The following is a 56,610-nucleotide window of genomic DNA, read 5'->3' on the forward strand; positions in this document are numbered from 1 at the left end:
GGCGGTTGCAGGGGTAGCTGGGGTCGGGCATGAGGATTTCATCGCCCCGGTTGATGAGTGCCAAGCACGCCAATTGCAGCGCTGCCGATGCGCCCGCTGTGACCACAATGCGGCTGGCGGGCACTTGCACGCCAAAGCGCTGTGTGTACCAGTTGCTGATGGCTTGGCGCAAAGCGTCCAGGCCCAGCGCGGGCGTGTATTGGGTTTGGCCAGAGGCGATTACGGTCTGTGCCGCTTGCTGCACCAAGGGTGGGGCGGTGAAGTCGGGCTCGCCGATGTTCAAAAACACCACGGGCCGATCGGTGTGCGCGACTTCGCGGGCTTTTTGCGAGGCGGCCTTGGCCACCTCCATCACATAAAAAGGCTCGATGCGCTCAGCACGCTCAGAGATGCGCATGGTGCTCAACACGGCTTTACTTGGCGCGACCAGACTGGCGGTCGGCTTGCACTTCGGTGCTGCGCAGTTCGGGTGCCAGGCCGCCCAGTACGGCGTTCACATATTTGTGGCCGTCGGTGCCGCCAAAGTCCTTGGCCAGTTCGATGCATTCGTTGAGCACCACGCGCCAGGGCACATCGAGGCAGTGCTGCATTTCATAGACGCCGATCCACATGATGGCGTGCTCGACAGGCGAGATTTCAGCAAAGTTGCGGTCCAGCTTGGGCGCGATCAATGCGTCGAGTGCCTTGGCCTGCTCGATGCAGCCGTAGAGCAGGGCGTCGTAATGGGCCGAGTCGGCTTTGTGAAAGCCCGACAAATCGCGTGTGAAAACGTCAATGTCAGCCGCTTCGTTGCGTCCCACGATGTGCTGGTACAGCGCCTGCAAGGCAAACTCGCGCGAGCGGCTGCGGGCGGGCTTGGCCGATGATTTGCGCGTACCCGCAGTGGCGGGCTTGGCGCTCTCTGTGGCAGTCGCTGTGGTGGTGTCCGGGGTGCTGAAATCGTCGGTCATCACGCAGTCTCTTCGTCGTCAAGTTCGTCGGCCAGCTCGGCCATGTCGGCCGCCAGGTCGTCCATGATGCAGGCCATCTCGACCGCCACGCGGGCCGCATCGCGGCCTTTTTCGGTCTGGCGCACGATGGCTTGTTCCAGGTTTTCGGTGGTCAAAATCGCGTTGGCGATCGGCAGGTTGTAGTCGAGCGACACGCGGCTGACGCCTGCGCCCGACTCGTTGGCCACCAGCTCGAAGTGGTAGGTCTCGCCACGGATGATGCAGCCCAGCGCGATCAGCGCATCGTATTCGGCGCGTTCGGCCATGGCTTGCAAGGCGACGGGCACTTCGAGTGCGCCGGGCACCATGACGTGATCAATGCTGGTTACACCCAGGGCTTGCAACTCTTCGATGCAGGCCTTGGCCAGGGCATTGGTGATGTCTTCGTTGAAACGGGCTTGCACGATGCCGATGTGCAGAAATTGGCCGTCGAGTTCTTCGGCCAGGCCTTTGTTGGCTTCGAGCATGTTTATTCCTTGGGGATGTAAGCGGTGATTTCGAGGCCGTAGCCGGTCATGCTGGGCATACGGCGGGGTTGGCCCATGAGTTTCATTTTGTGCACGCCGCACTCTCGCAAAATTTGTGCGCCTACACCGTAGGTGCGCAGGTCCATCTTGCCGCGCTCAGGCGCTTGCGCAGAGCGGGCGCGGCCTTCAAATTGGGCCAGCAACTGGTCGGCCGATTCGCCGCAGTTGAGCAGCACGGCCACACCGCAGCCATGCTGGTGAATGTATTGCAAGCTGGTGTCCAGGTTCCACGAGTGCATGGACCGGTTGATTTCGAGCGCATCCAGCACCGACAATGGTTCATGCACGCGCACAGGCACCTCGGCGTCGGCCGACCATTGGCCTTTGACGAGTGCCAAGTGCACGGTCTGGCTGGGTTGGTCGCGAAAGGCATGGGCGGTGAATTCGCCGTGCGCGGTTTGCAGCGTGCGGCTGCCGATGCGCTCGACCAGAGATTCGTTGCGGCTGCGGTATTGGATCAGGTCGGCGATGGTGCCGATCTTGAGGCCGTGTTCGGCGGCAAACAGCTGCAGGTCGGGCAGGCGGGCCATGGTGCCGTCGTCTTTCATGATCTCGCAAATCACAGAAGACGGTGAGCAACCGGCCATGGCGGCCAGGTCGCAACCGGCTTCGGTGTGACCGGCACGCATGAGCACGCCGCCGTCCACCGCTTGCAGCGGGAAGATGTGGCCCGGTTGCACCAAGTCGGTGGCTTGGCTGCTCTTGGCCACGGCCACTTGCACAGTCTTGGCCCGGTCGGCGGCCGAGATGCCGGTGGTCACGCCTTCGGCAGCTTCAATCGACACGGTAAACGCCGTGCTGTAGACGGTGCCGTTGCGGGCAGCCATGGGCGGCAGTTTCAGAAACTCACAGCGCTCGCGCGTGAGCGTCAGGCAAATCAGGCCACGGCCGAAGCGGGCCATGAAGTTGATGGCTTCGGGTGTGACGTGGTCTGACGCCAGCACCAAATCGCCTTCGTTTTCACGGTCTTCTTCGTCGACAAGGATCACAATGCGACCGGCCTTCATGTCGGCCACGATCTCTTCAACGGGCGAGATCGCCACGGGGGTTGCTTGCGCTGGGGCGTTCATGGCTTGTCCTGTTGGTGGGTTGGTGCGGCTGTTTCGAGGCTGAGCATGCGCTCCACGTAGCGGGCCACGGTGTCGATTTCGAGGTTGACCCGGCTGCCCGCTTTCAGGCTGCCGAGGGCGGTGTTGTCCACGGTGTGCGGGATCAGGTTGATGCTGATCTCACACCCATCGGCCAGATCGGCCACGCGGTTGACCGTCAGACTCACGCCGTTGACGGTGATCGAGCCTTTGTAGGCCAGGAATTTGGCCAAGGCGCGGGGGGCCAGGATGCGCAGCTCCCAGCTTTCGCCGATTTGCTCGAAGTGGCTGATTTGGCCCACGCCGTCGACGTGACCTGACACGATGTGTCCGCCCAGACGGTCGTGGGCACGCAGCGCTTTTTCGAGGTTGACGGTGCCTTCGCTGTCCAGACCGCTGGTTTTGTCCAGCGATTCGGCGGAGATGTCGATGGTGAACTGACGGCTCTCAGGCGTGAAGGTGGTGACGGTCATACAAGCGCCGTTAAGGGCGATGCTGTCGCCCAGGCCCACATCGTCAAGGTACCCGGCGGGGGCCTCGATGGTGAGGCGCTTGCCGTGGCGTAAAGAGCGACCCAGGTCGTGAATGGCGACGATTCGCCCCACGCCGGTGATGATTCCGGTGAACATAGCTGTCTATTTTCGCAGGTAATGAGGGTTAATCGGGAAGGCGTCAACAAAAAAACGCCCACAAGCCTTGCAACTGCGGCGGCCTCGCCAAATCAGGGTTAACCAAGGCTTGAGCCGCCCGGGCGTGTGCCTAGAATGGTGCATTGCAGCAGATTTGCAATTTGCAGTCAGTCACCAGGAGTTTTCTTTGCCGGTCAAGCCCCCAGTCAAGTCCATCAAGTCAGCCAGCGTTCCAGTTTCTGGCAGCGTCCGGACCATCAAGAAATACCCCAATCGGCGCTTGTATGACACGCAAACCTCCACCTACGTGACCTTGGCCGAGATCAAGAAATTGGTCATGGCCTCATTCCCTGTGTTGGTGCTCGACGCCAAAACGGGCGAAGACCTGACACGCGCCATTTTGCTGCAAATCATTTTGGAAGAAGAATCCGCGGGCGTGCCCATGTTCAGCGAAGCGGTGTTGTCTAACATCATCCGTTTTTATGGCCATTCCATGCAGGGACACATGGGCTCGTATTTGGAAAATCATGTTCAGTCCTTCATGGATTGGCAAAGCAAGCTGGGTGAATCCAGTCCCGCCCTCAGCCCCGAGGTCTGGGCTCAGTTCATGCAGTGGCAGACCCCGCTGATGCAAAACATGTTCTCAGGTTTGGCTAACCCGTCCCAAAATGTCATGACTCAAATGCAGGAACAAATGCAAAAACAGATTCAGAAGAACGCAGAGCAACTGCTTGGCGTCATGGGTTTAAGGACTTGATGGGCGCTTCATGCCCTTTTGTCACAAGCCAGTCGTTTTTCCGGGGACAATGCGGGCATGAGTGAAATGATCGCAACCGCACCCCTTCCCACCCCTAAAGTGGGTTTTGTCAGCTTGGGTTGTCCCAAAGCGCTGACCGATTCAGAGCTGATCCTGACGCAACTGAGCGCCGAGGGTTACCAAACTTCCAAAACCTTTGAAGGCGCTGACCTGGTCATCGTCAACACCTGCGGCTTCATCGACGAAGCCATCAAGGAAAGCCTAGACACGATTGCCGAGGCATTGAGCGAGAACGGCAAAGTGATCGTGACCGGGTGTCTGGGTGCGAAAACAGGCGAAGGCGGCGGCAATATGGTCCTTGAAATGCACCCCAGTGTGCTGGCTGTGACCGGACCGCACGCCACCCAAGAGGTGATGGACGCCGTGCACACCCACTTGCCCAAGCCCCATGATCCGTTTTTGGACTTGGTGCCCGGCGGTTTTGGTGAGGCGGGCCTCAAGCTCACGCCGCGCCACTATGCTTATTTGAAAATCAGCGAAGGCTGCAATCACCGCTGCACGTTTTGCATCATCCCTTCAATGCGGGGCGATTTGGTGTCGCGCCCGATTGGTGATGTGCTGAAAGAAGCCAAGGCCTTGTTTGAAGGCGGCGTGAAAGAGCTGCTGGTCATCAGCCAAGACACGTCTGCTTATGGCGTCGATGTGAAGTACCGCACCGGTTTTTGGGACGGAAAGCCCGTCAAGACCCGCATGCTGGAACTGGTGCAGACGCTGGGCGAGATGGCCCGCGCGCACGATGCGTGGGTGCGCCTGCACTATGTTTACCCGTATCCGAGCGTCGACGACATCATTCCCTTGATGGCGCAAGGCTTGGTGTTGCCTTATTTGGATGTGCCTTTTCAGCACAGCCACCCCGATGTGCTCAAGCGCATGAAGCGTCCGGCCAGCGGCGAGAAAAACCTGGAGCGCATTCAGCGCTGGCGCGAACTGTGCCCTGAGTTGGTGATTCGCAGCACCTTCATTGCCGGTTTTCCGGGTGAGACCGAAGAAGAATTTGAGCACCTGTTGGGCTTTTTACGCGAAGCGCAAATCGACCGGGCGGGTTGCTTTGCCTATAGCCCGGTCAAAGGTGCTACGGCCAACGAGTTGCCGGGCATGTTGCCCGAAGCGCTGCGCGAAGAGCGCCGCGCCCGTTTCATGGCGGTGGCCGAAGAGGTCTCGATTGCGCGTTTGCAGCAGCGTGTGGGCTCAACCATGCAGGTGTTGGTTGACTCTGCGCCAGCGATGGGCCGACGCGGAGGTGTGGGGCGCGGCTTTGGCGATGCCCCCGAGATCGACGGCGTGGTGCGTTTGTTGCCGCCCGAGAAGCTGAGCAAAACCCTCAAAGTGGGCGAGTTCACGCGTGCACGCATTGTGAGCGTCGAAGGTCACGACTTGGTGGGGGTTCCGGTTTGATGTTGCTTGGCAAGCCGCCGTGTAGCCTTCGGGCTGTCGGCTTGCGCCGCGTGGCTTTGTATTTCCAAGCCTTGGGCTCGGATGCTTTTGCCTTTGCAAGCGATGGGTTTGGCTTGAGCAACAAAAAAGCCGTTGATCAAAAATCAACGGCTTGTTGTGTTTTTAACTTATCTGATTCGATAAGATTGGTGCCCAGAAGAGGACTCGAACCTCCACGATGTTACTCGCTAGTACCTGAAACTAGTGCGTCTACCAATTCCGCCATCTGGGCGCCTCAGGAATAGAAGGATTGTATATCAAAAAAGTAGCTCCACCCAGCGGATTGCTGGAAGAAATTGAAGGCAGTGTTCAGGGTCATCGGGATGGTCATGGGTTTTTGATCCGTGACAACGGTGAATCAGACATCTACCTGCCTCCTAATGAGATGCGTGCCGTGTTGCACAAGGACCGCGTCAAGGTGCGGATCGTGCGTCAGGACCGCAAGGGCAGGCCAGAAGGCCGTATTGTCGAAATCGTCGAACGCCCCGAGCAGCCGATCATTGGTCGCTTGCTGAACGAAGGCGGATTGTGGCTGGTTGCCCCTGAAGACAAGCGTTATGGCCAGGATGTGATGATTCCCAAAGGGGCCATCGGTGCGGCCAAGCCTGGGCAGGTGGTGGTGGTTGAATTGACCGAGCCACCCGCTTTGTTTGGACAACCCGTGGGACGCGTGAAGGAAGTGCTTGGCGAAATTGACGACCCCGGTATGGAGATCGAGATCGCCGTGCGCAAGTACAGCGTGCCGCACGAATTTTCGGCAGGCTGTATCGAGCAGGCCAAAGGCTTGCCCGACAAAGTGCTTGCCAAGGACCGCAAAGACCGTATCGATCTGCGCGACGTGCCCTTGGTGACCATTGATGGCGAAGATGCCCGCGACTTTGACGATGCCGTGTATTGCGAACCGGCCAAAGTGGGTCGCGGCAAAGGCTGGCGCTTGCTGGTGGCCATCGCCGACGTGAGCCACTATGTGCAAACCGGTAGCGACATCGACATCGACGCTTATGACCGTGCGACCAGCGTGTATTTTCCGCGACGTGTTATCCCCATGTTGCCCGAGAAGTTGTCGAACGGCTTGTGCTCGTTGAACCCGGATGTGGACCGCTTGTGCATGGTGTGCGACATGCTGGTCAATGCCAAGGGCGATGTGCATGCCTACCAGTTTTACCCGGCAGTGATGCACAGCCATGCGCGATTCACCTACACCGAAGTGGCGGCGATTTTGGCCAACACGCGTGGGCCGGAAGCGGCCAAACGCAAAGAGCGCGTGACTGACCTGATGAATTTGCAGGACGTTTACAAAGCCTTGCTTGCTTCACGCGCAGTGCGTGGTGCGGTGGATTTTGAAACTACTGAAACGCAAATCGTGTGCGACGAAAGCGGTCGCATTGAAAAGATCGTGCCGCGCGTTCGCAACGAAGCGCACCGTTTGATTGAAGAAGCCATGCTGGCGGCCAACGTCTGCAGTGCTGACTTCATTCAGCAGGGCAAGCACCCCGGCTTGTTCCGCGTGCACGAAGGCCCGACAGCCGAGAAAAAAGACATCCTGCGCAATTACCTCAAGGCACTGGGCTTGGGGCTGGGCATCAGTGACGATCCTCATACCAGCGAGTTCCAAAAAATCGCGCTGGCGACCAAGGACCGCCCGGACGCCCAGCAGATCCACACCATGCTGCTGCGTTCCATGCAGCAGGCTATTTACACGCCGGTCAACAGCGGGCACTTTGGCTTGGCCTATGAGGCCTACACCCATTTCACCAGCCCGATTCGGCGTTACCCCGATTTGCTGGTGCACCGGGTCATCAAGTCGATCTTGCTGGGACGTAAATACACGCTGCCCAGCTTGCCGGTGCCCGGCGAGGCGCATGCCAAGCTGAGCAAGCGGTTGGAGAAAAGCCGCGCGGCCAAAGGCGATTCACCCGAGTCGCAAGCCCCTCGTGTGCGCATGTCGGCAGCAGATCAGCGCGCTTGGGAAGCGGCAGGTCTGCATTGCAGCGCCAACGAACGACGCGCTGACGAGGCCAGTCGTGACGTAGAAGCTTGGCTGAAGTGCAAATACATGCGCGAGCATTTGGGTGAGGAGTACGGTGGCGTGGTGTCGGCTGCCACCAGCTTCGGCATATTTGTGACCTTGGACTCTTTGTACGTGGAAGGACTGGTGCACATCACCGAACTGGGCGGGGAATATTTCCGCTTTGATGAGTTGCGCCAAGAGTTGCGCGGTGAGCGCACAGGTATCCGTTATGCCATTGGCAGCCGGGTGCAAGTGCAGGTTAGCCGTGTCGATTTGGATGGCCGGAAAATCGACTTCCGATTGGTGCACGCAGGGGACGACTTGCTGCCACGCGCCATGCGAGACAAGGGTGTGTCTGCGCCTGTGGAAGGTGAGCGTGGCAAAAAACACGCTTCGCAAGATCGTCGTCTGGCCGATGCAGAGCGCAACCGTTCTCCGATTCAGGCCTTGAAAGCTTCGGTCAAGAAGGCTGCAGCCAAGAAAAAAGGCCCCCGAACGACCAAGCCACGCCGCTGATGCGGCCGGCTAACGGGCTAAGGGGCTAGATTCGAAGAGGCTTCATCATTCGGGTGGCCTGTGTTACCGGATCATGTCAATAAGCCAGACTCGTAGTCTGGCTTTTTGCTTTTGTGCTCTGTGGCAATCGGTCAGGTCAAGCGTTCTGCCAATCGACTGGCCGTCAGCGCATGCGCTTCGGGCCAATCGTCCGCCAATTGACCATGCTGCGCTACGGCTATGCAAGCGGCTTCAAATGCGCTGATGCCTTGAGCCATGCGTGCACCGATGAGTCCAGCCAGCACATCGCCCGTGCCGCCGACGGCCAGGCGGCCATTGCCTGTGGTGTTGATGCGAGGGGTTTGACCGGGTGCGGTGATGACCGTGCCCGAACCTTTCAAGACCACCGTGCATTGAAATCGGTCTGCCAGATTTTGAGCTGCCTTCAAACGGTCGTTTTGCACTTGAGTGGTGCTGGAGTGTAAAAGCCGTGCCGCTTCCAAGGGGTGGGGTGTGATGACGCTTGGTTGCGCGCTTGCGCGTTGGCGCAGCCCCGCTTTCAGGCGGTCGTCTTGCGCCAAGGCGTTCAGCCCATCGGCATCCAGTACCAATTGCGCGCTGCGCCGCAAGACCGCTGGCATGACCGACTGCACGGCTTGGCCACCGCCACAGCCGCAGACCACATGCAGTTTTTCCAAATCAAGGTGCTGCCATTCGCGTTGCATGACATCGGGTGATGCGCTCTGCGTGGCTTGGCCTGACAGCAGGCTCAAAATGACGCGACCTGCACCTGCGTGCAAAGCGGCTGAGGCCGCCAAAACAGCGGCCCCGGTCATGCCCATTTCGCTTGCAGCCATGGCCATGCCGCCAATCACCGCCACATCGCCATGACTCCCTTTGTGGCTGGCATGTCTTTTGGGTAGAGAAGCTTGCGGCCTGTTGAGCCAGGCTTGTGGTGGGATGGTGATGCCCGTGCCCGTGCTCGTGTGCCTCAAGCTTTCAAGCCAGAGTTGCCCGCTCGCATCGCGGCCATGCCCCATGAACAGGCCGGGTTTGGCTGCGATGAATGTGAGTGTCTGATCGGCTTGAACACAAAGCGCCGCATCTTTGGGCCCGCCCAGCAGTTGCCCAGAATCCGGGGCCAGCCCGGTTGGTGCATCAATGGCCAGAACTTTGGCCTTGCATTGGTTGATGGCTTTTACCCAAGTTTGCATACCCGCGCTGAGCGGGCGCGTGGCCCCGATGCCCAAAAGGGCGTCAATGCACAAGTCTTGCGGCACCATTTCGGCCAGCCACTCTGTGGGAAAGTCAGATGTAATGCGAACGCCAGCTTTTTGCGCCCTTAGCCAAGCAGCATGCGCGGGGGGCGGCAGATTCGCAGCGGGCACCATCAGGCTGACGTGAACCGATTTTCCCCAGCGGTGCAGGTGAAGCGCTGCTTCCAAGCCGTCTCCGCCGTTGTTGCCTGGACCTGCGGCGACCCAAATGCGCTGGGCATGCGGTGCCATCGCCAAGGCCAGCTGGGCCGTGGCCAAGCCGGCTTGCTGCATCAGCGGGGTCGAGCTGCTCCCTTGAAGTTGTGTTTCAAGGCAGCGAATGCTGTCCCGTTCGTACACAGGCCACGCTGAGGTGTTGGACAGCTTTTGCATGGTGCTCAACGGGATTGCAGGATGGGTTCCAGCAGGAGAGCCAATTGAAGAATGGCATCGTCGTGCATCGCCGAGTGCCAGGCCATCAAGCCGACAGGCAATTCACCCGGCGCGTGGCAAGGCAATGAAATGGCGCAGCCATCCAGCGTGTTGATGGCGCTGGGGTTGCGCAGCAGCATGGCGTTGACTCGAAAAAATTCGGCATCGCGTTCTGCACCGGGTGCCACGTTGCTGAGTAGTGGGGCGGTGATGGGTGTGGTGGGCGATAAAACCGCGTCAAAGCGCTGCAGCTGGTTTTCCATGCGGCGAATCCAGTCAGCCCGAGCTTGCAGCAAATGGATGTATTCGTGCGCGGCCATCTGGGCACCCCGCTGGATTCGGTGCGCTACACGGGGGTCGTACTGATCGCCGTGTTGCGCTAATAAATCACGGTGCCAGGCGAAGCTTTCCGCGGGGCTGAAGCCGCCCGTGGCCATCATTGGGGCAATGTCCAGCAGCTCGGTGAGGGCAATGTCTTCAATTTGAGCGCCAGCAGCGCGCAAATTTTTCAAGCTCCGCTCAAATGCATGGGCCACGCAGCTGTCCATGTCGTCTTGCATCACGCTTGTGGCTACGGCCAAACGATAAGACGACAACGGGCGTTTGGATGTGGGAACTTTTCGGGCCGACAAAATTTCATGGGCTAAAACCGCGTCTCTGACCGATCGGGTCATGGCGCACACCGTGTCCAGCGTGCTGGACAAAGGCACGGCGCCGTGTGTAGGCACACGTCTGGCGGTATTTTTAAAGCCAACAATGCCATTCTGGGCAGCAGGGATGCGAATGGAGCCGCCCGTGTCCGAACCGAGGCCAATAAATGCCGCACCGGTGGCGACTGAAACCGCCGCGCCCGAGCTGGAGCCGCCGGGGGCGTGGGCTGCGTGGCGTGATCCCGCGGGTGTGTCGGTCAAGGCGTCCCAAGCGGCCGGTGTGCCATGGTGCGGGTTGACCCCGACGCCCGAAAAGGCGAATTCCACCATGTGGGTGCGTCCAATGAAGCCGGCACCTGCCGCGCGCAAACGCGCGACGGCGGTGGCATCTTTGGCGGCAGGCGGCTGGTTTTGCAAAACAGCAGAGCCTGCAGCGGTGTTTTGACCTTGAACGTCAAACAAGTCTTTGACGGAGACGGCCAGACCGGCCAAGGGGTGCCTAGGCGCGCCCGCTTGGGTGGCTGTGTTGATCAGGTTGTCGGCGGTGATGAGTCTGAATGCATGCTGGCATGCATCGCTTTGCGCCATATCTAGGCAGGCCTGTGCCACATCTAAAGGTTGCTTGCGGCCGTCCAATAGGGCTTGGCGCGTGGCGATGAGGTCTGATTTCATGGGGTGGCACCTCGATAAAGGGTCGTCAGGATGCTATAATCCTAAGGCTTTGTGCAGCGCGATTCGTGTCTTTTGGGTGTCAATTCCCAAAGAACCTTTTCATGTCAGCAGAGTTCATTCGCAAACCCGTCCCGTCAAGGTGTTTTGCTTGCTTTTTACGGCAAGCTGAATCAGTGGATTGGTTTTAGACACAACCTTTGGAGTACTTACTATGTCCGTTACCATGCGCGAAATGCTGGAAGCCGGTGTCCACTTTGGCCACCAAACCCGCTTCTGGAACCCCAAGATGGCTCCCTTCATCTTCGGTCACCGCAACAAAATTCACATCATTAACCTGGAAAAATCGTTGCCGATGTTCCAGGATGCGATCAAGTTTGCCAAGCAGTTGTCTGCCAACCGCGGCACGATCCTGATGGTCGGCACCAAGCGTCAAGCTCGCGAAATGGTCGCTTCTGAAGCCCAGCGCGCAGGCGTTCCATTCGTCGACCAGCGTTGGTTGGGCGGCATGCTGACCAACTTCAAAACCGTCAAGACCTCGATCAAGCGTCTGAAGGACATGAAGGCTCAGCAAGAAGTCGGCCTCGAAAGCCTGAGCAAAAAAGAACAGTTGATGTTCAAGCGCGAGATGGAAAAGCTCGAAAAAGACATCGGTGGCATCCAAGACATGGCTGCTTTGCCTGATGCGATTTTCGTGATCGACGTCGGCTACCACAAAATCGCCATCTCGGAAGCTAAGAAATTGGGCATTCCATTGATCGGTGTGGTTGACTCCAACCACTCGCCAGAAGGCATCGACTACATCATCCCCGGCAACGACGACTCGGCCAAGGCTGTGGCTTTGTACGCCCGTGGCATCGCTGACGCGATCATCGAAGGCCGCGCCAATGCGGTCAATGACGTGGTCAAGGCTGTCACCGAAGGCGCTGACGAATTCGTCGAAGAAGCCAACGCTTCTGCCTGAGTTTCCAAGACTCGATGAAAGGGGCTTCGTGGCCCCTTTTTTTTAATCTGACTTTTAGACTGAATACGGAGAAATCAAATGGCTGTAATTACCGCAAGCATGGTCGCTGAACTGCGCGCAAAAACCGACGCTCCCATGATGGAGTGCAAAAAAGCATTGACCGAAGCCGAAGGCGACCTGGTCAAAGCGGAAGAGTTGTTGCGCGTCAAGTTGGGCACCAAGGCTGGCAAAGCTGCATCGCGCGTGACCGCTGAAGGCGTTGTCACCAGCTTCGTCAACGGCACCACCGGCGCCATGATCGAAGTGAACTGCGAAACCGATTTTGTGACCAAAAACGACAGCTTCTTGGCTCTGGCCAACGCTGCGGCCAAGCTGGTGGCTGAACACAATCCTGCTGACCTTGCCGCTTTGGGCGAGTTGCCTTACAGCCAAGACAGTTTCGGCCCCACACTCGAAGACGTGCGCAAAGGCCTGATCGGCAAGATCGGCGAGAACATGAGCTTCCGCCGCTTCAAGCGTGCTGCTGGTGGCGCCAAGATTGCCAATTACCTGCATGGCACCCGCATCGGCGTGTTGGTCGAGTTCGACGGTGACGAAACGGCCGCCAAAGATGTGGCCATGCACGTTGCCGCTATGAAGCCTGTGTCCCTGACCAGCGCTGAAGTGCCAGCCGAGCTGATCGAAAAAGAGCGTTCGGTCGCTGCAGCCAAGGCAGCCGAGTCCGGCAAGCCTGCCGACATCGTGACCAAGATGGTTGAAGGTTCTGTTCAGAAATACCTGAAAGAAGTGTCTTTGTTCAACCAGTCTTTCGTTAAGAACGACAAGCAAACCGTTGAGCAAATGCTCAAGGCCTCAGGCACCACCGTCAAGGCATTCACCTTGTACGTGGTTGGCGAAGGCATTGAGAAGAAGGTTGACGACTTCGCCGCTGAAGTGGCGGCCCAAGTGGCTGCTGCTCAAGCCGCAGCCTGAGTTCACGCACCTGTTGCGCAGCCATTCCATCGTCCACATTGATATTCAAGGAGCCCATCATGTCTTCAGCCAAGCCAGCCTTTAAGCGCATTTTGCTCAAGCTGTCCGGCGAGGCGCTGATGGGGGACGATGCGTTTGGCATCAACCGTGCCACCATCGTGCGCATGGCCGAGGAAATCGCCGAAATCACGCGCCTCGGTGTGCAAGTGGCGGTCGTCATTGGTGGTGGCAACATTTTCAGGGGTGTGGCTGGTGGTTCGGTGGGCATGGACCGTGCCACGGCCGATTACATGGGCATGCTGGCTACCGTCATGAACTCTTTGGCCTTGGCTGATGCCATGGACAAAGCGGGTTTAACGGCACGCGTCATGTCGGCGATTGGCATTGACCAAGTGGTTGAGCCCTATGTCCGCCCGAAAGCATTGCAATACCTCGAAGAAGGAAAAGTCGTGGTGTTTGCGGCGGGCACGGGCAATCCGTTTTTCACCACGGACACGGCTGCGGCTTTGCGTGGGGCTGAAATCGGTGCAGAGATGGTCCTCAAGGCCACCAAAGTGGACGGCGTCTATTCTGCCGACCCGAAAAAAGATCCTTCGGCCACCCGTTACAGTGAAATCAGCTTCGACGAAGCCATTTCGCGCAATCTGGGCATCATGGATGCAACAGCGTTTGCTTTGTGCCGTGACCAAAAATTGCCCATCAAGGTGTTTTCGATCATCAAGAACGGTGCCTTGAAGCGCGTGGTTCTGGGTGAAGACGAAGGCACGCTGGTTTACGCTTGAACCCGTTCTGACGAGGAGAACTTCATGACGATTGCAGACATCAAAAAAACAACTGAAACCAAAATGGAGCAGTCCATTGCGGCATTCAAGAACAACCTGACGCGTATTCGCACGGGCCGTGCCAACCCTGCGTTGTTGGACACGATTCAGGTTGACTATTACGGCTCGATGTTGCCCTTGTCCCAAGTGGCCAATGTGTCCTTGATGGATTCGCGCACCATCAGCGTTCAGCCTTGGGAAAAGTCCATGGCCGCTAAAATCGAAAAGGCCATTCGTGAAAGCGAGTTGGGTCTGAACCCTGCTTCGATGGGCGAGCTGATTCGTGTTCCTATGCCGGCCATGAGTGAAGAGCGTCGCAAGGAAATGACCAAGTTGGCCCGCACAGAAGGTGAAAACGCCAAGATCGCTATTCGCAATCTGCGCCGTGACGCCAATGAGTCGGTTAAAAAGCTGGTCAAAGACAAAGAGGCCTCTGAAGACGATCAAAAACGCGCTGAAGCCGACACCCAAAAACTGACCGACAAGCGCATGACCGAGATTGACCAGTTGGTGACTGCCAAAGAACAAGAGATCATGGCGGTTTGAGTTTGAATCCCTTGCCGTGGCATGCCGCGGCCTGAATGGCCGCCCATTGGCGGCCTTTTTTTCTGGAGAATCCATGCTCAAACAAAGAGTCATCACTGCTCTGGCCTTGCTGGCCTTGCTTTTACCCGCCTTGTTTGCGTCCAACCCTTGGCCTTTTATGGGCTTGACGGTGGTGTTGATCGCAGCAGGTGCATGGGAGTGGGGGCGCTTGAATGGCATGCCCGCTTGGCTGGCCTGGTCGGGTGCGGTCATCTGTTTGTTGGCTTGCGCAGTGGCTGAACAGTTGGGCTGGGTACAGCGCACGCCGCCGCTTGTTTGGTTGATGGCTGGTGCGATGTGGGTTTTGCTGGGTGCCTGGATGATTCAGCGAGGGGTTGCTGGCTGGGGGCTTTGGCCACGCGGCGTTCGTTGGATGGCCGGATTGTTGCTTTTGACCTTGGCCTGGGTGGCCATGGCACAAGCCCACCAGCGAGGGGTGAATTTTCTGTTGTCCGTCCTGGTACTGGTCTGGGCGGCCGATGTTTTTGCCTATTTTTTTGGCAAAGCTTTTGGCGGGCGTTGGATCAAGATCAAGCTGGCAGCCAACATCAGTCCCGGTAAAAGTTGGGAAGGTGTTTTTGGCGGCATGCTCGGGGTTTTGCTGGTCGCCCTTGCGTGGGTCGAAGTTGACCGTCGCTTGGCGTTGCCTGACTCGAGCTTTTATTCCTTGTTGTTTGCCAAAGGTGGGTGGGTTGCCTTGCCCGCCTTGTTGTTCATGTCCGCCATGAGCGTGGTCGGCGATCTGGTGGAGTCCTTGGTCAAACGCAGTGCAGGCATGAAAGACAGCTCGGGTTTGTTGCCCGGACACGGCGGCGTGCTGGACCGAGTCGATGCATTGCTGCCAGCGTTGCCTTTGGCGATGATGCTGGTTTTCTGGATTTAAGTGAAGAGCACATTCCATGCAAACAAAACAACGCATCACCATCTTGGGCTCAACCGGTTCGATTGGCAAAAGCACATTGGATGTTTTGGCCCGTCATCCAGGGCAGTTTGGGGTGTATGCATTGACGGCCTCGACGCAGGTCGGCTTGATGTTGGCCCAATGTGCCCAGTTTCGGCCTGAGGTCGCTGTCATGGTCCGCGAAGATGAGGCACGCTTGTTGGCAGACAAGCTGAAGGCCGAAGGTTTGAACACCGAGGTCCGATGGGGCGCTGCCGCTTTGGATGCGGTGGCCTCTGCGCCTGAGGTGGATGCTGTCATGGCTGCCATTGTGGGGGCGGCAGGTTTGTCACCTTGTTTGGCGGCAGCACGTTCAGGGAAAAAACTGTTATTGGCCAACAAAGAGGCGCTGGTGGTGGGCGGTGAAGTGTTCTTGACTGCCGTGCGTGAGGGCGGAGCGGTGTTGTTGCCGATTGACAGCGAGCACTCCGCTATTTTCCAATCACTGCCCGAAGACCCCTCTACTTGGCAACGGCGGGTCGACAAAATCATTTTGACGGCCTCGGGTGGGCCGTTTCGTGGTCGCGACCCATCGACACTCCATGAGGTCAGCCCTGATCAGGCCTGCGCTCACCCCAACTGGGTGATGGGTCGCAAAATTTCGGTGGATTCGGCAACCATGATGAACAAAGCCCTTGAGGTCATAGAAGCGCGTTATTTGTTTGGCTTGGACCCGGACCAGCTTGAGGTTGTGATTCACCCCCAAAGCGTGATCCATTCCATGGTGCAGTACAAAGACAATTCTGTGGTGGCCCAGCTGGGCACGCCCGACATGCGGGTGCCGATTGCATTTGGCCTGAGCTGGCCTGAGCGCATGGTGTCGGGCGCCGCCGCGTTGGATTTTCATGCCTTGGCAGCTATGACGTTTGAGTCGATGGACGATCACGGTCATCCCGAGAGGTTCCCTGGGTTGAAGCTGGCGTGGGCCACCTTGAAAGGAGCACCAGGCAGCTGTGCAGTTTTGAACGCGGCCAACGAAATTGCGGTGGAGGCATTTCTGAATCGGCAGATTCGTTTTGACCACATTCACCATGTCAATGAGGCAACCCTGCAGAACGTGGTCAGTGGTCGACCTGAAAACCTCGATGATTTGCTGGTTCTTGACCACCGAAGTCGTGTGGCGGCACGTGAAGTGGTGGCAAGACTGAGTTGATGTTTTTGGGCAGGGCGCAAGCTGTCGTACAGGCCTTTCATGCCCTTTTCGTGAGGTGTATTATCTTGGCTTCATTGCCTTGACTGCTGTAGCCTTGACGGTGCCAGTAAAAATGATGAACTGCCCCTTTGAGGTGGCACTTTGCTTGGTTTTTCAAATGGTTTTTTGGCCGATCGTGGTGTATGACCATTCGGCCTTTGACCTTTATATGGTTGCTCCATGAATTTTTTAGATCTTCGTTCGCGCATTCAACCTGCTGTACTGACAGTGGTGGCGTCCTTGATGGCTTGTATGCCGGCCTGGGCTGTTGACCCATTTACTGTGCGCGATATCCGCGTTGAGGGTTTGCAGCGCATCGAGTCTGGTACTGTTTTTGCCTCTTTGCCATTGCGGGTGGGTGATGAATATTCGGATGAAAAAGGCGCTGCAACCATTCGCGCTCTTTTTGCACTCGGTTTGTTCAAGGATGTGCGCCTCGAGACCCAAGGTGATGTGTTGGTTGTGGTGGTTGAAGAGCGCCCATCGGTGGCCGCAGTTGAGTTCATCGGGCTCAAGGAGTTTGACAAGGATGTCTTGCTCAAGGCTTTGAAAGAGGTGGGTTTGGCCGAAGGTCGACCCTATGACAAAGCGCTTGCTGATAAGGCCGAGCAGGAACTCAAGCGTCAGTACATCAGCCGCAGTCTTTACGGCGCCGAAGTGGTGAGCACAGCAACGCCAGTGGACCGCAATCGGGTGAACCTGAGTTTCACCATCACCGAAGGTGGGCCTGCGAAGATCAAGCAAATTCAGATCGTGGGCAATAAGGCTTTTTCAGAATCCGATTTACGAGATCAGTTCAACCTGGACACCGGTGGCTGGATGAGTTGGTACACCAAGTCTGACCGCTATGCCCGCACCAAACTCAATGCCGACCTGGAGGCTTTGCGGTCATATTACTTGGCCCGTGGTTTTCTGGAGTTCAGGATTGACTCGACCCAGGTGGCGATGTCTCCAGACAAGCAGGAAATGGCGATCACCATCAACGTGACCGAAGGGGAGCGTTTTGTGGTCTCTGGCGTCAAGCTCGAGGGCAACTACCTCGACAAGGACGAAGAGTTCAAGGCCTTGGTCAAGATCGGTGTTGGCAAGCCTTACAACGCAGAAACCGTGGCCGAGACCACCAAAGCGTTCACCGATTACTTTGGCAAGTTTGGTTTTGCCTTTGCCCGGGTCGAAGCCAAGCCAGAGATCGACCGACAAAACAACCGTGTCCAATTTGTCTTGCAGGCAGAACCATCACGCCGCGCTTATGTCAGGCGCATTCTGGTGGCGGGCAATAACCGCACCCGGGACGAAGTGATTCGTCGCGAGTTTCGCCAGTTCGAAGCGGCTTGGTATGACGGTGACAAAATCCGCCTGTCACGTGACCGTGTTGACCGTTTAGGCTTCTTCACAGACGTGAACGTGGAAACCATCGAAATTCCGGTCACCCCCGATCAGGTTGATTTGACTTTCACCGTGGCCGAAAAGCCCACTGGCAGCATCTCTTTGGGTGCAGGTTTCTCTTCTGCCGAAAAAGTGACTTTGAGTTTTGGCATTCGCCAGGAAAATGCCTTCGGTTCTGGCAATTACCTGGCTGTTGAGGTCAATACCAGCAAGTACAACCGCAATCTGGTGCTGAGCACCACCGATCCGTATTTCACTCAAAACGGCATTTCGAGGACGCTCGATGTGTTCCAGCGTACAACGCGGCCTTATTTGGGCGACATCAATTCGTACAGTTTGATCAATTCGGGTTTGGGTTTGCGTTTTGGCGTGCCGGTGACTGAAACAGACACTGTTTTTGTGGGCGCCAATGCCGAGCAGACGCAGATCAAAGAAGGGACAGGCTTGCCAGATCCCTACAAGGAGTATGCCGGCAAATTTGGCAGTACCAGCACGGCTTTGCCACTGACCTTGGGCTGGGCCCGTGATGGGCGTGACAGTGCTCTGGTGCCGACCAAAGGGACATATCAGCGCCTGAATGCAGACCTGAGTCTTGCCGGTGATGTTCGTTATTTCCGCAGCAATTACCAGTACCAGCAATACTTCCCTTTGAGCAAGAAATACACTTTGGCATTGAATGCCGATCTGGGCTGGGGCACTGGCTTGAATGGTCAAGAGTACCCTCTGTTCAAGAACTTCTACGTCGGTGGTTTGGGCAGTGTTCGAGGTTTTGAGCAATCCACATTGGGCCCATCCAAGCCCACAAGCGCGACCAATTTGACCCGTGTTTACCTAGGCGGAGCTAAAAAGCTGGTTTTAAATGCAGAGTTCATGATGCCTTTCCCGGGCGCAGGTAATGACAAAACTCTGCGTTTGTACGGTTTTACCGATGTGGGCAGAGCCTTTGATGACAGCGAAAAGCTGTCTCTGAGCGAATTGCGTGCCTCCGCAGGCATCGGCCTGAGCTGGATTTCACCCATGGGCCCATTGCGCTTCTCTTACGCAATGCCCATCCGGCAGCAGACAGGCGATAAAATCCAACGACTTCAATTCCAAATCGGAACATCCTTCTAATGAAAACGATTCGCAAGAACCTCCTCGTCGCTCTTTTGGCGGGTGCATCGGCATTTACTGGCTTGGTGCAAGCACAAGATTTCAAAATTGGCATCGTCAATACAGACCGAATTTTGCGTGATTCGAATGTGGCCAAAGCGGCTCAGGCCAAGTTGGAGTCCGAGTTTTTGAAGCGCGAAAAAGACCTCAACGAGGCCATCAGCTCGTTCAAGGCGTCGGCTGAAAAGTTTGAGCGCGATGCGCCCACACTGGCTGAGGCTCAGCGCGTGGCCAAACAAAAGCAATTGATTGAGCAAGACCGCGATTTGAAGCGTCGCCAGCGGGAATTTCAGGAAGACCTGGGTGCGCGCAAGAATGAAGAAAATCAAATGCTTTTCGAAAAAGCGGGTCGCGCGGTCAAGCAAGTCGCTGAGTCCGAGAAGTACGACTTGGTATTGCAAGATGCCGCTTACTTCAATCCCAAGCACGACATTACCGAAAAAGTCATCAAGGCCCTCAACGCCTCGGTTGGCAAATAACAGGCATTTGCCTGTTTGAGACCGTGTCGCTGACGCTTGGCGCTATCGTAGAGGCACTTGGCGGCCGTCTGTTAGGAGCTTCCGATATGCAGATATCGGGCTTGGCGCCTTTGCAGACTGCCCAGCGCGGCCAAATCAGTTTTCTGAGCCAAGCCAGATACCAGAATCAGTTGGATCCAAGTCTCGCTGGGTGTGTCATTGTGGCCCCGGCTTTTGAGTCACAGGTTGTACACCGCCCTGCGGCCATCATCACCGATGACCCGTATTTGTACTTTGCCCGTTTGACGCGATTGTGGAAAGGCGCGCACCACAAAGCTGCAGGCCCTCGTATCCATCCCAGTGCAGTCATCGATCCAGAGGCCAGCATTGCCGATGATGCCGTGATCGGACCTTTGTGTGTGGTGGAGCGTGGGGCCCAAGTGGGGGCTGGAACCGTTCTCAAATCGCGCGTGACCGTTGGAGAGGATTGCACCATCGGGGAGCGTTGTCTGGTGCATTCAGGCGTCGTGATCGGTGCCGATGGTTTTGGATTTGCCCCGCACCAAGGTACGTGGGAAAAAATCGAGCAACTGGGTGCCGTGCGCATTGGCAACGATGTGGAAATCGGTGCCAACACCTGCATAGACCGAGGCGCTCTGGACGATACAGTGATCGAAGATGGCGTCAAACTCGACAACCTGATTCAGATCGGACACAACGTCCATGTGGGGTGTCACACCGCCATGGCCGGATGTGTGGGAGTGGCAGGCAGTGCGCGAATTGGAGCGCATTGCACTGTAGGTGGTGGTGCTGTGGTGCTGGGCCACTTGAGCCTGGCTGACCATGTGCATATTTCTGCAGCATCGGTGGTCACACGTTCCATCCTGCAGCCAGGGCAGTACACCGGTATGTTTCCGTTGGACAGCAATGCCAATTGGGAGAAAAACGCCGCCAGTCTCAAACAATTGTCGCGATTGCGTGAACGCATCAAAGCCTTAGAGGCTGACATTCAAAACAACAAGGAAACCTGACCATGATGGACATTCATCAAATTCTCAAACAGTTGCCGCATCGCTACCCATTTTTGCTGGTCGATCGCGTGTTAGAAATCGAAAAAGGCGTTCGCATCAAGGCCTTGAAAAATGTGACCATCAATGAGCCATTTTTCACGGGCCATTTCCCACATCGCCCGGTCATGCCGGGTGTGTTGATGCTCGAAGCTCTGGCGCAGGCGGCGGCGTTGTTGTCCTTTGACACGCTGGATACCGCCCCCGATGACAACACGGTTTATTACTTTGCTGGTATTGATGGTGCCCGTTTCAAGCGGCCCGTGGAGCCAGGTGATCAGTTGACCCTTGAGGTCCAGTTGGATCGTATGAAGGCCGGTATTTTCAAGTTCAAAGCCCAAGCCAAAGTGGGTCATGAGTTGGCCTGTGAAGCCGAGTTGATGTGCACCATGCGCAAAATTGCCTGAGGACCTATGGCGACTATCCATTCCACTGCATTGGTTGATCCGGCTGCTCAGCTGGACGACTCCGTGACCGTTGGTCCTTACACCATCATTGGCCCGAATGTGACGATCGGCGCAGGCTCCACAGTGGGCTCGCATTGCACCATCGAGGGTTACACCACCATCGGCTTGAACAACCATGTTCACAGCTACACCTCCTTGGGCGCTGCGCCTCAAGATAAAAAATACGCGGGTGAGCCGACCCGATTGGTGATCGGCAACGGCAACACTATTCGCGAGTTTTGTACCTTCAATGCTGGAACGGTCAACGGCGGGGGCGTCACTCAAGTGGGAGACGACAACCTGTTCATGGCCTACGTCCATTTGGCGCACGATTGCCACATTGGCAGCCACACCATTTTTGCCAACAACTCCCAATTGGCCGGTCACGTCGTCGTGGGTGACTGGGTGATCCTGGGCGGCTTCACGGTGGTGCGTCAGTTCTTGCGTTTGGGGGCTCACAGCTTCACTGCAATGTGCACTTTGCTGTTTGCCGATCTGCCACCGTATGTGACTTGCCAGGGCCAACCTGCTGCCGCGCGGACCGTGAACGCCGAAGGTCTCCGACGTCGTGGCTATTCGCCAGTCCGCATTGCGGCCGTGCGTGCCATGCACAAAGCCTTGTACCGTGAAAATTTGACGTTCGAAGCGGCCAAAGAGCGCATTCTCCAAATCGCCAAGGACAAACCCGAGGCTCAGGGGGATGTGGAGATGATGTTGAGCTTCCTTGCGGGCGTTTCGCCCAAAGTGGGCATTGTTCGTTCGCGCCGCCGTTCGGTGGACTGAAAACTCAAAGGGGCAGGCGCTTTTCCTGCCCCGAGCATGAAAGGAGGGCCCCGTGGCCCTGTTGCGTTGTGCCGTAATTGGCGTTGGTTATCTGGGCAAATTTCATGCTCAAAAGTACGCCAAGATTCCTGAGTGTGAGCTGGTGGCCGTGGTCGACAGCCGTCAGGATCAGGCCGATGCGGTCGCTGCCCCCTTGGGCTGCGCGGCGCTGACGGATTACCGGGCTTTGTTGGGCAAGGTTGATGCGGTCAGCATCGTGGTGCCAACACAAGGTCATTACGACGTGTGTGCTGAATTTTTGCGTGCAGGTGTTCATGTCTTGGTTGAAAAGCCAATGACCACGACCTTGGCGCAAGCCGATGAGTTGATCCGACTGGCCAGAGAAAACCATTGCGTTTTGGCGGTGGGGCATCTGGAGCGTTTCAACCCTGCGGCGCTGGCATTGGAGCCTTTGCTCTCAGATCCAAGGTTCATCGACAGTTCGCGTCTGGCACCCTTCAAGCCCCGCGCCACCGATGTGAGTGTCTTGCTCGATTTGATGATCCACGATGTGGATTTGATCTTGTCCTTGGTGGACAGCGAACTCGAAAGTGTGGATTGCTCGGGTGCGCGGGTGCTGACATCGGACATTGACATTGCCAACGCACGCATTCGTTTTGCCAATGGTTGTGTGGCCAATGTGACAGCCAGCCGTGTCAGCGCGAAAAGCGAGCGAAAAATGCGTGTGTTCCAAAACCAAGCCTGCCACTCGCTGGATTTTCAGGCGCGTACGCTGACCACTTACCGAGGCACGACCGATCCACAGGCCGAACCTGAGCAGTCCATTGAGCGGCACGAACAATCGTTTGGCGAGGCCGATCCTTTGTTTGCCGAGATCGTGGATTTCGTGGACAGCATTCGCCACAATCGCCCCCCAAAAGTCAGCGGAGAAGCCGGACGCCGTGCATTGGAAGCCGTGCAGCGCATCACCGAAGCCACCCGTTTGATTTCCTGATCTTTGAATATTTGAAAGGTACGCCATGCGCATCCCTATGGTCGATTTGGTCGCGCAATACCGCGATCTCCAGCCTCAGCTGGAACCTGCATTTTTGAGCGCCTTGAACGCGGCGCAGTTCATCCTTGGACCCAACGTTCAATCGTTTGAAAAAGAAGCGGCAGCTTATTTGGGGGTGGCGCACGCCATCACCTGCGCTAACGGCACGGATGCGTTGCACCTGGCATTGCTGGCTGCGGATATTGGGCCGGGTGACGAGGTCATCACCACGCCCTTCACCTTCATTGCCACGGCTGAGGCGATTGCCTACGTGGGTGCCAAAGCGGTGTTTGTGGACATTGATCCGCGCACCTTCAACATCGACGTCGAGCAAGCTCGCCGTGCGATCACGCCGCAAACCAAAGCCTTTCTGCCCGTGCATTTGTTTGGGCAGCCCGCTGACTTGGCACCATTGATGGCCTTGGCCAAAGAACATCAACTGCAGTTGGTGGAAGATTGCGCGCAATCGTTTGGTGCCGACATTGGGGGGCGCAAAACCGGTGCGATGGGTGATGTGGCGGCCTTCAGCTTTTTCCCCAGCAAAAACTTAGGCTGCTATGGCGACGGCGGCATGGTGACCACCCAGTCGGATGCCATGGCCGAAAAATTGCGCATGCTGCGCAACCACGGCAGCAAGGTGCGCTACTACCACGACATCATTGGCTACAACAGCCGCCTTGATGAATTGCAGGCGGTTGTTCTGCGGGCCAAGATGCCGCTGATTGACCAATACAACCAAGAGCGTCGCCGTGTCGCGCACCGCTACAACGCGGGTTTGGCCGGGTTGAATGTGCAAACGCCTTTTGAAGATGGTGTGGGTTTGCATGTGTACCACCAGTACACCTTGTTGACCGATGACCGTGCCGCCATTCAACAAGCATTGACGGAGCAAAAAATCGCCAGTGCCATTTATTACCCAGTGCCTTTGCACCAGCAAAAGGTATTTGCTTCGATTGCTGCCGGGTCCAGCTTCCCTGTGACCGAATCGGTGGCTGCGCGTTGCTTGTCTTTGCCCATTTATCCAGAGCTGAGCAACGAAGACGTGGACGAAATTTGCGGTGTCATTCGTCAGGCTTTGACGGCGTGATGAACGAGAAAGAAGCACGACCACTCTCTGAATCTGCACCTGCGCAAGATCTGCGTTTGTGCATGGTCGCTGCTGAGCGTTCGGGTGACATGTTGGCGGCTTTGTTGCTGCAGGGCATGCGCAAAAGCTGGCCTCAATTGCAAGCCTTTGGCATTGGTGGTCCGCAGATGGATGAAGCCGGCTTTGTCTCCCGCTGGTCTTGCGATGAGTTGTCGGTGCGTGGTTTGGTCGAAGCGCTTTGGCGGTACCGCCATATCACTGGCATTCGCCAGACCTTGATTCAGGATGTATTGGCTTCGCCACCTGACTTGTACATCGGTGTGGATGCCTCTGACTTCAATTTGCCTGTTGAGCGTTTGCTGCGACACAAAGGTGTGCCCACAGTTCAATTGGTGTGCCCATCCATTTGGGCATGGCGACCTGAACGTGTGCAAAAAATCCGCGAGAGCGTGGACCATGTTTTGTGCATCTATCCGTTTGAGCCTGCTTTGCTGGCGCAACACGGCATACAAGGCACTTTTGTGGGGCACCCTGTTGCCGACGTGATCGACATGGCGCCTGATCGCCTGAAAGCCCGTCAAGCCTTGAGCTTGCCTGAGGATGCCACCATCGTGGCCTTGTTGCCGGGCAGTCGACCAGCTGAAATCAAAGGTTTGGCTTTGCCGTTTCTTCAGGCTGCCAAGCACATGTTGACGCTGCGGCCCGACTTGCAGTTTGTGCTGCCGACCCACGGCCCTCTGCAAGCCATGATCGAAGCGGCCATTGTCCGTGCTGGCATGCAAGGCCGTGTGCACCTGGTCATGGGGCGTTCGCACGAAGTGCAGGCGGCCTGCGATGTGGCCTTGGTGGCCAGCGGCACTGCCACACTTGAGACCGCTTTGCACAAGCGTCCGATGGTGATCGCTTACAAAATGCAATGGTTGTCCTGGCAGATCGCCAACCGCAAGCGCTTGCTGCCCTGGGTCGGTTTGCCCAATATTTTGTGCAATGAAAGCTTGGTACCTGAATTTTTGCAAGAGCAGGTGCAGCCCAAAGCATTGGCCAAGGCTGTTTTGCAATGGCTCGACGATCCGGCGGCTGTGGCCCAAATTCAACAGCGCTTCACCGAGCTTCACCACCAACTGCGTCAGGACATGCCGACGCTGGCCAACCATGCGATCCAAAAAGTCCTTGCCTCTTGAGCAAAAAACATTGAATTGGGACACCGCAGGTCTGATGGCTGGCGTGGATGAGGCTGGGCGCGGCCCGCTGGCGGGGCCTGTGGTGGCCGCTGCAGTGATTCTGGACGATTTGCAGCCGATCGCTGGTTTGAACGATTCCAAAAAACTGTCGGCAAAGCGTCGTGAGCGTTTGTTTGACGAGATACGTGCGCGGGCTTTGTGCTTTTCGATTGCCGAAGCGACGGTGCAGGAAATTGACCAATTCAATATTCTGCAAGCCACGATGCTGGCCATGAAGCGTGCGGTCGAAGGCTTGCGCTTAAAGCCCCAAATGGTCCTTGTCGATGGCAACCGATTGCCGACGTTGGACATCTTGGCGGAAGCTATTGTGCAGGGCGATGCACTCGTACCGGCCATTTCTGCCGCATCCATTTTGGCCAAAGTTCACCGTGATCGTTTGTGTGAAGAGATGCATGGACGTTACCCGGTCTACGGCTTTGATCAACACAAGGGTTATGGGACTGCTCAGCACTTGGCCGCCTTGCAAACGCATGGACCGGCAGACTGCCACAGAATGACTTTTGCCCCGGTGGCCAGGAGCGTCCGATGAATTTGATCACCTCTCGCGACAACCCGCAGGTCAAAGCTTGGCGGCGCTTGGCCCAAGACACCACGGCTTACCGCAAGGCGGGGCAGTTTTGGCTGGAGGGTGATCATCTCTGCCGTGCCGCCATCGACCGGGGTGTCAAACCTTTGCAAATTGTGTTGAGTGCCACTTGCTTTGAAAAGCAAGGCCCGCAGTGGGCCCGCTTGACCGACGCCTTGTTTGTCCTGCCTGATGCTTTGTTTGCCAGCCTGAGTGGTCTTGAGTCACCTGCCCAAATGGGGTTTGTTGTAGCTTGGTCAGCGCAGGGGCAAATTTCGTCCGAAGCCTCTACCGTGGTTTTGGATCGTTTACAGGACGCAGGCAATGTGGGGGCGATTTTGCGCTGCGCCTCGGCGTTTGGTTATCGCCAGGTGCTGGCCATCAAAGGGACTGCGGCTCTGTGGTCACCCAAAGTGCTCAGGGCTGGCATGGGCGCGCATTTTGGTTTGCATCTGATCGAGTCGGTTAGCGATGCGGATGTGGCCGCTTTGGATGTGCCTGTTTTGACCACCAGCTCCCATGAAGGGCCTTTTTTGCACGAACTGTTGCAACGCAAGGAGTTGACACCAAAGTGTGCGTGGGTTTTTGGACATGAAGGGCAGGGCGTCAGCGACAGCTTGATGGCTTTGGCGCGACAAAAAGTCAGAATTGCACAGCCCGGAGGGGAAGAGTCGTTGAATGTGGCGACTGCCGCAGCCATTTGCCTGCACGCCAGCGCAACGGCTGCGATTTGAGCCGCCGAAGGGCCTGTGTCCGGCAGTTTTGTCGTTGCTTTGTCAGGGTTTTCGAGTGGTCGTCAGCTATAATGAGAGGCTTTCCCGCATCAACCTGTACGCCACAGTCCATCTTAGGCCCAATCCTCGAACAAGCAGCCAAAAAGAGATCGCATCTCTGGTGAGTGCTGAGGCGTACCCGAACTATTCCGGAGAACCCAGTGCTTTTGTCTCTTCAGGGAACCTTCCCGCCCGCCATCTTGGCGCTCGCAGACGGCACGGTCTTTATCGGCAACTCGATTGGAGCTACTGGCTCCACAGTCGGCGAAGTGGTGTTCAACACCTCGCTCACCGGCTACCAGGAAATCCTCACCGACCCCAGCTACTGCCAGCAGATCGTCACTTTGACGTACCCGCACATCGGCAACTACGGCGTCAGCGTGGAAGACATCGAAGCTGACAAAGTCCATGCTGCAGGTCTGATCATCAAAGATCTGCCATTGATCGCAAGCAACTTCCGTTTAAGCCAGACCCTTTCGTCCTATCTTGTGGACGCAGGCACGGTGGCCATTGCGAACATCGATACCCGCCAGTTGACTCGAATTTTGCGCACCAAGGGTGCCCAAAACGGTGCGATTGTGGGTTTGGCCAAAGGCCAGCAAGTGACGCAAAGCCTGATCGACGATGCCATTGCCTCCGCCAAAGCGGCGCCCAACATGGCTGGTCTCGATTTGGCACAAGAAGTGACGGCTACCCAGTCTTACGACTGGACGCAAACCGAGTGGAAGCTCGGCGAGGGCTACGGCACTCAGGCATCGCCCAGGTTTCATGTGGTTGCCTATGACTTTGGCGTCAAGAAAAACATCTTGCGCATGTTGGCTGCACGCGGTTGCAAAGTGACCGTGGTACCTGCCAAAACGTCTGCAGCTGAAGTGCTCAAACACAAACCCGATGGCATCTTCTTGTCCAACGGCCCTGGCGACCCACTGCCTTGTGACTACGCGATTGCGGCGGCTGCTGAGTTGATCGAAACCGGCATTCCGACTTTCGGTATTTGCCTGGGTCACCAAATCATGGCCTTGGCCAGCGGTGCCAAAACCTTCAAGATGAAGTTTGGTCACCACGGCGCTAATCACCCCGTGAAAGACCTCGACACAGGGCGTGTCTCTATCACCAGCCAAAACCACGGTTTTGCTGTCGACGAAAAGTCTTTGCCTGCCCACTTGCGTGCCACCCACGTGTCTCTGTTTGACGGCACCCTGCAGGGTCTTGCCCGCACCGACAAGCCGGCTTTTTGCTTCCAAGGGCACCCCGAAGCGTCGCCCGGCCCGCACGACATTGCTTACCTTTTTGACCGCTTCATCAACCTGATGGAGGCGAAATAACATGCCAAAGCGCACCGACCTCAAAAGCATCCTCATCATTGGCGCCGGCCCGATCATCATTGGTCAGGCTTGCGAGTTCGACTACTCCGGCGTGCAAGCTTGCAAAGCCTTGCGCGAAGAGGGTTACAAGGTCATCCTGATCAACAGCAACCCTGCGACGATCATGACCGACCCGGCCACGGCCGATGTGACCTACATCGAGCCCATCACTTGGCAGACGGTCGAGAAGATCATTGCCAAAGAGCGTCCTGATGCCATCTTGCCCACCATGGGCGGCCAGACTGCGCTCAACTGCGCTTTGGACCTGTGGCACAACGGCGTGCTTGAAAAGTACAAGGTCGAGCTGATTGGCGCCACGCCAGAGGCCATCGACAAAGCCGAAGACCGCCTGAAGTTCAAAGACGCCATGACCAAAATTGGTTTGGGCTCAGCGCGCTCTGGCATTGCCCACAGCATGGAAGAGGCTTGGGATGTGCAAAAGACTTTGGGCTTCCCTACGGTCATTCGCCCCAGCTTCACTTTGGGCGGCACAGGCGGTGGCATCGCCTACAACCCCGAAGAATTCGAGGTCATCTGTAAACGCGGACTAGAGGCTTCGCCTACGACCGAGTTGCTGATTGAAGAATCCTTGCTCGGCTGGAAAGAGTACGAGATGGAAGTGGTGCGCGACAAGGCGGACAACTGCATCATCATCTGCTCGATCGAAAACCTCGATCCCATGGGCGTGCACACAGGTGATTCCATCACGGTGGCCCCAGCGCAAACCTTGACCGACAAGGAATACCAGATTTTGCGCAACGCCTCTTTGGCTGTGCTGCGCGAGATCGGTGTAGACACGGGCGGCTCGAACGTGCAGTTTTCCATCAATCCGGTGGATGGCCGCATGGTCGTCATCGAGATGAACCCTCGTGTCTCGCGTTCATCGGCGTTGGCTTCGAAGGCCACCGGTTTCCCGATTGCCAAAGTGGCTGCCAAGTTGGCCGTGGGTTACACCTTGGACGAATTGCGCAACGAAATCACGGGCGGTGCCACGCCTGCATCGTTTGAGCCATCCATCGATTACGTGGTCACCAAAATCCCACGTTTTGCGTTCGAGAAATTCCCGACAGCTGACAGCCGTTTGACCACCCAAATGAAGTCGGTGGGCGAGGTGATGGCCATGGGCCGCACTTTCCAAGAATCTTTCCAGAAAGCGCTGCGCGGTCTGGAAGTGGGCGTGGACGGTATGAACGAAAAAACCCAGGACCGTGAAGTCCTGGAAAAAGAACTGGGCGAGCCCGGTCCTGAGCGCATCTGGTATGTGGGCGACGCGTTTGCTATGGGTTTGAGTGTGGACGAGGTGTTTGCCTTGACCAAGATCGACCCTTGGTTCTTGGTGCAGATCGAAGAGATCGTGAAGATTGAACTCGAGCTGGAAACCATCACCCTGGAAGCAATCACGGCCGAAGAACTGCGTGCGCTCAAGAAGAAGGGTTTTTCCGACCGCCGCTTGGCCAAGTTGCTGAAAACCACTGAGCATGTGGTGCGTGAGCGCCGTCATGCCCTGAACATTCGCCCTGTCTACAAACGAGTGGACACCTGTGCGGCCGAGTTCTCGACTGACACCGCCTACATGTACTCTTGTTATGAAGGCAATGGCGACGGTGAATGCGAAGCCGAGCCCACAGCCAACAAGAAAATCATGGTGCTTGGCGGCGGCCCGAACCGCATCGGCCAGGGTATCGAATTTGACTATTGCTGCGTGCATGCAGCTCTCGCCATGCGAGAGGACGGCTATGAAACGATCATGGTCAATTGCAACCCCGAGACCGTTTCGACCGATTACGACACTTCAGACCGCTTGTACTTTGAGCCTGTCACCTTGGAAGATGTGCTTGAGATTGTGGACAAGGAAAAGCCCACAGGCGTGATCGTGCAGTACGGTGGCCAAACGCCTTTGAAATTGGCGCTCGACTTGGAAGCTGCTGGCGTGCCCATCATCGGCACCAGCCCGGACATGATCGACGCGGCCGAAGACCGCGAGCGCTTCCAGCAGTTGCTGCAAGCGCTGGGTCTGCGTCAGCCGCCCAACGCCACAGCCCGCACCGAGCCAGAAGCGCTGGAAAAAGCGGCTGCTTTGGGCTACCCCTTGGTGGTGCGCCCCAGCTACGTGCTGGGTGGCCGTGCCATGGAAATCGTGCACGAGCAACGTGACCTCGAGCGCTACATGCGCGAAGCGGTCAAGGTCTCGCACGACTCCCCTGTGTTGCTGGACCGTTTCTTGAACGATGCGATTGAGTGCGATGTGGATTGCATCCGCGACTCCGAAGGCAAGACCTTTATCGGTGGCGTGATGGAACACATTGAGCAAGCGGGCGTGCACAGCGGTGACTCGGCTTGTTCTTTGCCGCCTTACTCGCTGTCAGAGGAAACAGTCAACGAACTGAAGCGCCAGTCAGCAGCCATGGCGGGTGCCTTGCATGTGGTCGGATTGATGAACGTTCAGTTCGCGATTCAAAACATCGATGGACAAGACGTCATTTATGTACTCGAGGTGAACCCCCGCGCTTCACGCACCGTGCCTTACGTCTCCAAAGCCACGGGCATCCAGTTGGCCAAAGTGGCAGCGCGTTGCATGGCGGGTCAAAGCTTGGCTTCGCAAGGCATCACCAAAGAAGTCACTCCACCTTATTTCAGTGTGAAAGAAGCCGTCTTTCCATTTGTGAAGTTCCCGGGCGTAGACACCATCCTCGGTCCCGAGATGAAGTCCACCGGCGAAGTCATGGGTGTTGGCAAGACCTTCGGTGAAGCTTTTGTGAAAAGCCAATTGGGTGCAGGCACCAAGCTGCCACGGCCCTCAAAAGCCGACGGCTCGCCCTCGGGCAAGGTCTTCATCTCGGTGAAAAACAACGACAAGCCTCGTGCCATTGAAGTGGCGCGTCAACTGGTGGCGCAAGGTTTTGTGCTGATTGCCACCAAGGGCACGGCCAGTGCCATCAACGCTGCGGGCGTGGCTTGTGCCACGGTGAACAAGGTGACCGAAGGTCGCCCTCACATTGTGGACATGATCAAGAACAACGAAGTGGTGTTGGTCATCAACACGGTCGAAGAGCGTCGCAATGCGATTGCTGATTCGCGCCACATCCGCACTTCGGCCTTGCTCAACCGTGTCACGACCTTTACCACCATTGCCGGTGCTGAAGCAGCGGTCGAAGGCATGAAGTACATGGACCAATTGGATGTGATTTCGGTTCAGGAAATGCACGCGCAATTGGCGGCCTGAAATCGCTGCCCAAGCCCTGTGTCCGGCACCTTGGTGCAAGGCATAATGCAGACAATGACCGCCGAGTCTCAACGCTCGGCGGTTTGCTTTTGGAGAACTGAATATGTCAACCATCCCGATTACAAAACGCGGCGCGGAAAAGCTCAAAGACGAGTTGCACCGCCTTAAGACAGTCGACCGCCCAGGCGTGATTCAAGCCATTGCCGAGGCACGCGCACAGGGAGACCTGAGTGAGAACGCCGAATACGATGCAGCCAAAGACCGTCAAGGCTTCATCGAAGGCCGCATTCAGGAAATTGAAGGCAAGTTGTCTGCTGCTCAAGTCATCGATCCGACATCGGTGGATGCGGGTGGTCGAGTGGTGTTTGGCACGACCGTAGAGCTAGAAGATGAGAGCTCTGGTGAAGCCGTGACTTACCAAATTGTGGGTGAGGACGAGGCCGATTTGAAATTGGGACTGATTAACATCAGCAGCCCGATTGCCCGCGCCTTGATCGGCAAAGAAGAAGGCGATGTGGCGGAAGTGCAGGCACCAGGTGGTGTGCGTCGCTATGAAATCGTGGGTGTCTCGTACATCTGAACCATCCAAAATGAAGGCCGTATCAAAACGGCCTTCAAAGTGGTTTGAGCTTGTTCAGACAGGAAGCGTATCAGTCGTGGCGGCCTTTTTTGACTGATTTTTGCTTGGGCTTTGCCCGTTTGATTTGACCGCCGGCCGCCAGGCGTTGGTTGCCCAACACACGAACAGTTTTGACTTCGGGGCGTTGACCACCGCGTGAGCTGTATTTGAGAATCTTGAAATCGCGTGGGCCGGCTTTACGGTCCTCGTCAACCTCTTTGATTTTCTCGGGCTGAGGGCGCCAGAGGATCAGCAATTTGCCGATGTGCTGGATAGGCGCAGCATTGAGTTGGTCAGCGAGTTGTGCAAACATGGCTTCGCGCGCAGCGCGATCGTCGCCCAGAACCCTGATTTTGATCAGGCCATGGGCGTTCAGTGCCGCTTCGGTTTCCTTGACGACAGCAGGAGTCAGGCCATCGCCCCCGATCATGACGACCGGATCCAGGTGATGGGCATCGGCGCGAAAAACTTTGCGCTCGGAAGGTGTGAGTTGTATTTGGGGCATCCCCGTATTATCCCCGCAAGGACGCAGAAGAATGAAAGTCAAAACCAAAAGTAAAAAGGTGAACAAAGCCTGGTTGAACGACCATGTGAATGACACCTACGTCAAACTGGCCCTGAGAGAGGGTTATCGGGCACGGGCTGCCTATAAATTGAAAGAGATCGATGAAACGCTCGGTTTGATCCGTCCGGGCAATCTGGTGGTCGATCTTGGCTCGGCGCCTGGCGCTTGGAGTCAATACCTGCGCAGACGTCTGTCGCCCGATGGTGCGGCGGTGGGGGCGCTCAATGGGACCATCATCGCGCTGGACCTTTTGCCGATGGCCCCTGTGGAAGGGGTTCAGTTTATCCAAGGGGATTTCCGGGAAAACGAGGTGGCCACTTTGCTTGAGGCCGCGTTACAGGGCCGTCAGGCGGATGTGGTTGTGTCAGACATGGCTCCCAATTTGTCGGGCATTGAGTCTTCGGATGCAGCCCGCATCACGCATTTGATCGAGTTGGCTGTCGAGTTTGCCCAAAATCACATGAAACCCGACGGTGCTCTGGTGGTCAAAGTCTTTCATGGCAGTGGTTACAGCCAAATTGTGAAAATGTTCAAAGAGACCTTCAAGGTGGTCAAGCCCATCAAGCCCAAAGCCTCGCGCGACAAGTCCTCTGAGACTTTTTTGGTGGGCATGGGGCTTATCGGTCAGCTTTGAGGGGCTAATTCCTCTGTTTTTGAGGGCTAAAACTGCATCTCTGGCGTTTCGGTCCATGCCGCAGGCCTAGAATGAGAACAGTCATTTTTTTCGATTGGAGTGTCTCTTGAATAACCCTTGGTTTTCCAAAATTGCCGTTTGGATGGTGATTGCCATGGTGCTGTTCACCTTGTTCAAGCAGTTTGACAACCGTGGTGTCGCAGGTGCGAATGCCATTGGTTATTCTGACTTTCTAGAAGAGGTTCGCGGCAACCGGATCAAGAGCGCCACCATTTCCGAGAGCCCTGGTGGCACCGAAATTCTGGCTGTCACCAACGACGATCGTCGCATCAAGACCACGGCCACATATTTGGACCGCGGTTTGGTTGGCGATTTGATCAACAGTGGCGTCAAATTTGATGTCAAACCCCGCGAAGAAGGTTCCCTGCTCATGACCTTGTTGGTCAGCTGGGGTCCGATGTTGCTCTTGATCGGTGTCTGGGTGTACTTCATGCGCCAGATGCAAGGCGGAGGCAAAGGCGGTGCCTTCAGTTTTGGCAAGTCCAAAGCACGCATGCTGGACGAAAACAACAACCAGGTCACCTTTGCTGACGTAGCCGGTTGCGATGAGGCCAAAGAAGAAGTCAAGGAAGTCGTCGATTTCCTGAAAGACCCTCAGCGGTTTCAGAAACTGGGCGGTCGTATCCCTCGTGGCCTGCTGCTTGTAGGCCCACCCGGCACCGGTAAAACACTGCTGGCCAAAGGCATCGCAGGCGAAGCCAAGGTGCCTTTTTTCAGTATCTCGGGTTCTGATTTTGTCGAGATGTTTGTCGGCGTGGGCGCAGCCCGCGTTCGTGACATGTTCGAAAACGCCAAAAAGAACGCGCCTTGCATCATCTTCATCGATGAAATCGATGCAGTTGGCCGTCAACGTGGTGCAGGCTTGGGCGGTGGCAATGACGAGCGTGAGCAAACCCTCAACCAGATGCTGGTGGAGATGGACGGCTTTGAGACCAATTTGGGTGTGATCGTGGTGGCCGCTACCAACCGACCAGACATTCTGGATGCCGCTTTGTTGCGTCCGGGCCGTTTTGACCGTCAGGTCTATGTGACGCTGCCCGATATCCGTGGCCGTGAGCAAATTTTGAATGTGCATATGCGTAAGGTGCCTATTGGCCAAGACGTCAATGCCGGTGTGATTGCCCGTGGCACGCCTGGCATGAGTGGTGCTGATCTGGCCAACCTGTGCAACGAAGCTGCTTTGATGGCTGCGCGTCGCAATGCACGCGTGGTTGAGATGGTTGACTTCGAAAAAGCCAAAGACAAGATCCTGATGGGGCCTGAGCGCAAGAGCATGGTCATGCCCGAAGAAGAGCGTCGCAACACGGCTTACCACGAAGCTGGCCACGCCTTGATCGGTAAATTGTTGCCCAAGTGCGATCCGGTGCACAAAGTCACCATCATTCCCCGTGGCCGTGCCTTGGGTGTGACGATGAGCTTGCCTGAAAAGGACCGCTACAGTTACGACAAAGAATTCATGCTGAACCAGATCAGCATGTTGTTTGGTGGCCGCATTGCCGAAGAGGTGTTCATGCACCAGATGACCACCGGTGCCAGCAACGACTTTGAGCGAGCCACCTCGATTGCCCGAGACATGGTCATGCGTTACGGCATGACGGATGCTTTGGGCCCGATGGTGTATGCCGAAAACGAAGGCGAAGTGTTCTTGGGCCGATCGGTGACCAAGACCACCAACATGAGCGAATCCACCATGCAAAAGGTGGACATGGAAGTGCGTCGCATCATCGACGAGCAGTACAGTTTGGCCCGTCGGCTCATTGAAGAGCACAGCGCCCAGATGCACGCCATGGCCAAAGCCTTGCTGGAGTGGGAAACCATCGACAAGGACCAGATCGATGACATCATGGCCGGGCGCGACCCCATGCCGCCCAAAGACTGGACGCCTCGTACACCACCCTCCGGCGGCGGCAGCGGCGGCGGTACCCCTGAGGTTCAAGCAGAGCCAGCGACCACGGCAGCTTGATTTTTCAAGATCGGTGTCACAAGAGCGGGGCCTTCGGGCTCCGTTTTTCATGGAAGAAGCCACATGGAAGCTGAAAAAACTGGACCGCACCGCGCCACGCGTTGGCAGACCACGCGGTTTGATTTGGACCTCTCTCGTCCTTGGGTTATGGGTATTGTGAATGTCACACCCGATTCTTTCTCTGACGGGGGTCAGCACGGTGAAGCGACACAGGCTTTGCTGCATGCCGAGCAATTGCTGCGCGATGGCGCTGGCATTTTGGATGTGGGTGGCGAGTCCACGCGGCCAGGCGCAGAACCAGTGCCTTTATCGCAAGAGTTAGCGCGCCTTGTCCCGTTTTTGAAAGAAGCGGTTCGTTGGCAAGTGCCGATATCGGTAGACACTTACAAGCCTGAAGTGATGCAGGTGGTGCTGGATCTGGGCGTCGACATCGTCAATGACATTTGGGCTTTGCGCCAGCCGGGGGCTGAGCGTGTGATTGCCGCGCATCCCGCTTGTGGCGTGTGTTTGATGCACATGCACCGAGAACCTCAAACCATGCAAATGCAGACCATGACCGGGGACGTGCTGGCCGAGGTCGCTGCTTTCTTGAAAGGGCGCGTCGAATCACTCACCGCCCAGGGCATTGCGTCATCCAGATTGATGCTCGATCCCGGTATCGGGTTCGGCAAAACCGTGGCGCAGAACTTCCAGTTGCTCGCCAGGCAGTCCGAATTGTTGCGTTTGGGTTATCCGGTTCTGGCGGGTTGGTCCCGCAAATCTTCTTTGGGCGCGGCGTTGAGTGATCAGGAGCAGATCCCTGAGCCCGCGCAACGCCAAGCCGCCAGTGTGGCCGCCGCTTTGTTGGCGGTAGACAGGGGCTCTCGTGTGGTGCGCGTGCACGACGTGAAGCCAACGGTGGATGCACTCAAAGTCTGGCAGGCCATGCAGTCTCATATCGGTGTGGACTAAACCGCTGGATATTCTCTTTTGTCAGGATGGTTGCCCGATCCGGCCGCTAGAATTCTTTGACTTATTAAAAATACAAGGATGGTGAGCATGGCGCGTCAATATTTTGGCACGGACGGCATTCGGGGCACTGTTGGTCAAAGCCCCATCACGCCCGATTTCATTTTGCGTTTGGCGCATGCAGTCGGTCGTGTTTTGAAAGCTCAAGAGGCGCACCCGGTGGTGCTGATCGGAAAAGACACCCGAATTTCTGGTTACATGTTGGAAAGTGCGCTGGAATCCGGTTTCAACTCGGCAGGGGTTGATGTGGTGTTGTTGGGGCCTGTGCCCACGCCAGCGGTGGCGTATTTGACCCGTGCGCAGCGGGCATCTTTGGGTGTGGTGATCAGCGCAAGCCACAACCCGTTTGCCGACAACGGCATCAAGTTTTTCAGCGCCCAAGGCAAAAAACTGTCCGATGCTTGGGAAGAAACCGTCGAGGCGACCTTGCTGGAAGACCCGGTTTGGGTGGACTCTGCAGCTTTGGGTAAAACCCGGCGTTTGGACGACGCAGCGGGTCGTTACATTGAGTTTTGCAAGAGCACCTTCTCAAATGATTTGACCCTCAAGGGCTTGAAGATTGTGGTTGACGCTGCCCATGGCGCGGCTTACCAAATCGCGCCTAAGGTTTTCCACGAGTTGGGTGCTGAGGTGATCGCGATCGGCTGCGCCCCGGACGGCCTGAACATCAACAAAGGCGTGGGCGCCACGCACCCTGAGGCTTTGGTGCAAGCCGTCAAAGACCAAGGCGCTGATTACGGCATCGCACTTGATGGGGATGCTGACCGCCTGCAATTCGTGGATGCAACAGGCCGATTGTTCAACGGCGATGAGTTGTTGTACCTCATGGTCGCAGACCGATTGGCCAGAGACGAAGCTGTGCCGGGTGCTGTGGGCACTTTGATGACCAACTTGGCGGTCGAGATGGCACTGAAGCAACGCGGTGTGCAATTTGTGCGGGCCAAGGTGGGTGACCGTTATGTGTTGGAGGTCTTGCACGACAAGGGTTGGTTGCTGGGTGGCGAGGGCTCAGGCCATCTCTTGGCTTTGGACAAACACACCACAGGCGATGGCTTGGTCAGTGCTTTGCAGGTTTTGCAAGCCTGTGTGGGCAGCGGGCAGACCATGGCCCAATTGCTGGAGGGCATCACGCTGTTCCCGCAAACATTGATCAATGTGCGTTTGACACCGGGCTTTGATTGGCAAGGCCATCAGCCTTTGTGGGATGCCACTCGGGCCGCAGAGTCCGAGTTGGGTGATACCGGCCGGGTCTTGATCCGGGCCAGTGGTACCGAGCCTTTGGTGCGGGTCATGGTCGAGGCGCGTGATGCGGTGCAAGCACGTCAGTGCGCCGAACGGATTGCGGCAACTTTGGCGTGATCTGGCCGCCCCAGTGGCCGATGTGACACGGGGTGCCCATGCCTCTTTCAGTAAATCAGCCGCTCTGGTTTGATTTCCTGAAGGATGGTGGTGGCGATCTCTTCGATCGACTTGGTGGTGGTCGACAGCCAGCGGATGCCGGAGCGGCGCATCATGGCTTCCCCTTCTGAGACTTCCATGCGGCAATTTTCCAGGCTGGCATAACGCGAGTTGGGTCTGCGCTCTGCGCGGATTTCGGCCAGGCGATCTGGATGGATGCTCAGGCCGAAGATTTTTTTGCGGTGCGGAACCAGGGCTGGTGGCAATTGCTTGCGGTCAAAGTCTTCAGGAATTAAGGGGTAGTTGGCGGCTTTCAGGCCGTGCTGCATGGCCAAGTACAAGCTGGTCGGGGTTTTGCCGCTTCGGCTCACACCGACCAAAATCACATCCGCCGATTCCAAGTCGCGATTGGATTGACCATCGTCATGGGCCAGTGAGAAGTTGATGGCCTCGATGCGGTCGTGGTATTCCTTGCTTTTGCTCACATCCGAAAAACGGCCGACCCGGTGGTGCGACTTGATGCCCAGCTCGTTTTCCAGCGGGTTCACAAAGGTGCCAAACATGTCCAGCAACATGCCTTGGCAATGCTCTTGCAGCACTTTGAGCACGTCCATGTTCACCAAGGTGGTGAATACGATGGGTTTGCTGCCCTCGGTATCGGCGGTGTGGTTGATCTGCCTGACCGCTTGGTGCGCCTTGTCGATGGTGTCGGTGAAAGGCAGGCGCACATGCCGCGTCTTCATGTCGAACTGGGCCAGGATGGCGTTGCCAAAAGTCTCAGCGGTGATGCCGGTGCCGTCAGAGACGAAAAAAACAGTGCGTTTGGACATGGATGCAAAAATTTCAAATGAAGGCGGCATCAAGCCCCCTAAAATGATTTGATTATCCATGGCACCTCACTCGGCGGTTGAATTCAAAGAACAACAAAACCCCGTCCTGACCCATGGAGCTCGGTTTTAACTTTGGAGCTTTGCATGTCTGATCTTTTCAGTGAGACCGCCTTGGTCGTTCCCTTTGAGCAATTGCGCATGACCGATGTGGAGTCGGTCGGTGGCAAAAACGCCAGCTTGGGGGAGATGATTTCCCAATTGCCCTCGGGCGTGCGGGTGCCGACGGGTTTTGCCACCACTGCCCATGCTTTTCGGCAGTTTCTGGCTTTTGGCGGCTTGACCGAGCGCATCAACGCCCGCTTGGACGTGCTGGACACAGACGATGTCCGCGCTTTGGCCGCAGCGGGTGCAGAAATCCGCGCCATGGTCGAAGCCCAGCCTTTTCCTGCCGATTTGGAGCAAGCCATTCGCGAGGCGTTTGTCCGCCTGCAAGGCAGCAACCCCGAGGCTTCTTTTGCGGTGCGATCTTCGGCTACCGCCGAAGACTTGCCGGACGCTTCATTTGCCGGTCAGCAAGAGACTTTTTTGAACGTGGTCGGCATCGATGATGTGCTGCACAAAATGAAAGAGGTGTTTGCGTCTTTGTACAACGACCGCGCCATCAGCTACCGCGTGCACAAAGGGTTCGCACACGCTGATGTGGCCTTGTCGGCAGGCGTGCAACGCATGGTGCGCTCCGATTTGGGCGCTGCAGGGGTCATGTTCACCATCGACACCGAGTCGGGCTTTGAAGACGTGGTGTTCATCACCTCCAGCTATGGCTTGGGCGAGACTGTGGTGCAGGGCGCGGTGAACCCGGATGAGTTCTATGTGCACAAGCCCATGTTGGCGGCGGGCAAGCGATGTGTCATCCGACGCAATCTGGGCTCTAAATTGATCGAGATGGTGTTTGCCACGCCAGAAGAAAAAGCGGCTTCGGGCAAGCTGGTCAAAACCACCGATGTGCCCACTGAGTTGCGCAACCGCTACAGCCTGACCGATGACGAGGTTGAGCAGTTGGCCCGTTATGCCGTGGTCATCGAGCAGCACTACGGTCGCCCGATGGACATCGAGTGGGGCAAAGACGGCACGGATGGTCTTTTGTACATCCTGCAAGCACGTCCTGAAACCGTGAAAAGCCAGGCCAAAGGCACGCCCGAGCTGCGTTACAAGCTCAAAGGCAAAAGCACCATCTTGGCCGAGGGCAGGGCGATCGGCCAAAAGATCGGCACGGGCCCTGTGCGCTTGGTGCATCACATCAGCGAGATGGACAAGGTTCAACCCGGCGACGTGCTGGTGACCGACATGACCGACCCTAATTGGGAACCCGTGATGAAGCGGGCCAGCGCCATTGTCACCAACCGGGGCGGTCGCACCTGCCATGCGGCCATCATTGCGCGTGAGTTGGGCATTCCTGCCGTGGTGGGCTGCGGCAACGCCACAGAACAGCTGAAAGAGGGCACCTTGGTCACCGTCAGCTGTGCCGAGGGCGATACCGGGCACATTTACGATGGCTTGCTGGAAACTGAAATCAGCGAAATCCAGCGCGGCGTGTTGCCCGAGATCAAAACCAAAATCATGATGAACGTGGGCAATCCCCAGTTGGCGTTTGACTTTGCCCAGTTGCCCAACGCGGGCGTGGGCCTGGCGCGTCTGGAGTTCATCATCAACAACAACATCGGTGTGCATCCCAAGGCGATCCTTGATTACCCCGCCATCGATGCCGATTTGAAGAAAGCCGTGGAATCGGTGGCCCGTGGCCATGCGTCACCCCGTGCGTTTTATGTCGATAAAGTGGCCGAAGGTGTGGCCAGCATCGCGGCGGCTTTTTGGCCCAAGCCCGTCATCGTGCGTTTGTCGGATTTCAAGAGCAACGAATACCGCAAGCTCATTGGTGGCAGCCGCTACGAGCCGGAAGAAGAAAACCCAATGCTGGGTTTCCGTGGCGCTGCGCGTTACATCAGCGCAGATTTTGGCGAGGCATTTGCCATGGAATGCGAAGCGATCAAACGCGTGCGTGGCGAGATGGGATTGACCAACGTCCAGATCATGGTGCCGTTTGTTCGCACCTTGGGTCAGGCCGAAAAGGTCACCAAACTGCTGGCCACCCAAGGTTTGCGTCGTGGCGAACACGATCTCAAGGTCATCATGATGTGCGAAGTGCCCAGCAACGCCATCCTGGCTGAACAATTCCTTGAGTTTTTCGATGGATTTTCAATCGGCTCCAACGATCTGACACAGCTTACTTTGGGCCTTGATCGTGACTCTGGCCTGGAATTGCTGGCCATGGACTTTGACGAACGCGACCCTGCTGTGACCGCCTTGATTGAGCAAGCGATCAAGGCCTGCCTGGCCAAAGGAAAGTACATCGGTATCTGCGGACAGGGCCCCAGTGATCACCCTGATTTCGCGCGCTGGTTGATGGACAAGGGCATCAGCTCCATCTCGCTCAACCCTGACACAGTGATCGAAACCTGGACCAATCTGGGTCGCTGATTTTTCAATCCTGGGCCTTGCGATGACTCAACCGATGGCAAACCGTCGAACCGCGGCTTACCACTGGCGGATTCACCGCAATGTGCTGATCTACATCGGCATCCTCGTCACTTTGATGGGGGCCATGGCTTCGGCCGAACGGTGGGGGCTGTCACGCAATTTGATTGGCCCCATTTTTTTGTTCAGCACGGTGATGATCTATGCCTTGATCGGCATATCCAGCAGGACAACGGACGAAGACGAGTATTACGTTGCGGGCAGGCGTATTCCGGCCATGTACAACGGCATGGCCACTGCCGCAGACTGGATGAGTGCCGCCTCTTTCATCAGCTTGGCGGGGGCACTTTATTTGCAGGGCTTTTCTGGCAGCGGGCAGCAGCCTGGTGGCTTGGCTTATGTGATGGGCTGGACCGGCGGCTTTTGCCTGGTTGCATTGTTGATTGCCCCGCATTTGCGGGCTATGAAGCTTTACACCTTGCCGGACTACTTTGACCGCCGTTACGGCGGTCGTTGGCCTCGCATCATCGCCGCATTGGCTTCGGTGTTGTGTTCATTCACCTATGTTGTAGCCCAAATCTATGGCATCGGGCTGATCGCATCCCGTTTGACGGGCGTTCAGTTCGAGATTGGCATCTTGCTCGGTTTGGGTGGGGTTTTGCTGTGTTCATTTTTGGGGGGCATGCGTGCCATCACTTGGACTCAGGTGGCGCAGTACATCATGTTGCTGCTGGCCTTCATGATTCCTGTGTCCTGGCTTGCCTATAAGCAACTTGGAACACCGTTCGCTCCCTTGGTCTATGGCCAGCAGCTTGCGCACATTGAAGCCATCGAAAAAAAGCTGATCAATGATCCAGCCGAAATCGAGGTGCGTCAAGAGTTTGCACGACGGGCCAAGATGTTTGAGGCACGGCTTGAAAATGTCGAGCGATCCATGGCCGAGTTGCGTCTAGAGCTGGAGGAAAAAATCCGCATACTCAAGGCGCAATCGGCCGATTACGCTTCGATTGCACAAGCTCGGCGCGCACTTTTGGCGGTGCCTCGCGATGCGGCGACAGCACGTGAACAATGGACCCGAGCCATGCTCGACAACCGTGATCGGGCCCGACCTTTAGGGGGAATGCCTGCCCACGCACAGGCATTTGCGGGCAACCCTCATGGCAGTGCGCAAGAAATCAAGTTGTTCGATGAGTCGAGGCTGAATTTTCTGGCGTTGGTGTTTTGCCTCATGGTCGGAACAGCTGGCTTGCCTCACTTGCTGACGCGCTTTTACACATTGCCCTCGGTTGCCGAGACCCGCACTTCGGTGGCTTGGTCCTTGTTCTTCATTGGCTTGCTTTACCTGAGTGTTCCGGCTTTGGCTGTGCTGGTGAAGTTCGAGGTGCTGAATAACCTGGTGGGCAGCAGTTTTGCGGATTTGCCGAGCTGGATGGCGCAATGGGCCCGACTTGATTCCGCGTTGCTGGAGTTTTCGGATGTCAATGGTGACGGCGTCTTGCAGTTGGGTGAGTTGAAGCTTGGGGCCGACATGATCATGCTGGCCACCCCTGAATTGGGTGGTATGCCTTTTGTGGTCTCTGGCTTGGTGGCAGCCGGGGGACTGGCGGCCGYTTTGTCAACCGCCGATGGCTTGTTGTTGACCATCAGCAATGCCTTGGTGCATGACATTGGGCCAGGGCGTGAACGCAAACCTAAATCGGCTGAGGGACGCGTTATTTTGTCCAAGTTTGCTTTGCTGGCCGTTGCCATGCTGGCCGCTGTGGTGGCCGCTTTCAAGCCTGCGGAAATCCTTGCGTTGGTCTCCACGTCTTTTTCCTTGGCGGCTGCCGCATTTTTCCCAGGCATGGTTTTGGGCATGGTTTGGCAAAAAGTGCATCGTCCTGCCGTCGTCGCCGGCATGCTAGCGGGCTTGGGGCTGACCCTTTATTACATGGTGGTCAACGCCCCCGGCTTCCGGCATTTCTGGGGTTTGGACCCCAGTGCTGGTCTGTGGTTTGGCATTCAGCCCTTGTCGGCGGGTGTTTTTGGTGTGCCCGCAGGCCTGCTGGTGATGGTTTTGTTGACTTTGCTATTGCCGACCCGTTGGGTTGTACCGCGCACGCAGCTTGTTGTGCCGGACGGAGACTATCCCGGCCTCTGAATTAACGCTATAATCGCAGGCTTCGCCTTGCCGCACCCCGACAGACGCTGGGGGCGGCTTTTCCAACCTTTTGGGTTAACCGCAAGGAGTCTCAATGCGTCATTACGAAATCATTTTGCTGATCCATCCCGATCAGTCCGAACAAGTTCCAGCCATGCTGGAGCGTTACAAAGGCATGATCACTGCCGGCGGTGGCAATATCCACCGTGTTGAAGACTGGGGCCGCCGTCAGTTGGCTTACCAGATCAACAAGCTGGGCAAAGCCCACTACCTGTGCGTGAACATTGAAGCCGATCAAGCCGTCATGGCTGAACTGGAGCATGCCTTCAAGTTCAACGACGCTGTTTTGCGTCACCTGACTGTGCTCAAGAAAAAAGCCGACACCGCTCCTTCATCGATGATGAAAACGGTTGAGCGCGAAGAAGCCCGCAAGTCACAACAAGCCGAATTCGCCGCTTGACACGTGCCTGTTGAGGAGTGAACCTGACAGAACTGACCGCCTGTATCGCCGAGCAAGCTGCTTTGCGATACACCCCCGCCGGTTTGCCCGCTCTGGACTTGATTCTGGAGCATGCCTCTGAAGTACAAGAGGCAGGACAAGCCCGCAAAGTCCAGCTCAAGCTTCGTGCCTTGGCCTTCGGGTCTCTGGCAGAAACGCTGGTCAAGCAAGCGGTAGGCAGTGTCTGGACGTTCAAAGGCTTTTTGGCCACCCCTCGACAAGGCAAAAGTGTCGTGTTGCACATTCAAGAGTTTCAGCAAGATTAATTTCAGGAGGCCCCATGGCCACGTTCAAAAAATTCAACAAAGACAAGCGCCCTAAGCGCAATACCCAGTCACTGCTGTTCAAGCGCAAGCGTTTTTGCCGCTTCACTGTGACCGGCGTCGAAGAAATCGACTACAAAGATGTGGACACCTTGCGTGACTTCATCGCCGAAAACGGCAAGATTATTCCTGCACGCCTGACTGGCACCCGTGCCATTTTCCAGCGTCAGCTCAACACAGCCATCAAGCGCGCCCGCTTCCTGGCCATGTTGCCCTACACCGACCAGCATAAAGTCTAAGGAGTCCAACCATGCAAATCATTCTGCTCGAAAAGGTTGTGAACCTGGGTAATCTGGGCGATATCGTCAAAGTCAAAGACGGCTACGCTCGCAACTTCCTGATCCCACAAGGCCGTGCACGCCGTGCTACCGAAAACAACAAGGCCGAGTTCGAAGCTCGCCGTGTTGAACTCGAAAAAGCAGCTGCCGCCAAGTTGGCTGAAGCCCAAGCACAAGGCGAGAAATTGTCTGGCTTGGTCGTCAAGTTGTCGCAAAAAGCTGGCGTGGATGGCCGTTTGTTTGGTTCTGTGACCAACCACGACATCGCTGAAGAGCTGAACAAGCAAGGCTACAAGCTGGTCAAGTCCCAGATCCGCATGCCTCATGGCCCCATCAAAACCGTGAGCGAATCCGCTGTATCCGTGGCTTTGCACACCGACGTGGTGGTGGACGTGACTGTGACCGTGTTGGGCGAAACTGCCTGATCGTCGACAGACCTTCCCAAAAAACCGCCGGGTGCTTCACCCGGCGGTTTTTTTTGGGTCTGAAATCAGCGGCGGCGGCTTGAACCCAACAAACTGCCCAGCACACCGCGAACAATTTCGCGCCCAATGGCCGATCCCACAGTGCGCACTGCACTTTTGACCACCAGCTGGGCCACGCCATCGCGTTGCCCGCCTCGGGGCCCTGAGCTACCAAACAGCATGTCGGACAAGCCGCCCATCAGGCTACCTTCTTTGCCTGCCGGTGCTGTGGCCTGACCCGGTAGCGCGGGTGCTTCGCTGTTCTGACCCTGAGACGCGCCTGCCTTGAGCTTCTCGTAGGCTGAATCCCGGTCATGGTGGTTTTCGTAAACGCCTGCCACCAAGGAATTCTGGATCAAGGCTTGGCGTTGTGTGGTTGTGATGGGCCCCAGCTGGCTGGCTGGCGGGAGCACAAACACGCGTTCAGTCTCGCATGGGCGTCCCTTGGCATCCAGAAAGCTCACCAAGGCCTCGCCCACGGCCAGCTCGGTGATGGCTGCCTCGATGTCTAGTCCGGCTTTGGGGCGCATGGTCTGGGCCGTGGCAGCTACGGCTTTTTGGTCGCGTGGGGTGTAGGCGCGCAAAGCATGCTGTACCCGATTGCCCAATTGACCGAGCACGCTGTCCGGGATGTCCAATGGGTTCTGTGTGACGAAGTACACCCCCACGCCTTTGGACCGCACCAGGCGCACCACCAGCTCGATGCGCTCGACCAGCGCCGCAGGAGCGTCCTTGAACAACAAGTGTGCCTCATCAAAGAAGAACACCAGCTTGGGTTTTTCGGGGTCGCCGATTTCGGGCAGCACCTCGAACAACTCGGACAGCATCCAAAGTAAGAAGGTGGCGTACAAGCGGGGCGAGTTCATCAGCTTGTCGGCCGTCAGAATGTTCACCACCCCCAAGCCTTGGGCGTCGGTCTGCATAAAGTCTTCTATGTTGAGCATGGGCTCGCCAAAGAAACGGTCGCCGCCCTCGCTTTCGATCTGCAGCAGACCGCGCTGAATGGCCCCAATGCTCGCAGCACTGATGTTGCCGTATTCGGTGGTAAACAGCTTGGCGTTGTCCCCCACATACTGCAGCATGGCACGCAGGTCTTTCATGTCCAGCAGCAGCAAGCTGTTGTCATCGGCGATCTTGAACACCAGGTTCAGCACCCCGGCCTGGGTGTCGTTCAGGCCCAGCATGCGGGTCAATAGCAAGGGTCCCATGTCAGAGATGGTGGCGCGTACCGGGTGACCTTGTTCACCAAACACGTCCCAAAGGGTCGTGGGGCAGGCCATGGGAACGGGCAAGGCAATACCCCTTTCTTTGAGCACGGCGGCCAGCTTGTCTCCTATTTTTCCGGCTTGACTGATGCCGGTCAGATCGCCTTTGACGTCAGCCATGAAGACGGGAACACCCATGCGCGAGAAATTCTCGGCCAAGCTTTGCAGGGTCACGGTTTTACCCGTGCCTGTGGCGCCGGTGATCAGGCCATGGCGGTTGGCCAGACCCGGGAGGAGGTGACATTGCACTTGGGCATTTTGCGCAATCAGAATTGGTTCAGTCATATTCGTTTTTCTCCCGCTTGTGAAAAGTAAAATCCCTAATGTAGGTTAAATCAACATTCAAGGAATTCCCGATGGCTGGCCACAGTAAATGGGCAAATATTCAGCACCGCAAGGGGCGGCAAGACGAAAAACGTCAGCGCATCTGGACCCGGGTGGTTCGTGAAATCATGGTGGCAGCCCGCACCGGAGGCGGCGATGTCAGCGCCAATCCGCGCTTGCGCCTGGCCATTGAGAAAGCCAAAGCGGCCAATATGCCCGCTGACACCATCAAGCGCAACGTGGACAAAGCCACGGGTAACCTCGAGGGTGTGAGCTATGAGGAAATCCGCTACGAAGGCTATGGCATTGGGGGCGCGGCCATTATTTTGGACACCATGACCGACAACCGGGTGCGCACCGTGGCCGAAGTGCGCCACGCCTTGAGCAAGCATGGCGGCAACTTGGGCACCGAAGGGTCTGTGGCGTTTCAGTTCAAGCATTGCGGCCAACTGATTTTTGCGCCGGGCACGAGCGAAGACAGGGTCATGGAAGTGGCCCTTGAAGCGGGTGCAGAGGACGTGATCACGGACGAGGAGGGGGCCATCGAAGTCCTGACATCCCCGACTGATTTTGAATCTGTCAAAAATGCGCTGGAGACCGCAGGGCTGGTCGCTGAAATGGCCGAAGTCACCATGCGTGCAGAGAACAGCATTGCCCTTGGGGGTGACGATGCGGTCAAAATGCAAAAATTGCTGGATGTGCTGGAAGACTTGGACTATGTGCAAAACGTTTTCCACAACGCCGAATTTGAAGATTAAGGAAGTTTGATGAAAGTATTGGTAGTCGGCAATGGTGGCCGTGAACACGCCATGGCGTGGAAACTGGCGCAATCGCCACGAATTCAACAGGTGTATGTGGCCCCCGGCAACGGCGGCACGGCTAAAGACCCCAACCTGATCAATGTCCCGGTCACCGACTTGGCGCAATTGCGCCAGTGGGCGATTGACAACGACATTGGCTTGACCTTGGTCGGCCCTGAGGCCCCGTTGGCCGCAGGCATCGTGGACGATTTTCGTGCGCATGGCCTGCGCATTTTTGGCCCCACCCAGGCGGCAGCCCAGCTCGAAAGCTCCAAGGCATTTTCCAAGGCCTTCATGCAACGGCATGGCATTCCCACGGCCGAGTTTGAAACCTTCACCGATGCGGCACTGGCACATGCCTACGTGGACCGCAAAGGTGCGCCGATTGTGGTCAAAGCCGATGGGCTGGCTGCTGGCAAAGGCGTGGTCGTGGCCATGACCCTGGCCGAAGCCCACGAAGCCATCGACTTCATGCTGCTCGACAACACTTTGGGAGTCGCCCACAACGCAGGGGGTGCCCGTGTGGTGATCGAGGAGTTTTTGCAAGGCGAGGAAGCCAGCTTCATGGTGCTGTGCGATGGCAAAAATGTGGCCGCATTGGCCACCAGCCAGGACCACAAACGCCTGCAGGACGGCGACCAAGGCCCCAACACAGGTGGCATGGGCGCGTATTCGCCCGCACCTGTGGTCACGGCCGAAGTGCATGCGCGGGCCATGCGCGAAGTCATTTTGCCCACCATTCGGGGTATGGCAAAGGACGGCATCAATTACACCGGCTTTTTGTACGCGGGTTTGATGATCGACCCCCAAGGACGCGTCAAAACCCTCGAATTCAACTGCCGCATGGGTGACCCGGAAACCCAACCCATCTTGATGCGTCTGAAATCAGACTTTTTTGAAGTTTTGTTGGCGGCCACATCAGAAGGCCTTGAGGATTTCGAAATGGAATGGGATCGCCGGGTCGCCTTGGGCGTGGTGATGGCCGCAGCTGGATACCCCATGAACCCGCGTAAAGGTGACGTTATCAGCGGTTTGCCCAAAGACGAGGGCGATGCCATGGTGTTTCACGCGGGCACGATTGAAAAGGACGGCCAGATCCAGACCTCGGGTGGGCGTGTCCTGTGCGTCACTGCCTTGGCCGATTCCGTGCGACAGGCGCAACAAAAGGCGTATCTCACCGCCACGCCCATTGCCTTTGACGGTATGCAGATGCGCAAGGACATTGGTTATCGCGCTATCAAGAACTGAACACGGATACCCAATATGAGCGCACCGCCAACCCATCCTGTGACTTTCCGGGGCTCCCGCTTGGCCCGCTGGATTTTGAAAATTCTGGGCTGGCGTCTGGAGTTTGAGGGGTTTCCCACGCGCCAAGGCGTGGCCATCGTCTACCCGCACACCAGCAATTGGGATTTTCCGATCGGCATGTTGGCCAAATGGGCATTGGGCATTCCGGCGCATTTCTGGGGTAAAGATTCGTTGTTCAAGTTTCCCTTGATCGGGCGTTGGATGCGCTGGGTCGGAGGCATTCCGATTGACCGAAGCTCTTCGCGTGGCGTGGTAGGCCAGATGGTCCATCAGTTCGAACAACACAAGCAAAATGACCAGTTGCTCTGGCTGGGTCTGGCCCCTGAGGGCACACGCAGCCTCACGCCCGGCTGGCGCAGCGGTTTTTACCAAGTGGCAGCAGGGGCCCAAGTGCCTTTGGCCTTGGTCAAACTCGACTGGGGCCAACGTTGTTTCAGTGTGGTGGATTTTTATGACCTGACGGGGCAAGTCGAGCAGGATTACGCGCACATGGCCCAGGTGTTTGCCGGGGTCCAAGGTTTTCATGCCAAGCAGATGGGGCCGATCACACCCTGGAGTCCGCAGGCGAGTCCCAAAACGGTGAAGGTCTCCTCGGCCTCACATCCTTCCTGATTTTTTGCGTTGGTAAACCCCATGAGCACATCGTTTGAACTCGATTCGGTCAAAAACTATCTTGTTGGCCTGCAGTCCCGCATCACCGGGGCCTTGACCGACATCGATGGCACCCCGTTTTTGGTGGACGCCTGGCAAAAAGAGCCCGGTGAAAAGCTACAGGGCAACGGCATTACCCGGATTCTGGAAGGTGGCCCTGTGTTTGAGCGTGCCGGTTGTGGCTTTTCTCATGTGAGCGGGCCGCAGCTGCCGCCTTCGGCCACGCAGCACCGCCCTGAGTTGGCGGGTTCGGCCTTTGAGGCCATGGGTGTGTCGCTGGTGTTTCACCCCCGCAACCCCTATGTGCCCACGGTGCACATGAACGTGCGCATGATCGCGGCCAAGCCCGAAGGCCAAGCCCCCGTGGCCTGGTTTGGCGGCGGCATGGACCTGACGCCTTACTATGGTTTTGACGAAGATGCGGTGCATTTTCACCAAACCTGCAAAGATGCGCTGAGGCCGTTTGGCGATGGCTTACACCCCCGGTTTAAGACCTGGTGCGACGATTACTTTTGCAACAAGCACCGCCGCGAGCAGCGCGGTGTTGGCGGCATTTTCTTTGACGATTTTGCCGAGCTGGGCATGGACCAGAGCTTTGCCATGCTGCGAAGCGTGGGCGACGCCTTGCTGAGCGCCTACATGCCCATCGTGCAGCGACGCAAAGACACGCCTTACGGTGAACGTGAGCGAGACTTCCAGCTGTACCGCAGGGGCCGCTATGTGGAGTTCAATTTGGTCTGGGACCGGGGCACGCATTTCGGTTTGCAGTCTGGCGGCCGCACCGAGTCGATCTTGTTGTCTATGCCGCCCGAGGTGCGCTGGTCTTACCAGCGCCAGGATGAGCCTGGTTCACCAGAAGCACGTTTGCTGAGCCATTTTCTGGTGCCCAAGGATTGGGTTTGAGTCTGCCGCCAGTCAACAGGCTGGGTGTTTTTGGTGGGGCATTTGATCCACCGCACCTGGCACACGTGGCTTTGGTAGAGGCTGCTGTGGCAGCCCTTCAACTTGACCAAGTGCGTGTCTTGCCCACCGGGCAGGCATGGCACAAAACACGTGCTTTGAGTGAAGCCCATCACCGACTGGCCATGACCCGATTGGCCTTTCAGCACCTGCCACAGGTGGTGGTGGACGATCGGGAAATCCGGCGCTCGGGCCCCAGCTACACCGTGGACACACTGCGCGAATTGCAGGCCGAGTTTCCACAGGCACAGTTGTATTTGTTGTTGGGTGATGACCAGCGCCGCTCCTTGCCATCGTGGCACCAGATCGAAGAAATCGGGCGCATCGCTATAATCTGCGCCGCAGGGCGTGATATGGCTGTGCGTGCCTGGAACGAAGAGTTGGGTGCGCTACAGACAACTCCGCCTCTTTCTGACAAGCTGCAAGCGCGCATTCGGACTCTGGAGATGCCGCTGATGCCTCACAGTGCCACGGACATCCGTGAGCTGCTAGCCAAAGAGCAGGCCATTACAAGCCTGGTGCCCCCCGCTGTTGAGCGCTATATTCACGAACACCACCTTTACAGGCCCCATTGATGACCGAAAACGCCGCCAAAAAAGACATTCAAAAACTCCAGCGGGCCATTGTGGACGCCTTGGAGGACGTCAAGGCCCAAGAAATCCAGGTGTTTGACACCGAGCACCTGTCCTCCTTGTTTGAGCGGGTCATCATTGCATCCGGCACTTCGAACCGCCAGACCAAAGCCTTGGCCGCCAGCGTGCGCGACAAAGTGCGCAACGCTGGTTTTGGCAAGCCCCGCATGGAAGGCGAAGACAACGGCGAATGGATCATCGTGGATTGCGGCCAAGCCGTGGTGCATGTCATGCAGCCCACCATCCGCACTTACTACAACCTCGAAGAAATCTGGGGCGGTACGCCCGTCCGCTTGAAGTTCGGTGCACCCAAGCCTGTGGCGACCGCTGAGGTCAAAGGCCACATCAAGAACTCCGTGGCCAAAAAAGCCACCAAAGCCTCGGCCACAAAAACCGCCAGCGCCAAGCCTGCGGCAAAGGCCAAGCCCGCTTTGAAGGCGCCAGCCAAGCCGGCTGCGAAAACGCCAGCCAAAGTGGCCCCAAAAGCAGCCCCAAAAGCAGCCCCAAAAGCAGCGGCAAAAGCACCCTCGAAGACCGCGGTCAAAACAGCGACAAAGGCCCCCGCTAAAACGGCAGCCAAAACCGCTGCCAAGCCCGCCAGCAAGTCAACGGTCAAGCCCAGCACCACCAGCAAGCCCACCTTGAAAACAGTGGGCAAGCCAACGGTCAAGCCCGCTGCCAAAGCGGCCGCCAAGCCGGCGGCCAAAAAAGCACCCGCTCGCAAGGCCGTGCAAGCCACGACCCGCCGTAAAGCCGATTGATCCTGCATGAAGTTGCTGATCGTTGCGGTCGGCCTGCGTGTGCCCGACTGGGCGCAAACTGCCTGGGACGACTACGCCAAACGTTTTCCGCCTGAGCTCAAGGTCGAGCTCAAGGCCGTGAAAACCGAGCCCCGTGGCTCTAAAACCCTGCCCACGCTGTATGCCGCAGAACGCCAGCGCATCGAAGCAGCCATTCCCCGTGGCACCCGCATTGTGGTGTTGGATGAACGTGGCACCAACCTCACCACGCAGGCCTTGGCGACGCGCCTGACCAGCTGGCAGTTGGGTGGCGACGATGTGGCCTTGGTGATTGGCGGGCCGGATGGACTGGAGCCTGAGTTCAGGCAAGCCGCTCATGAGCGCATCCGCCTGTCCGACATGACCTTGCCTCACGCCATGGCCCGCGTGCTGCTGATCGAGCAGCTCTACCGCGCCTGGTCGATCAACGCCAACCACCCCTACCACCGCGAATGAGCGATTTCATTTACCTTGCTTCCCAAAGCCCACGGCGCAGCCAGTTACTGGACCAAATCGGTGTGGCTCACACTTTGCTGTTGGCCGGGCCGGAGGAAGACGCCGAATCGTTGGAAGACGTGCGCGGAGCCGAGGCCCCAGCGCGTTATGTGGCCCGAGTGACGGGCTTGAAGCTGGACGCCGCCGTGCAGCGCCTTCAGCGTCAAGGCCTGCCCGCAGCACCTGTGCTGTGCGCTGACACCACGGTGTGTCTGGGTCGTGACATTTTGGGCAAGCCGACAAACGAAGCCGATGCCCTGCGCATCCTTCAATTACTCGCGGGCCAAACCCACCGGGTGTTGACGGCGGTGGCGGTACAAAAAGGCAGTCGGCGCGAGTCTGCCGTGTCGGCTTCCTGGGTGCGTTTTGCGCCGATGACCCTCACACAGATCAAGGCCTATGTGGCCACCGGCGAGCCCATGGGCAAGGCCGGAGCTTACGGTGTGCAAGGCAGGGCAGCTGCTCACATTGAACAGATTCGGGGCAGTTATTCAGGCATCATGGGCCTGCCGCTTTTCGAGACGGCCCGTTTGCTGCGCACCTTAGGCGTTCGCTGCTGAGCTGTTGACGGGACGCTTTCGAGGTCCGTGCCCCGTGCCCTTGTGTGTTGACATGCTGTGAGCCGCCCCCATTTTTCAACCTGATTCCATCCATGCAACAAGATATTTTGGTCAATTGGTCGCCCCAGGAAACCCGGGTCGCGGTGGTCGAATTTGGTGCCGTGCAAGAGCTGCACGTCGAACGCACGCTGGAGCGCGGTCTGGTGGGCAATGTGTACTTGGGCAAAGTGGCCCGGGTCTTGCCTGGCATGCAGTCGGCTTTCATCGACATCGGTCTGGACAAGGCTGCCTTTTTGCATGTGGCCGATGTGTGGCAAAAACATGCCGAAGGCGAGGCCGCTGCTGCACGCACAGGGGCCAGCCGCTGGTGCCCATTGAAAAACAGGTGTTTGAAGGCCGAGCGATCTTGGTGCAGGTCATCAAGGACCCGATGGGAACCAAGGGCGCTCGTTTGTCTACGCAAATCAGCATTGCGGGACGGCACCTGGTGTTTTTGCCCCAAGACGACCACATTGGCGTATCGCAAAAAATTCCTTCTGACCAACGGGATGCGCTGCGCAAAAGACTTTTGTCGCTGGTAGGCCCAGCGGGTGGCGGCTTCATTTTGCGCACCAATGCGGAAGATTCGAGCGACGAAGAATTGCAAGACGACATCGCTTATTTGCGCAAAACCTGGACCCGCATCAAGGAAGCCTCGATGCGTTTGCCGCCCGCGTCCTTGCTGCACCAAGACCTCACGCTGTTGCAGCGTGTGTTGCGCGATCTGGTGGGCGAGGTCACGCAAAGCATCCGCATCGATTCACAAGAGCAGTTTGCCAAACTGCAGTCGTTTGGTCTTGAGTTCATGCCCAAAGCGGCGGAGCGCCTGCAACTCTACAAAGGTGAGCGGCCGATTTTCGACCTTTACGCGATTGACGAGGAAATCGCCAAGGCACTGGGCCGTCGGGTGGACCTCAAATCCGGTGGCTACCTGATCATTGACCAGACCGAAGCGCTGACCACGGTGGATGTGAATACGGGTGGTTATGTCGGGGTGCGTAATTTTGAAGACACCATCTTCAAGACCAATCTGGAGGCGGCTCAGGCCATCGCCCGCCAGTTGCGTCTGCGCAACCTGGGCGGCATTGTGATTGCTGACTTCATCGACATGTCCCGCGCGGATCACCAAGATGCCGTGTTGGCCGAGTTTCGCAAGCAGTTGGCACGGGACCGTGTCAAAACCATGGCGGGTGGTTTTTCATCGTTGGGCTTGCTTGAAATGACCCGCAAACGCACCCGCGAGTCATTGGCTCACATGCTGTGCGAGCCTTGCCCCAGTTGCCAGGGCAAGGGCATCGTCAAGACGCCGCGCTCGGTGGTGTACGACATCTTGAGAGAAATTCTGCGCGAAGCGCGTCAGTTCAACCCCCGTGAGTTCCGCATTTTGGCCACCTCGGCGGTGATCGATTTGTTGTTGGACGAAGAAAGCCAGCACCTGGCGGGCTTGTCAGACTTCATCGCCAAGCCGATTTCGCTGCAAGTTGAGCCCGCCATGGGGCCTGAACAATACGATGTAGTCTTGCTCTGAGCCCTGCTGAGCGGGACCGTCAAGTGGCCTCGTTGGCCCATTCGCCACGGTGGTGCAATCGCGCATAAGCGCCACCCGATGCCAGCAAGTGGGCTGGGGCACCTTGTTCCACAATCCGGCCCTGCTCCATGACCACCACACGGTCTGCATGTTCTATGGTGGACAGGCGGTGCGCCACGATCAACGTGGTCCGACCTTGCATGAGTTTTTGCAAGGCATCCTGAACCAGCCGTTCAGACTCGTTGTCCAGCGCTGAGGTGGCTTCGTCGAGAATCAAAATCGGCGCATCTTTGTAGAGCGCCCTGGCAATGGCCAGTCGCTGGCGCTGACCACCAGACAGCTGGCTGGCGTTGTGGCCCAACAGCGTGTCCATGCCTTGGGGCATTTGCGACACATGGCTCCACAGGTTGGCCGCTTCTAGGCTGGCCTGAATCCGATCTCTGTTTGCGGCATGACCCAGGCAGACGTTGGCGGCCACTGTGTCGTTGAGCATGACTACATCCTGGCTGACCATGGCGATTTGCCGCCGCAAACTGTCCAGCGCCCAATCCTGAATGGGGACGCCATCGATGCACACCTGGCCAGAGCTGGCTTGCACGAACCTGGGCAGCAATTGGATCAAGGTGGTTTTGCCGGCCCCTGATGCGCCCACGAGGGCCACGGTTTCTCCAGGGCTGACCTCGAGATTGACCCCTGACAGCGCCGGTTGCCCCTCAGCGGTGAACTTCAAATGCACATCCTGCCAAGACACGGCACCCTGGGCTCGGGTGCTGGTGTAAGCACCTTGCGTTTCTTCCTTGGCCTCATGAATCAACGTCAGGCCTCTTTCGAGGGCTGCCAGTCCCCGGGTGATGGGGCTGGAAATCTCAGCCAAGCGCTTGATGGGGGCGACCAGCATCAGCATGGCGGTGATGAACGCCACAAAGCCGCCCACGGTTGCGCCTGATGCGCCGTTTTGACTTTGGTACAGCGCCAACACCAGCACCATGGACAGTGACAAAGCCGCCATGATTTGGGTCAATGGTGTCATGGCTGCAGAGGCCACGGTGGTCTTCAGGGCCAGACGACGTAGCACCTGGGCCAGTTGGGAAAAACGCGCAATTTGGTGGGCTTGGCCGCCTTGCAGTCGCACAACACGGTGGGCCAGGACGTTTTCTTCAACCACATAGGCCAGGTTGTCGGTGGCGTTTTGGCTTTCTTTGGTCAATTTGTACAGTCGCCGAGACAGCGCTTTCATGATCCAGCTCAAGCCTGGTGCCACCGTAAACACCACCAGGGTGAGCTTCCAGTTGAGCCACATCAAGTAACCCAGCAGGGCGATCAGCGTGAACCCGTCACGCGCCAATGCGATCACCGCGGACACCAATTGTGAAGAGCCATTTTGGACCTCATAAACAAGGGTGTTCGACAGGGCGCTGGCTGATTGCTTTGAAAAGAGGGACAGATCCGCCTTCATGAGTTGTGCGAACAACTGCGAACGGAGCTTTTCCATACCGTCATTGGTCAACCTGGAAAGGGCGTATTGAGCGACGAAGTTCGCCATGCCTCGGACCGTGAACAAGCCGACCACAGCCGCCGGGATGGCCCACAAAGGCAGTTTGTTCTCAGAAAACCCTTTGTCCAGCAAAGGCTGAAACAAGGCCGGAATCATTGGCTCAGTCAATGCGGCGATCAAGGTCGCCAAAACGGCTATGGCCCAAATCCCGCGCTGATTCCCAAAATAAGGCGCCAGTCGTCGCAAGCGTTGCCGAATACTGGACTGAGAAGTGGGAGGGGTGGAGGGCAGGCTCATGGCCTAGATTGTAAGTAGGGCTGCGGGCCCAAGGGCCAAAAATGGGTTTCTAAGGTGTACGATCATGGGTTTCGCGATTTCACTGACCAGCCTACCCACATGAAGCCTGTTTTTTTGCGCATTGGCCTGTTGTCCTGCTTGCTAAAGCTGCTAGTTTTGAGTGCGATGGCTGTGCCAGCTTGGGCGCAATTCCGTGTGGAAGTCAGCGGTGTGGGCATGACCCAGTTGCCCGTTGTGATTGCACCCTTCAAAGGCGAGGCGGCTGCCCCGCAAAAGTTGGCCAGCATTGTTCAGGCCGATCTGGAGCGCAGTGGTCAATTCAAGGGCTTGGCTGCGGGTTCTGCCCTGCTGGACGAAACCAGCCGGCCCGATTGGTCGCCTTGGCGCCAGTTGTCCGCCGAGGCCTTGGTTGCCGGCTCTGTGACCCGATTGGCCGATGGTCGTTTTGATGTCCGCGCCCGCTTGTGGGATGTGGTCAAGGGCCAGGAAAAAAGCGATTTCAAAGACACCGTCTCTGCGGGCGATTTGCGTTTGTCCGCGCACCGCATGGCCGATTGGGTTTACCAGCAGCTCACGGGCACTCCGGGCGCTTTCGCCTCACGCATCAGCTATGTGACCAAGGTGGGCGAGCGCTATTCTTTGTGGATTGCAGACTCCGACGGCGAAAACCCCAAGTCGGCTTTGACCAGCCCAGAGCCCATCATTTCACCATCCTGGTCGCCCAGTGGCACCCAGTTAGCCTACGTTTCATTTGAACTGCGCAAGCCCGTTGTGTACGTACACGAACTGGCCACTGGCCAACGGCGGGCAGTGGCCAATTTCAAAGGCTCTAACAGTGCGCCAGCTTGGAGCGCTGACGGAAAATCCCTGGCCGCGACACTCAGCCGCGATGGCGGATCCCAGCTTTTCCGGATTGACCTGAACGGCGGCGAACCGCGCCGCTTGTCGTCATCCGGCGGCATCAACACCGAGCCCGCATTTTCACCGGATGGCAGCGCTTTGTTCTTCGTCAGTGATCGGGGCGGCAGTCCCCAGATTTACCGCATGCCTGCTCAGGGTGGGCCAGCCGAGCGCATGACTTTCACGGGCACCTACAATATTTCGCCTGCGGTCAG

The 56,610-nt window shown here is 57.1% G+C and carries 52 protein-coding genes, 1 tRNA gene and 1 pseudogene (2 of these 54 running past the window's edge); 42 read left to right on the top strand and 12 right to left on the bottom strand.

Annotated features, from left to right (window positions below):
- The 5 genes in view from BN3544_RS03085 to BN3544_RS03105 are tightly spaced (at most 16 nt apart) and all read right to left on the bottom strand, a layout consistent with a single transcriptional unit that may run on beyond the window.
- A protein-coding gene (locus BN3544_RS03085; protein ID WP_019428710.1) for a pyridoxal phosphate-dependent aminotransferase crosses the window boundary here: on the bottom strand, positions 1-397 show its 5' portion. Its footprint begins 791 nt before the window's first position; 397 of the gene's 1,188 nt are visible here — the first part of the coding sequence; the start codon lies at positions 395-397; its stop codon lies off the left edge, out of view.
- A gap of 16 nt (positions 398-413) precedes the next feature.
- A complete protein-coding gene (nusB, locus tag BN3544_RS03090; protein WP_019428711.1) occupies positions 414-950 on the bottom strand; it encodes a transcription antitermination factor NusB in 537 nt (178 codons plus the stop codon).
- Positions 950-1,456, bottom strand: coding sequence for a 6,7-dimethyl-8-ribityllumazine synthase (gene ribH, locus BN3544_RS03095; RefSeq protein ID WP_019428712.1), 507 nt, complete (start codon positions 1,454-1,456; stop codon positions 950-952). The genes nusB and ribH overlap by 1 nt, the downstream gene beginning before the upstream one ends.
- Positions 1,457-1,458: 2 nt before the next feature.
- The gene (gene ribBA / locus BN3544_RS03100) at positions 1,459-2,586 is read right to left on the bottom strand and encodes a bifunctional 3,4-dihydroxy-2-butanone-4-phosphate synthase/GTP cyclohydrolase II (RefSeq protein ID WP_019428713.1); all 1,128 of its coding nucleotides are present in this window, start codon (positions 2,584-2,586) and stop codon (positions 1,459-1,461) included.
- Positions 2,583-3,233, bottom strand: coding sequence for a riboflavin synthase (locus BN3544_RS03105; protein WP_019428714.1), 651 nt, complete (start codon positions 3,231-3,233; stop codon positions 2,583-2,585). Before BN3544_RS03105 ends, ribBA begins: the two co-directional genes overlap by 4 nt.
- 214 nt (positions 3,234-3,447) lie before the next feature.
- Here BN3544_RS03105 and phaR point away from each other — a divergent pair, with 214 nt between their 5' ends.
- Together phaR and rimO are read left to right on the top strand one after the other, a co-directional pair.
- Positions 3,448-3,990, top strand: coding sequence for a polyhydroxyalkanoate synthesis repressor PhaR (phaR, locus tag BN3544_RS03110; RefSeq protein ID WP_026036426.1), 543 nt, complete (start codon positions 3,448-3,450; stop codon positions 3,988-3,990).
- A gap of 57 nt (positions 3,991-4,047) precedes the next feature.
- Positions 4,048-5,445 carry a 30S ribosomal protein S12 methylthiotransferase RimO gene (gene rimO / locus BN3544_RS03115; protein WP_019428716.1) on the top strand — a complete coding sequence of 466 codons (1,398 nt, stop codon included), beginning with the start codon at positions 4,048-4,050 and terminating at the stop codon, positions 5,443-5,445.
- Between the two features lie 186 nt (positions 5,446-5,631).
- On the opposite strand, the gene BN3544_RS03120 is transcribed toward rimO, so the two are convergent.
- A tRNA-Leu gene (locus BN3544_RS03120) sits at positions 5,632-5,716 on the bottom strand.
- Between the two features lie 18 nt (positions 5,717-5,734).
- Between BN3544_RS03120 and rnr the strand changes: the two genes are divergently transcribed.
- Positions 5,735-8,011, top strand: coding sequence for a ribonuclease R (gene rnr / locus BN3544_RS03125; RefSeq protein WP_026036427.1), 2,277 nt, complete (start codon positions 5,735-5,737; stop codon positions 8,009-8,011).
- Positions 8,012-8,142: 131 nt separating this feature from the next.
- On the opposite strand, the gene BN3544_RS03130 is transcribed toward rnr, so the two are convergent.
- Positions 8,143-9,639 carry a bifunctional ADP-dependent NAD(P)H-hydrate dehydratase/NAD(P)H-hydrate epimerase gene (locus tag BN3544_RS03130; protein WP_026036428.1) on the bottom strand — a complete coding sequence of 499 codons (1,497 nt, stop codon included), beginning with the start codon at positions 9,637-9,639 and terminating at the stop codon, positions 8,143-8,145.
- Between the two features lie 5 nt (positions 9,640-9,644).
- The gene (locus BN3544_RS03135) at positions 9,645-11,000 is read right to left on the bottom strand and encodes an amidase (RefSeq protein WP_019428720.1); all 1,356 of its coding nucleotides are present in this window, start codon (positions 10,998-11,000) and stop codon (positions 9,645-9,647) included.
- 211 nt (positions 11,001-11,211) lie between these two features.
- On the opposite strand from BN3544_RS03135, the gene rpsB reads away from it, so the two are divergent.
- The 19 genes from rpsB (at position 11,212) to greA (ending at position 31,629) form a co-directional block, all read left to right on the top strand.
- Positions 11,212-11,961: a 30S ribosomal protein S2 gene (gene rpsB / locus BN3544_RS03140; protein WP_019428721.1), complete on the top strand. Its 750-nt coding sequence runs from the start codon at positions 11,212-11,214 to the stop codon at positions 11,959-11,961.
- A 78-nt stretch (positions 11,962-12,039) separates the two neighbouring features.
- Positions 12,040-12,933, top strand: a complete 894-nt coding sequence (gene tsf / locus BN3544_RS03145; protein WP_019428722.1) for a translation elongation factor Ts — start codon at positions 12,040-12,042, stop codon at positions 12,931-12,933.
- A gap of 59 nt (positions 12,934-12,992) precedes the next feature.
- The gene (gene pyrH, locus BN3544_RS03150; RefSeq protein ID WP_019428723.1) at positions 12,993-13,715 is read left to right on the top strand and encodes a UMP kinase; all 723 of its coding nucleotides are present in this window, start codon (positions 12,993-12,995) and stop codon (positions 13,713-13,715) included.
- A gap of 24 nt (positions 13,716-13,739) precedes the next feature.
- Positions 13,740-14,300 (top strand): ribosome recycling factor, encoded by a 561-nt coding sequence (frr, locus tag BN3544_RS03155; protein WP_019428724.1) that lies wholly within the window; start codon positions 13,740-13,742, stop codon positions 14,298-14,300.
- 73 nt (positions 14,301-14,373) lie between these two features.
- Positions 14,374-15,222 (top strand): phosphatidate cytidylyltransferase, encoded by an 849-nt coding sequence (locus BN3544_RS03160; RefSeq protein WP_026036429.1) that lies wholly within the window; start codon positions 14,374-14,376, stop codon positions 15,220-15,222.
- Between the two features lie 16 nt (positions 15,223-15,238).
- Positions 15,239-16,432, top strand: a complete 1,194-nt coding sequence (gene dxr / locus BN3544_RS03165; RefSeq protein WP_019428726.1) for a 1-deoxy-D-xylulose-5-phosphate reductoisomerase — start codon at positions 15,239-15,241, stop codon at positions 16,430-16,432.
- Between the two features lie 219 nt (positions 16,433-16,651).
- Positions 16,652-18,970: an outer membrane protein assembly factor BamA gene (gene bamA / locus BN3544_RS03170; RefSeq protein WP_019428728.1), complete on the top strand. Its 2,319-nt coding sequence runs from the start codon at positions 16,652-16,654 to the stop codon at positions 18,968-18,970.
- A complete protein-coding gene (locus tag BN3544_RS03175) occupies positions 18,970-19,488 on the top strand; it encodes an OmpH/Skp family outer membrane protein (RefSeq protein WP_019428729.1) in 519 nt (172 codons plus the stop codon). Before bamA ends, BN3544_RS03175 begins: the two co-directional genes overlap by 1 nt.
- Before the next feature lie 23 nt (positions 19,489-19,511).
- On the top strand, positions 19,512-20,498 hold the full coding sequence (lpxD, locus tag BN3544_RS03180) for a UDP-3-O-(3-hydroxymyristoyl)glucosamine N-acyltransferase (RefSeq protein ID WP_026036431.1): 987 nt from the start codon (positions 19,512-19,514) through the stop codon (positions 20,496-20,498).
- A gap of 2 nt (positions 20,499-20,500) precedes the next feature.
- Entirely contained in the window at positions 20,501-20,941 is a 441-nt protein-coding gene (gene fabZ / locus BN3544_RS03185; RefSeq protein WP_019428731.1) for a 3-hydroxyacyl-ACP dehydratase FabZ, read from the top strand.
- A gap of 6 nt (positions 20,942-20,947) precedes the next feature.
- Positions 20,948-21,763 (top strand): acyl-ACP--UDP-N-acetylglucosamine O-acyltransferase, encoded by an 816-nt coding sequence (lpxA, locus tag BN3544_RS03190; RefSeq protein WP_026036432.1) that lies wholly within the window; start codon positions 20,948-20,950, stop codon positions 21,761-21,763.
- 52 nt (positions 21,764-21,815) lie between these two features.
- Complete coding sequence (locus tag BN3544_RS03195) at positions 21,816-22,757, top strand: Gfo/Idh/MocA family protein (RefSeq protein ID WP_019428733.1); 942 nt, start codon at positions 21,816-21,818, stop codon at positions 22,755-22,757.
- A gap of 25 nt (positions 22,758-22,782) precedes the next feature.
- The gene (locus tag BN3544_RS03200) at positions 22,783-23,883 is read left to right on the top strand and encodes a DegT/DnrJ/EryC1/StrS family aminotransferase (RefSeq protein ID WP_036074675.1); all 1,101 of its coding nucleotides are present in this window, start codon (positions 22,783-22,785) and stop codon (positions 23,881-23,883) included.
- Positions 23,883-25,064 (top strand): lipid-A-disaccharide synthase, encoded by a 1,182-nt coding sequence (gene lpxB / locus BN3544_RS03205; RefSeq protein ID WP_019428735.1) that lies wholly within the window; start codon positions 23,883-23,885, stop codon positions 25,062-25,064. Before BN3544_RS03200 ends, lpxB begins: the two co-directional genes overlap by 1 nt.
- Positions 25,036-25,653, top strand: a complete 618-nt coding sequence (gene rnhB, locus BN3544_RS03210; RefSeq protein ID WP_026036434.1) for a ribonuclease HII — start codon at positions 25,036-25,038, stop codon at positions 25,651-25,653. Before lpxB ends, rnhB begins: the two co-directional genes overlap by 29 nt.
- Positions 25,650-26,423, top strand: a complete 774-nt coding sequence (locus BN3544_RS03215; protein WP_019428737.1) for a TrmH family RNA methyltransferase — start codon at positions 25,650-25,652, stop codon at positions 26,421-26,423. The genes rnhB and BN3544_RS03215 overlap by 4 nt, the downstream gene beginning before the upstream one ends.
- Positions 26,424-26,623: 200 nt before the next feature.
- Positions 26,624-27,787: a glutamine-hydrolyzing carbamoyl-phosphate synthase small subunit gene (carA, locus tag BN3544_RS03220; RefSeq protein ID WP_026036435.1), complete on the top strand. Its 1,164-nt coding sequence runs from the start codon at positions 26,624-26,626 to the stop codon at positions 27,785-27,787.
- A 1-nt stretch (position 27,788) separates the two neighbouring features.
- On the top strand, positions 27,789-31,049 hold the full coding sequence (carB, locus tag BN3544_RS03225; RefSeq protein ID WP_019428739.1) for a carbamoyl-phosphate synthase large subunit: 3,261 nt from the start codon (positions 27,789-27,791) through the stop codon (positions 31,047-31,049).
- A 103-nt stretch (positions 31,050-31,152) separates the two neighbouring features.
- Positions 31,153-31,629, top strand: a complete 477-nt coding sequence (greA, locus tag BN3544_RS03230; protein WP_019428740.1) for a transcription elongation factor GreA — start codon at positions 31,153-31,155, stop codon at positions 31,627-31,629.
- Between the two features lie 70 nt (positions 31,630-31,699).
- On the opposite strand, the gene BN3544_RS03235 is transcribed toward greA, so the two are convergent.
- Positions 31,700-32,173, bottom strand: a complete 474-nt coding sequence (locus tag BN3544_RS03235) for a YhbY family RNA-binding protein (protein WP_019428741.1) — start codon at positions 32,171-32,173, stop codon at positions 31,700-31,702.
- A 31-nt stretch (positions 32,174-32,204) separates the two neighbouring features.
- Here BN3544_RS03235 and BN3544_RS03240 point away from each other — a divergent pair, with 31 nt between their 5' ends.
- The 4 genes from BN3544_RS03240 to glmM all read left to right on the top strand — a co-directional run bounded on the left by BN3544_RS03240 (position 32,205) and on the right by glmM (position 37,257).
- Complete coding sequence (locus BN3544_RS03240; protein ID WP_019428742.1) at positions 32,205-32,867, top strand: RlmE family RNA methyltransferase; 663 nt, start codon at positions 32,205-32,207, stop codon at positions 32,865-32,867.
- 106 nt (positions 32,868-32,973) lie between these two features.
- Complete coding sequence (gene ftsH, locus BN3544_RS03245) at positions 32,974-34,890, top strand: ATP-dependent zinc metalloprotease FtsH (RefSeq protein WP_019428743.1); 1,917 nt, start codon at positions 32,974-32,976, stop codon at positions 34,888-34,890.
- A gap of 63 nt (positions 34,891-34,953) precedes the next feature.
- On the top strand, positions 34,954-35,841 hold the full coding sequence (gene folP / locus BN3544_RS03250) for a dihydropteroate synthase (protein WP_019428744.1): 888 nt from the start codon (positions 34,954-34,956) through the stop codon (positions 35,839-35,841).
- Positions 35,842-35,928: 87 nt separating this feature from the next.
- The gene (glmM, locus tag BN3544_RS03255; protein WP_026036437.1) at positions 35,929-37,257 is read left to right on the top strand and encodes a phosphoglucosamine mutase; all 1,329 of its coding nucleotides are present in this window, start codon (positions 35,929-35,931) and stop codon (positions 37,255-37,257) included.
- A 47-nt stretch (positions 37,258-37,304) separates the two neighbouring features.
- On the opposite strand, the gene BN3544_RS03260 is transcribed toward glmM, so the two are convergent.
- Positions 37,305-38,126, bottom strand: coding sequence for a posphoenolpyruvate synthetase regulatory kinase/phosphorylase PpsR (locus BN3544_RS03260; RefSeq protein WP_026036438.1), 822 nt, complete (start codon positions 38,124-38,126; stop codon positions 37,305-37,307).
- Between the two features lie 144 nt (positions 38,127-38,270).
- Between BN3544_RS03260 and ppsA the strand changes: the two genes are divergently transcribed.
- From ppsA to rplI, 6 genes are all read left to right on the top strand, one after another.
- Positions 38,271-40,661, top strand: coding sequence for a phosphoenolpyruvate synthase (gene ppsA, locus BN3544_RS03265; RefSeq protein ID WP_019428747.1), 2,391 nt, complete (start codon positions 38,271-38,273; stop codon positions 40,659-40,661).
- Between the two features lie 34 nt (positions 40,662-40,695).
- Positions 40,696-42,798, top strand: a complete 2,103-nt coding sequence (locus BN3544_RS03270; protein WP_059355977.1) for a VC_2705 family sodium/solute symporter — start codon at positions 40,696-40,698, stop codon at positions 42,796-42,798.
- A 94-nt stretch (positions 42,799-42,892) separates the two neighbouring features.
- Positions 42,893-43,258 carry a 30S ribosomal protein S6 gene (rpsF, locus tag BN3544_RS03275; protein WP_019428749.1) on the top strand — a complete coding sequence of 122 codons (366 nt, stop codon included), beginning with the start codon at positions 42,893-42,895 and terminating at the stop codon, positions 43,256-43,258.
- Positions 43,259-43,275: 17 nt separating this feature from the next.
- The gene (priB, locus tag BN3544_RS03280) at positions 43,276-43,563 is read left to right on the top strand and encodes a primosomal replication protein N (protein ID WP_019428750.1); all 288 of its coding nucleotides are present in this window, start codon (positions 43,276-43,278) and stop codon (positions 43,561-43,563) included.
- Positions 43,564-43,577: 14 nt separating this feature from the next.
- On the top strand, positions 43,578-43,859 hold the full coding sequence (gene rpsR / locus BN3544_RS03285) for a 30S ribosomal protein S18 (RefSeq protein WP_019427495.1): 282 nt from the start codon (positions 43,578-43,580) through the stop codon (positions 43,857-43,859).
- 11 nt (positions 43,860-43,870) lie between these two features.
- Complete coding sequence (rplI, locus tag BN3544_RS03290) at positions 43,871-44,323, top strand: 50S ribosomal protein L9 (RefSeq protein WP_019428751.1); 453 nt, start codon at positions 43,871-43,873, stop codon at positions 44,321-44,323.
- 65 nt (positions 44,324-44,388) lie between these two features.
- On the opposite strand, the gene BN3544_RS03295 is transcribed toward rplI, so the two are convergent.
- On the bottom strand, positions 44,389-45,912 hold the full coding sequence (locus tag BN3544_RS03295; protein ID WP_019428752.1) for a helicase HerA-like C-terminal domain-containing protein: 1,524 nt from the start codon (positions 45,910-45,912) through the stop codon (positions 44,389-44,391).
- A 71-nt stretch (positions 45,913-45,983) separates the two neighbouring features.
- Between BN3544_RS03295 and BN3544_RS03300 the strand changes: the two genes are divergently transcribed.
- From BN3544_RS03300 to rng, 9 genes and pseudogenes are all read left to right on the top strand, one after another.
- A complete protein-coding gene (locus BN3544_RS03300; RefSeq protein ID WP_019428753.1) occupies positions 45,984-46,709 on the top strand; it encodes a YebC/PmpR family DNA-binding transcriptional regulator in 726 nt (241 codons plus the stop codon).
- Between the two features lie 9 nt (positions 46,710-46,718).
- The gene (purD, locus tag BN3544_RS03305) at positions 46,719-47,999 is read left to right on the top strand and encodes a phosphoribosylamine--glycine ligase (RefSeq protein WP_019428754.1); all 1,281 of its coding nucleotides are present in this window, start codon (positions 46,719-46,721) and stop codon (positions 47,997-47,999) included.
- 15 nt (positions 48,000-48,014) lie between these two features.
- Positions 48,015-48,671, top strand: coding sequence for a 1-acyl-sn-glycerol-3-phosphate acyltransferase (locus tag BN3544_RS03310; RefSeq protein WP_050999061.1), 657 nt, complete (start codon positions 48,015-48,017; stop codon positions 48,669-48,671).
- A 21-nt stretch (positions 48,672-48,692) separates the two neighbouring features.
- On the top strand, positions 48,693-49,613 hold the full coding sequence (hemF, locus tag BN3544_RS03315) for an oxygen-dependent coproporphyrinogen oxidase (protein WP_019428756.1): 921 nt from the start codon (positions 48,693-48,695) through the stop codon (positions 49,611-49,613).
- Positions 49,604-50,245, top strand: a complete 642-nt coding sequence (gene nadD / locus BN3544_RS03320; protein WP_019428757.1) for a nicotinate (nicotinamide) nucleotide adenylyltransferase — start codon at positions 49,604-49,606, stop codon at positions 50,243-50,245. Before hemF ends, nadD begins: the two co-directional genes overlap by 10 nt.
- The gene (gene rsfS, locus BN3544_RS03325; RefSeq protein WP_019428758.1) at positions 50,245-51,063 is read left to right on the top strand and encodes a ribosome silencing factor; all 819 of its coding nucleotides are present in this window, start codon (positions 50,245-50,247) and stop codon (positions 51,061-51,063) included. The genes nadD and rsfS overlap by 1 nt, the downstream gene beginning before the upstream one ends.
- A gap of 6 nt (positions 51,064-51,069) precedes the next feature.
- Positions 51,070-51,537: a 23S rRNA (pseudouridine(1915)-N(3))-methyltransferase RlmH gene (rlmH, locus tag BN3544_RS03330; protein WP_019428759.1), complete on the top strand. Its 468-nt coding sequence runs from the start codon at positions 51,070-51,072 to the stop codon at positions 51,535-51,537.
- A complete protein-coding gene (locus tag BN3544_RS03335; RefSeq protein ID WP_019428760.1) occupies positions 51,534-52,136 on the top strand; it encodes a Maf family protein in 603 nt (200 codons plus the stop codon). Before rlmH ends, BN3544_RS03335 begins: the two co-directional genes overlap by 4 nt.
- Before the next feature lie 92 nt (positions 52,137-52,228).
- Positions 52,229-53,703 (top strand): annotated as a pseudogene (gene rng, locus BN3544_RS03340) (ribonuclease G).
- A 19-nt stretch (positions 53,704-53,722) separates the two neighbouring features.
- Here the strand turns inward: rng and msbA are convergent.
- Positions 53,723-55,495 carry a lipid A export permease/ATP-binding protein MsbA gene (gene msbA, locus BN3544_RS03345; protein WP_026036440.1) on the bottom strand — a complete coding sequence of 591 codons (1,773 nt, stop codon included), beginning with the start codon at positions 55,493-55,495 and terminating at the stop codon, positions 53,723-53,725.
- 99 nt (positions 55,496-55,594) lie between these two features.
- On the opposite strand from msbA, the gene tolB reads away from it, so the two are divergent.
- Positions 55,595-56,610: the 5' portion of a Tol-Pal system beta propeller repeat protein TolB gene (gene tolB, locus BN3544_RS03350; protein WP_019428762.1), read on the top strand. 277 nt of this gene lie beyond the right edge of the window; only the first 1,016 of its 1,293 coding nucleotides appear in the window; the start codon lies at positions 55,595-55,597; its stop codon lies beyond the right edge, outside the window.

This window comes from Limnohabitans sp. Rim47 (assembly GCF_001517545.1).
GTDB lineage: Bacteria > Pseudomonadota > Gammaproteobacteria > Burkholderiales > Burkholderiaceae_C > Limnohabitans_A.

Bases quoted from the DNA above. Each gene is read 5' to 3' on its own strand.
- ppsA (WP_019428747.1), top strand. From the start codon at position 38,271: ATGTCTGATCTTTTCAGTGAGACCGCCTTGGTCGTTCCCTTTGAGCAA.
- hemF (WP_019428756.1), top strand. From the start codon at position 48,693: ATGAGCACATCGTTTGAACTCGATTCGGTCAAAAACTATCTTGTTGGC.
- greA (WP_019428740.1), top strand. From the start codon at position 31,153: ATGTCAACCATCCCGATTACAAAACGCGGCGCGGAAAAGCTCAAAGAC.
- BN3544_RS03160 (WP_026036429.1), top strand. From the start codon at position 14,374: ATGCTCAAACAAAGAGTCATCACTGCTCTGGCCTTGCTGGCCTTGCTT.
- BN3544_RS03260 (WP_026036438.1), bottom strand. From the start codon at position 38,126: ATGTCCAAACGCACTGTTTTTTTCGTCTCTGACGGCACCGGCATCACC.
- BN3544_RS03295 (WP_019428752.1), bottom strand. From the start codon at position 45,912: ATGACTGAACCAATTCTGATTGCGCAAAATGCCCAAGTGCAATGTCAC.
- rimO (WP_019428716.1), top strand. From the start codon at position 4,048: ATGAGTGAAATGATCGCAACCGCACCCCTTCCCACCCCTAAAGTGGGT.
- BN3544_RS03235 (WP_019428741.1), bottom strand. From the start codon at position 32,173: ATGCCCCAAATACAACTCACACCTTCCGAGCGCAAAGTTTTTCGCGCC.
- pyrH (WP_019428723.1), top strand. From the start codon at position 12,993: ATGTCTTCAGCCAAGCCAGCCTTTAAGCGCATTTTGCTCAAGCTGTCC.
- rlmH (WP_019428759.1), top strand. From the start codon at position 51,070: ATGAAGTTGCTGATCGTTGCGGTCGGCCTGCGTGTGCCCGACTGGGCG.
- BN3544_RS03215 (WP_019428737.1), top strand. From the start codon at position 25,650: ATGAATTTGATCACCTCTCGCGACAACCCGCAGGTCAAAGCTTGGCGG.
- fabZ (WP_019428731.1), top strand. From the start codon at position 20,501: ATGATGGACATTCATCAAATTCTCAAACAGTTGCCGCATCGCTACCCA.
- BN3544_RS03300 (WP_019428753.1), top strand. From the start codon at position 45,984: ATGGCTGGCCACAGTAAATGGGCAAATATTCAGCACCGCAAGGGGCGG.
- folP (WP_019428744.1), top strand. From the start codon at position 34,954: ATGGAAGCTGAAAAAACTGGACCGCACCGCGCCACGCGTTGGCAGACC.
- purD (WP_019428754.1), top strand. From the start codon at position 46,719: ATGAAAGTATTGGTAGTCGGCAATGGTGGCCGTGAACACGCCATGGCG.
- ribBA (WP_019428713.1), bottom strand. From the start codon at position 2,586: ATGAACGCCCCAGCGCAAGCAACCCCCGTGGCGATCTCGCCCGTTGAA.
- ribH (WP_019428712.1), bottom strand. From the start codon at position 1,456: ATGCTCGAAGCCAACAAAGGCCTGGCCGAAGAACTCGACGGCCAATTT.
- nusB (WP_019428711.1), bottom strand. From the start codon at position 950: ATGACCGACGATTTCAGCACCCCGGACACCACCACAGCGACTGCCACA.
- tsf (WP_019428722.1), top strand. From the start codon at position 12,040: ATGGCTGTAATTACCGCAAGCATGGTCGCTGAACTGCGCGCAAAAACC.
- rsfS (WP_019428758.1), top strand. From the start codon at position 50,245: ATGACCGAAAACGCCGCCAAAAAAGACATTCAAAAACTCCAGCGGGCC.
- BN3544_RS03240 (WP_019428742.1), top strand. From the start codon at position 32,205: ATGAAAGTCAAAACCAAAAGTAAAAAGGTGAACAAAGCCTGGTTGAAC.
- bamA (WP_019428728.1), top strand. From the start codon at position 16,652: ATGAATTTTTTAGATCTTCGTTCGCGCATTCAACCTGCTGTACTGACA.
- BN3544_RS03105 (WP_019428714.1), bottom strand. From the start codon at position 3,233: ATGTTCACCGGAATCATCACCGGCGTGGGGCGAATCGTCGCCATTCAC.
- BN3544_RS03310 (WP_050999061.1), top strand. From the start codon at position 48,015: ATGAGCGCACCGCCAACCCATCCTGTGACTTTCCGGGGCTCCCGCTTG.
- BN3544_RS03200 (WP_036074675.1), top strand. From the start codon at position 22,783: ATGCGCATCCCTATGGTCGATTTGGTCGCGCAATACCGCGATCTCCAG.
- msbA (WP_026036440.1), bottom strand. From the start codon at position 55,495: ATGAGCCTGCCCTCCACCCCTCCCACTTCTCAGTCCAGTATTCGGCAA.
- BN3544_RS03135 (WP_019428720.1), bottom strand. From the start codon at position 11,000: ATGAAATCAGACCTCATCGCCACGCGCCAAGCCCTATTGGACGGCCGC.
- BN3544_RS03335 (WP_019428760.1), top strand. From the start codon at position 51,534: ATGAGCGATTTCATTTACCTTGCTTCCCAAAGCCCACGGCGCAGCCAG.
- glmM (WP_026036437.1), top strand. From the start codon at position 35,929: ATGGCGCGTCAATATTTTGGCACGGACGGCATTCGGGGCACTGTTGGT.
- lpxA (WP_026036432.1), top strand. From the start codon at position 20,948: ATGGCGACTATCCATTCCACTGCATTGGTTGATCCGGCTGCTCAGCTG.
- lpxB (WP_019428735.1), top strand. From the start codon at position 23,883: ATGAACGAGAAAGAAGCACGACCACTCTCTGAATCTGCACCTGCGCAA.
- dxr (WP_019428726.1), top strand. From the start codon at position 15,239: ATGCAAACAAAACAACGCATCACCATCTTGGGCTCAACCGGTTCGATT.
- rplI (WP_019428751.1), top strand. From the start codon at position 43,871: ATGCAAATCATTCTGCTCGAAAAGGTTGTGAACCTGGGTAATCTGGGC.
- rnhB (WP_026036434.1), top strand. From the start codon at position 25,036: ATGCGATCCAAAAAGTCCTTGCCTCTTGAGCAAAAAACATTGAATTGG.
- BN3544_RS03130 (WP_026036428.1), bottom strand. From the start codon at position 9,639: ATGCAAAAGCTGTCCAACACCTCAGCGTGGCCTGTGTACGAACGGGAC.
- rpsB (WP_019428721.1), top strand. From the start codon at position 11,212: ATGTCCGTTACCATGCGCGAAATGCTGGAAGCCGGTGTCCACTTTGGC.
- rpsF (WP_019428749.1), top strand. From the start codon at position 42,893: ATGCGTCATTACGAAATCATTTTGCTGATCCATCCCGATCAGTCCGAA.
- frr (WP_019428724.1), top strand. From the start codon at position 13,740: ATGACGATTGCAGACATCAAAAAAACAACTGAAACCAAAATGGAGCAG.
- carB (WP_019428739.1), top strand. From the start codon at position 27,789: ATGCCAAAGCGCACCGACCTCAAAAGCATCCTCATCATTGGCGCCGGC.
- rpsR (WP_019427495.1), top strand. From the start codon at position 43,578: ATGGCCACGTTCAAAAAATTCAACAAAGACAAGCGCCCTAAGCGCAAT.
- BN3544_RS03175 (WP_019428729.1), top strand. From the start codon at position 18,970: ATGAAAACGATTCGCAAGAACCTCCTCGTCGCTCTTTTGGCGGGTGCA.